Raw genomic sequence first — 55,888 nt, 5'->3', positions numbered from 1 at the left:
ATCTGGTGGGTCGCGTCGCCGCTGACGCCGTTGCCGAAGTTCACCTTCCCGGTGAACTCGTTGACGAAGTAGAAGACGCCCGGGGCGAGGGTGTGCACGTACTCGACCGCGCCGCCGAACTCCTGCTCCATCTGGAAGATGCCTCCCTGCGGGGCGTCCTTGGCCTGCACCTTGAACTTGCCGCCGGCGGTGGCGAACTCGGCGACGAGGACGCCGTCGCGCAGCCGCAGCTCGCTGATCCGGACGCGGCCCAGCTGGGCGGCGGTCAGCTGGGGCACCTTCGAGGCGAACACGACGGTCGGGGTGGTGACCATCCGCTGCGGATCGGCCGCGCCGGTCAGCGTGTAGTCGTAGACGCCCATGGTGGCCGGGTCGATCGTGAAGGTCACGTGCCGCCCGCGGACGGCGATGGGAGCGGTGGGCGTGACGTCGCGGAGGCGGGCCTCCCGGCCGGACGCGGGATCGGTCACGCGGCCGTTGACGGTCACCGCGAAGTCGCCGGCCGAGACCGCGCCCCCGCCGGCGCCACCCCCACCGTCGTCCGAGGCGCCGACGTCGTCGCCGCCCTTGGCGGACGCGATGCCGGGGACGAGCAGGACGGCGAGGGCCAGGAGGAGGGCCAGCAGGAGGCGCAGGCCGCCGGAGCGGTGCGAGGTGGGCGTGGGCACGGGGCTCCTTCACGTAGTGTGCACCGCGTGTGCGGGCGCTCACACAGAGTGCATGAAGGTTCATGGATCTCGGGATAGCGACACGCGCTCGTGGCCGGGTGCGGAATGCGGCGGCGCGCTCCGGTGTCGCGTTGCTACGGTCGGGGAGCCACCCGAGAGACCGGCGGGGATCCCCGCACTCGCCTGTGGCCAGGAAGCGCGAGAGTCCCGTGTCGCCCCGCACCGTCTTCAGCCCGTACGCCCGCCTGTTCACCGTGCCGGGCTCCGTCTCCTTCTCCCTGGCCGGCTGGGTGGGCCGGCTCCCGGCCCCCATGCTCGGCCTCGGCGCCGTGCTGCTCGTGGAGGGGGAGACCGGCAGCTACGGCCTGGCCGGCGCCGTCTCCGGCACCCTCGCGCTGAGCTACGGGGTGGCCGGGCCCCAGTGGGCGCGCGCCATGGACCGGCGCGGCCAGGGCGTGGTGCTGCGCCTCGCCATGGCCGCCTTCGGGCTCGCCGGCGTCGCCTTCGTGGCCTCCGTGGTGGCCGGCGGCCCGCGGTGGAGCTGGTTCCTGCTGGCCGCGGCGGCCGGTGCCACCGGCCCGAACATCGGCTCGCTGGTCCGGGCGCGGTGGTCGGCCGTGCTCGACCCGGCCGGCCGGCAGACGGCCTTCGCCTTCGAGGCGGTGGCCGACGAGGTGGTCTTCGTCCTGGGTCCGCCCCTGGTGACCCTGCTGGCGACGCTGATCGCCCCGCCCGTCGGCTTCCTCGCCGGGGTCGCCTTCGGGGTGGTCGGCGGGTTGTGGCTGGCCGGGCAGCGGGCCACCGAGCCTCCCCCGCACCCGGTGGACCGCCACGCCCGGGTCCGTCGGGCGTCGGTCCTCACGCCCACCCTGCTGGTGGTCCTGGTGACCTACCTGGCGGTGGGCACCGTGTTCGGGGCCATCGACGTCGTCGTGGTCGGCTTCGCCGAGGCCGAGGGTGTGCCGGCGCTGTCCGGGCTCGCGCTGGCGGTCTTCGCCTTTGGCAGCCTCGTCGCCGGGCTGGCCTACGGCCTCGCCCGGCTGCCCGGGAGCCTCGCCAGCCGGTTCGTCGGGACGGCGGTCGCCTTCGGCCTCGCCGCCCAGCTGCTGTGGAGCGTGGGCTCCCTGCCGGTGCTCGTCGTGTGCGGCTTCCTGGCCGGGCTCACCATCGCCCCGGTGCTGGTCTCCGGGACGTCGCTGGTGGAGTCGCGCGTCGGGCCCGGCGTGCTGACCGAGTCGCTGGCCTGGACGATCACGGGCCTCACCCTCGGCGTCACGGCGGGCTCGGCGCTGGCCGGCGCGGCCGTGGACGCCTGGGGGGCCGAGGCGGCGTTCGCCGTCCCGGCCGCGGCGGCGGCGCTGGCCGCGGTGGTCGCGCTCGCCGGGGCGCCGTTGCTGCGCCGTCCGGCGGTGCCACGTCCGCAGGCCGGAACCGATCGGGTTGAGCACCGGACGGCCGGGTAGCCGTCGAGGCGGCAGGCCGTGCGCAACCTGATCGCGCACGGCGCCCATCCGCATCGAGAGGAGCACCCGTGGCATCCGTGCCCACGATCACGCTCAACAACGGCGTCGAGATCCCCCAGCTCGGCTTCGGCGTCTACCAGGTCCCGCCGCAGGACACCGCCGACGCGGTGAGCACCGCGCTCGAGGTCGGCTACCGGCACATCGACACCGCCGAGATGTACGGCAACGAGAAGGGCGTCGGCGAGGCCGTGGCGCGCTCGGGCATCGACCGCTCCGAGGTGTTCGTCACCAGCAAGCTCAACAACGGCTTCCACCGCCGGGACGACGCCCTCCGGGCGTTCGACCAGAGCCTGGCCGACCTCGGCTTCGAGTACCTGGACCTGTTCCTCATCCACTGGCCGCTGCCGGGCATCGACGTGGACTACGTCGAGACCTGGAAGGCGCTGGAGGAGATCTACGCCGGTGGCCGGGTCAAGGCGATCGGGGTCTCCAACTTCCAGGCCCACCACCTGCGCCGGCTGTTCGCCGAGACGGAGGTGCGGCCGGCGGTGAACCAGATCGAGGTGCACCCCTACCTCGCCCAGGACGAGCTCCGGGCCTTCGACGCCGACCACGAGATCGTCACCGAGGCGTGGTCCCCGATCGCGCAGGGGAAGGTCCTCGACGACCCCGCCATCGCCGCGATCGGCGAGCGGCTCGGTCGCACGCCGGCGCAGGTGGTCCTCCGCTGGCACGTCCAGCGTGGCGACGTCGTCTTCCCGAAGTCCTCGTCCCGGGAGCGCATGCAGGAGAACTTCGCCCTGTTCGACTTCGAGCTCGACACCGGCGACATGGCCACGCTGACCGGCCTGGACCGGGCGCAGCGCACCGGCCCCGACCCCGACACGTTCAACTACATCCCCGGCTGACGTACCCGCGGGCGGGGTGCCGGCCAGTCCGCCGGCACCCCCGCCCAGCGGATCGGGCGACGGAGCCTGGCGCAGGTGGACCTGGCCGTCACCGCCGGGGAGCTGGTCGCGGTGATGGGCCCCTCGGGGTCGGGCGAGTCCACGCTGCTGCAGATCGCCGGCGGGCTGGACGCACCGACCACCGGGCAGGTCCTCGTGGAGGGCCGCGACCTGGCCGAGCTGTCGGCCGCGCAGGTGGCGGCGGTCCGGCGGCGCAGCGCTCACCGACGCCCGCCCCGACTTCGCCACGCTCGCCGCGCTCGGTGCGGCACCGCGGACCCGGCGGGTGGTGGCGATGGCGTCGGCCGCGGTCGTCGCCGGCGTCGGGGCCGGTCTGGGCCTGCTCGTCGGTCTCGTGCCGGGCATCGCGGTGGCCCATCCGCTGACCCGGGGCACCGGCGCGCCGGTCGTCGACATCCCGTGGCTGGTGCTGGGCACCGTGGCGGTCGGTGTCCCCCTGCTGGCGGTGGTGCTCACCGGCCTGTTCGTGCGGTCCCGGCTGCCGATGGTCCCCCGCCTGCCGTGACCGGCCTGGCGCCGTCGGCGGGCTCCGGCCGGCGGACGGGCCTGGTCCAGGCCGCGCGGACCAGGGCCAGGACCGTGTCCCCGTCCAGGCCCGCCGCGCGCGCCTGCTCGACGAGGGCCGCCGCGGCCCGCCGGACCCCGTCGTCGGACACCGTGGGCCGCGCCGGGCCGTCGGCCACCACCGTCCCGGTGCGCCGCCGGCTGGTGACCAGACCGGCGGCCTCGAGCTCGGCGTAGGCGCGGCCCACCGTGCCGGTGGCCACGCCCAGGTCGGCGGCGAGGGCTCGCATGGTCGGCAGCCGGTCGCCCGCCCGGAGCGAGCCGTCGGCCACGTAGGCCGCGACCTGGGCCCGGATCTGCTCGTACGGCGGCGTCGGCGCCTTGACGTCGACGGCGATGTCCAGGGGCACGGTGGTCACCCCGCGGGGACGGCCGGCGCGTCGACCGGCACGGCCGGTGCCCGGACGGCGGTGAGCAGCAGCCCGGCCAGGAGCGCCGTCCCGCCGGCGACCGCCGCCACCACGCCGCCGGCCGCGGTGGTCCCGGACCCCGTGGTCGACGCGACGCTCCACGCCGCGTTGCCGCCGACGGCGAGGAGGCCGCCGGCCACGACCAGGGCGGTCGCCGTCGCACCGCGCAGCACGCGGTGCACCGACGCGCGCCGCAGGGCCGACTCGGCCCGCGCGTCCTCGGTGGCCACCGCGGGCCGGTTGGCGACCACCCACAGGGCGGCCACGACGGCCGCCGCGAGCACCAGCAGCCCCAGCACGGCAGGGCGGCCGTAGAGGAGGCCGGGGAAGGGGCTCGCCGTGGCCTCGATCGGCCCGGCGGCCACCGTGTAGCTGCGCCCGTCCGGATCGGCCAGCCCCGCGCCGACGCCCACCGTGAGGACGACGAGGCCGGTCGCCCCGACCGCCAGGCGCAGCAGCCAGCGCGGTGCCGCGTCGAGCAGTCCGCGGCGGACCAGGCGGGCCCGCCGCACCGGCCCCTCCGGCCGCGGCCAGGTCAGCTCCGCTGCGCCCAGGACCAGGGTGTGCACGACCCCGAAGGCGATGGGCACCAGCAGCGCGGTGACACCGAGGCTGCCGGCCGAGGGGTCGCCCAGCCGGGTCGTGCCCACCGCGAGCGCGGCGGCCAGGCCGCAGCCGACGGCGGCGGCCGACCCCAGCCCGGCGTGCCGGCGGGCGGCGGTGACCGTGGCCTCCGGGCTGGGCGGTGGGCGGCGGCCCAGGCCCACGGCGACGGCTGCTGCGGCGAGCAGCACCAGTGCGATCAGGGAGACGAGCAGGCTCATGGCGGCGTCCCGTCGGTGTCCGATTGACTCAAGCGATTGAGACAATGACGCCCGACGCCGGCCGGCGCAAGAGCCGGCGCCGATCAGTCCGTCGTGACGAAGTCGATGAGCTCCTCGACGCGTCCGATCAGCGCCGGTTCCAGGTCGGTCCACGTCCGCACCCGGGCGAGGATCCGCTGGGCCCAGACGTATCCGGAGTCGTCCTCCCAGCCCAGCCGGCGACAGACGCCGGTCTTCCAGTCCTCGCCCTTCGGCACGGTCGGCCAGGCCTGGATGCCGACGACGGAGGGCTTGACCGCCTGCCAGATGTCGATGAACGGGTGCCCGACGACGAGCGCGTGCGCACCGGTCACCCGAGCGGCGATCCGGGTCTCCTTGGAGCCGGTGACCAGGTGGTCGACGAGCACGCCCAGCCGCCGTCCGGACGACGGCCGGAAGTCCCGGACGATCCCGGGCAGGTCGTCGACGCCGTGCAGCGGCTCGACGACGACGCCCTCGATGCGCAGGTCGTGGCCCCAGACCTTCTCGACCAGCTCGGCGTCGTGCTTGCCCTCGACGTAGATGCGGCCCTCGCGGGCCACCCGGGCTCGCGCGCCGACGACGTAGGTCGACCCCGAGGCGCTGCGCTGCGGACCGGACGGCGCGTTCTGCCGGGGCCGCACCAGGCGGACCGGGCGGCCGTCGACCCAGAAGCCGGGGCCGAGCGGATAGGCCCGGACGCGGCCGAAGCGGTCCTCGAGGTGGACGACGTCCTTCTCGCAGCGCACCACGGCGCCGACGAACCCGCTGCTGGGGTCCTCGACGACGACGTCCCTCAGGGCCTCGACCTCCGGGGTCGGCCTCTTCTGGGTGCGTGGGTGGACGAGGTCGTCATAGGGCGAACGCGGAGGCACGTCCTCCAGGATGGGCGGGACGCCCGCCCGTCGGTGCGACGACGCGCCGGTGCCCGGCGCCGGGCGACACGCCCGGACGCAACAGGCTGACGCAGAGTCACCGGCCGCCGAGGCGGCATACGACCAAGGTCGTACGCCCCGGACTCGCCCCTGACCAGCCCCGATGGGTTGCGGAACCGGCGCCGACGGCCGATCCCGCCAGCCGGCGGGCGGTCGTTCGGGCGTGTCGGATCGCGATGATCCGTTTTCACCGTCGGAGAGCGGTCACCCACGGACCTGACCGTTCCACCAGTGCTCAGATGGGAGCGACAACGACGATGATCGGCACCGACACCATCAGCCGTGTGATCGGCAAGGACGTGTACGACCAGAGCGGCGAGAAGATCGGCTCCGCCTCGGAGGTCTACCTGGACGACGAGACCGGCCAGCCGGAGTGGGTGACCGTGCGCACGGGCCTGTTCGGCACCAAGGAGTCCTTCGTCCCGATCCGCGACGCCGACCTCACCGACGACGGCCTGCGCGTACCCGTCAGCAAGGCGGCGGTGAAGGACGCTCCCAAGGTCGACACCGACGGGCACCTGTCGCCGCAGGAGGAGCAGGAGCTCTACCGGTACTACGACATGCAGGTCGGCTCGGGCCAGACCGACACCACGACCGGACGCACCGGCACCGAGTCCACCACCGGGCTGGCGAGCGGCACCGAGTCCACCACCGGGATGGCGACCACCGGCATGACCACCGGGACCGCCGGCCGGCACGACGTCGACGCCCCCGGCACCGTGGGCCGGGACACCTCGGGCCCCACGACGGACAACGCGATGACCCGCTCGGAGGAGCGGCTCACCGTCGGGACCCGCTCCGAGGAGGTCGGCCGCGCGCGGCTGCGCAAGTACGTCGTCACCGAGAACGTGAGCGAGACCGTGCCGGTCTCCCGCGAGGAGGTCCGGGTCGAGCGCGAGCCGATCACCGACGCCAACATCGGCAACGCCCTCGACGGTCCCGCGATCTCCGAGGAGGAGCACGAGGTGACCCTCCACGCCGAGCGCCCGGTCGTGGAGAAGGAAGCCGTCCCGGTCGAGCGCGTCCGCCTGGACACGCAGACCGTGACCGAGCAGCAGACGGTCACCGACGAGGTCCGCAAGGAGCAGATCGAGGTCGACGGCGACCAGGGCACCACCGGCCGGGGCACCGACCGGCGCGTGTGATCCCCCGCCCCGACGGGGCGGGCACAGACGGCGGTGGCCGGCCGAGGAGTTCCTCCCGGCCGGCCATCTGCCGTCCGGGCCTGCTCCGCCCGGCGGGCGCCGGCGCGCTGGTGGGATGCTCGGCGACGTGAGCGAGACGACGGTGCAGGCGGTTGCCACCCCGGACGGCGGGTTCGCCGGCCCCGACGAGCTGGCGGCCGCTCTGCAGGGGACCGGCTACCTCCCGGACGAGGGCCTGGCCACCGCCGCCTACCTCGCCCTGGCGATGCACCGCCCGCTGTTCCTGGAAGGCGAGGCCGGCGTCGGCAAGACCGCGCTCGCGCAGGCGCTGGCCGAGGTCACCGGGCGGCCGTTGTACCGGCTGCAGTGCTACGAGGGCCTGGAGGCCAGCCAGGCGCTCTACGACTGGGACTTCGGCCGTCAGCTGCTGCACCTGCGGGCCGCCGAGGCCGCGCACGCCACCGCCGACACGGAGACCCTCGAGGCCTCCCTCTACGACCGCCGGTTCCTGCTGGCCCGCCCCCTCCTGCAGGCCCTCGAGGACTCCCCGAGCGTGCTGCTGGTCGACGAGGTCGACCGGGCCGACGACGAGTTCGAGGCGTTCCTGCTCGAGGTGCTCAGCGACTTCACCATCTCGATCCCCGAGCTCGGCACCATCCGCGCCGTCACGCCGCCGCTGGTCATCCTCACCTCCAACCGCACCCGCGAGGTGCACGACGCCCTCAAGCGGCGCTGCCTGTACCACTGGCTGGAGCACCCGGACTTCGACCGCGAGGTGGCCATCCTGCGCCGGCGGCTGCCCGAGGTGACCGAGCAGCTGGCGCGCGAGGTGGCCCGGGCGACGGCGAAGCTGCGCACGCTCGACCTGCTCAAGCCCCCCGGAGTGGCCGAGGCGATGGACTGGGCGACCGCCCTGCACACCCTCGGCGCCCGCGACCTCGACCCCGACGTGGCGGCCCGGACGCTCGGGGCGGTCCTCAAGTACCGCGAGGACACCGACCGCGTGCACGCGCTGGCCCGTGGGGCGCTCTTCGGTGGCAACTGACGTCAGCACCGTGCGGCGCGACGTCGTCGACACGGTGCTGGGCTTCGCGCGCACCCTGCGGCACGCCGGGGTGACCGCCTCGCCCGACCGGGTCGAGGCGATGCTGGCCGCCGTCGGGGCGCTCGACGTCCTCGACGCCACCGCCGTCTACTGGGCCGGCCGGCTCACCCTCTGCGCCGGACCGGACGACCTGGAGCGCTACGACGCCGCCTTCGCCGCGTACTTCGGCGGCGAGGCCCCCCGGGCGGCGCGCCCGGCCGCGCAGCCCGACCGGCAGCTGGCCACCTCGGCTGCGCTGGAGGCCGGCGCGGGCACGACCGAGGACGCCGACCAGCCGCCCGACGTCGCCGGGATCGCCAGCGCCGACGAGGTGCTCCGCCACCGCGACGTCGCCGAGATGTCCCTGGCCGAGCGCGACCACCTGCGCCGGCTGTTCGCGCTGCTGGTGCCCACCGCGCCCATGCGCCCGTCCCGGCGCCGGAGGCCCAGTGCGCACGGTGCCGTGCACGCCTCCCGCACCGTGCGCAACGCCCTGCACGACGGCGGGGAGGTCACCCGGCTGCTGCACCGCCGGGCCCGGCCCCGCCCGCGCCGGGTGGTGCTGCTGGTCGACGTCTCGGGCTCGATGAGCCCCTACTCCGACGCGCTGCTGCGCTTCGCGCACGCCGCGGTGCGCGCCCACCCGTACGCCACCGAGGTGTTCACCGTCGGCACGCGGCTGACCCGGGTCACCCGCGAGTTGCGGCTGCGCGACCCGGACAAGGCGCTGGCCGCCAGCGGCGGGGCGATCCCGGATTGGTCGGGCGGCACCCGGCTGGGCGAGGTGCTCAAGGCCTTCCTGGACCGCTGGGGCCAGCGGGGCATGGCGCGCGGTGCGGTGGTCGTGGTCTGCAGCGACGGCTGGGAGCGCGGTGGCACCGAGGTGCTCGCCGAGCAGATGGCCCGCCTGCACCGGCTGGCGCACGCGGTGGTGTGGGTCAACCCGCACAAGGGCCGCGAGGGCTACGAGCCGCTCACCGGCGGCATGCAGGCCGCGCTGCCGTCGGTCGACGCCTTCGTCGCCGGGCACAGCATGGCCGCGTTCGAGGAACTCGCGGGAGTGATCTCCGGTGCGTGAGGTGTTGAGCGGGGTGGATCAGCCGGGAGCACCCGGACGGATCCACTCCGGTGTGGGGAGGAGCGGCGATGCGTGACGTGCTCGAGGACCTGGTCGGCTGGTGGCAGGCGGGCGAGACCGTCGGCGTGGGGACGGTGGTCGCCACCTGGCGCTCGGCGCCGCGCCCGGCCGGCGCGTCCATGCTGGTCGGCCCGGACGGCACCGCGGTCGGCAGCGTCTCCGGCGGATGCGTCGAGGGCGCGGTGTACGAGGAGGCCAAGGACGTCGTCGAGAGCGGCGTCCCGACCCTGGAGCGGTACGGGGTCAGCGACGACGACGCGTTCGCCGTCGGGCTGACCTGCGGCGGCATCCTGGACGTGTTCGTCGAGCGGGTCTCCCGCGAGTCGTTCCCCGAGCTCGGCGAGATCGCCGAGTCGGTCGCGGCGCACGAGCCGGTCGCCGTCGTCACCTGCGTCGCCGGCCCGGACGACCGGGTGGGCCGACGCCTGGTCATCTGGCCCGACCGCAGCTCCGGCACGCTGGGCCTGCAGCGGCTGGACGACGCCGTCGCCGCCGACGCGCGCGGCATGCTGGCGGCCGGCCGCACCGGGATGCTGCACGTCGGGCACGACGGTGAGCGGCGCGGCGACGACCTGTCCCTGTTCGTGAACTCCTTCGCCCCGGCGGCGCGGATGGTCGTCTTCGGCGCCATCGACTTCGCCGCCGCCGTCGCCCGCGTGGGGGCGTTCCTCGGTTACCGGGTCACCGTCTGCGACGCCCGCCCGGTCTTCGCCACCCCGAAACGGTTCCCCGACGCCCACGAGGTCGTCGTCGAGTGGCCGCACCGGTACCTGCAGGCCGAGGTGGACGCGGGCCGGATCGACGAGCGCACCGTGCTGTGCGTCCTCACCCACGACCCCAAGTTCGACGTCCCGCTGCTGGAGGTCGCGCTGCGCATCCCGGTGGCCTACGTCGGAGCGATGGGCTCCCGGCGCACGCACGAGGAGCGGCTGGCCCGGCTGGAGGAGGCGGGCCTGGCCAAGGAGGAGCTGGCCCGGCTGTCCTCACCGATCGGGCTGGACCTCGGCGCCCGCACCCCGGAGGAGACGGCGGTGTCGATCGCCGCGGAGATCATCGCCGGGCGCTGGGGCGGCTCCGGGGAGCGGCTGACCGGCATCGAGGGGCCGATCCACAAGACCGCCGACCGCTGAGAGGACCCCTGCCCCGGCACGGGCGGCGGGCTCGCAGAGGGGCGCTCGGCTCCCCGGTATCGCTGATCTGCGATATCGTTTCCGGTATGCCGCCGTCGCCGCGCCGCAGCCGGTTCCCGGGTCTCGAGGCCCTGGCCGACCAGCGCCGCGGACTGATCGAGGAGCTGGTGCAGGTGCGCCGGCAGAGCGACCTGAGCCAGACGGAGGTCGCCGCGCGGATGGGGACGTCGCAGTCCGCCGTCGCCCGGCTGGAGAGCGGCGACCTCGACGCCCGGCTGTCCACGCTGGAGCGCTACGCGGCCGCCCTGGGCCGCACCGTCGACTGGCAGGTCCGACCGTCCGAGGAGCCGTCATGACCCGAGCCACCTGGCCCCCCACGCCGCCCGTGCCCGATCCGCCGTTCCCCCCGGGGACGCCGGAGTGGCCGCGCACGCCCTGGCAGCCGGGGCCCCGGACCGCCCCTCCCGGCAGCGCGTCGGCGACGGCGTCCTTCGTGGTGGGGGGTGGGGACTGGCTCGCCGAGCGACTGCTCGACCAGCGGGTCGTCACGCTCTCCGGCGACCTGGACGCCGACGCGGTGAACCGGGCCGTGGCCGAGCTGGCGTTGCTGGACGCCACCGGGGACGAACCGGTCCGGCTCCGCCTCTCGGGCGCGGGTGCGGACCTCGACGGCGCCCTGACCCTGGTCGACGCCCTCGACCTGGTCGGCGCACCGGTGCACGCCACGTCGCTGGGCGCGCTCACCGGCCCGGCGATCGCCGTCCTGGCGGTCGCCGACCGGCGGCAGGCAGGGGCGCACGCGACCTTCCGGCTGTGCGAGCCGCGGGCTCCACGGCTCCTGCCCGGCCAGGAGCCCGACGCCCGGGCCGCCGAGCACGCCCGCGGCCTGGCCCGCCTGCAGGAGCGGCTGGCCGAGGCCTGCGGGCGGTCGGCGGACGACGTCGCCGCGGACATGCGGGCCGGGACGCTGCTCGACACGGTGGAGGCCCGGGCCTACGGGCTGCTCGACGACTAGGCGCCCGCCCGCGTCCCACCCCGAGCGTGCGAGGGGTGCGGAGGACGGGGCCCTCCACAGGTACGAGGTCGAGGTGGTCGGGCTGCTCGCCTCCCCTGTGCACCGGTACGACGGCCGCCCCACCGGGCCCGTACCCGCCCAGGACGGCGACCGGCGGGAGTGGATCGAGGTGCGGGCCGGCCACGGTGTGGCCGGCGACCGGTACGCCGGGCGCCCGGCGCACCGCGACGCCCAGCTCACCGTGCTCGCCGCCGAGGCACTCGACGCCCTGGCCGCCGAGCTGGGGACGCCGCCGTTCGACCCGCTCCTGGCCCGGCGCACCGTCGTCCTCCGCGGTGCGGAGGTGGAGGCGCTGCGCGGGCTGGAGTTCTCGCTGGACTGCGGGGCGGGAGTGGTGCGGCTCGGAGGCGGCCGGCCGGCCAACCCCTGTGCGTGGATGGACGTCGCCCTCGCGCCCGGCGCGCACCGCGGGATGCGCGGCCGGGGCGGCGTGCGGTGCGCCGCCCTGTCGGACGGCGTCCTGCGGCTCGGCCCCGCCGTCCTCACCTCACCGGTCCTCCTCGACCCCACCCGCGCCGGTCACGCCGTCAGCCCAGCAGCGCGCGCACGGCCCCCGGGGCCTGCGTCGGCCTGAGCAGCGGCGCCACCCGGCCGTCACCCGCGGCGGCCAGGGCGGCGCAGTTGGCCACCGACTCCGGATCCGCCGACAGCGACAGCACGTGCAGGTGCGCGCCGGCCCGCGCCAGCGCGGCGGCGGCGGGCAGGGGGTCGGGGCTGTCGGTGGGCATGCCGTCCGACAGCAGCAGCACGTCGCGGGCAGCCGCGCGCGAGCGCCCCAGCTGGGTGGCCGCGGTGCGCAGCGCGAGGTCCAGGTCCGTGGTGCCACCGCCCTGCAGGTCGAACAGCCGGTCGATGACGACGTCGGCCCGCGGGTCGGCCGAGAGTGCCCGCAGCACCACCGCCTGCGACCAGAACGCGACGACGGCGAACTCGTCGCCCGGCCGCATCCGCTGGGCCAGCGCCGAGGCGGTCAGGACGGCGACCGCCAGCTCGTCGCCGGCCACCGACCCGGAGGCGTCGACCAGCAGCACGCAGGCCCGCCCGGTCGACCGCCATCCCCGCGTGTGCAGGTGCTCGGCCCGCCAGTGCGGTTCGGCGCCGCGGGCCGCCAGCGTGGCGTCGAGGTCGAGGTCGCTGCCGGTGTCGTCGCGCCGGGTGACCACCCGCCGGGTGCCGGGGCGGTCAGGGACGCCGGCGCGCGGGGTGGCCACCGGCAGCCGGCAGGCCAGGGCCCGGGCGGCGGCGCGCAGCTGCGGATCGAAGGCCCGCCCCAGGGCGGTGAGCAGCCGGGCGGCGGCCTCCGGGTCGCGGGCGGCCAGGTCGGTCATCGCCTCCTCGTCGAGCTGCCCGAGCTGTGGGGAGACCTGCTGGAAGTCCGGGTGCGCCCGGGAGAGCTCGTCCCGGCCGGCCTTGCGGGCGGCGTGCTGCTTGAGCACCTGCTCCACGTCGTCGCCGTCCTCGACCGGCGCCGGCTGCGGCGGCCGGCGGCCGGGCGGGTCCTGCAGGCCCCCGGCACCGGCCGGTGGGGGTGGCGGTGGTGGCGGGGGGGGGGGTGGGGGATCAGCGGGGTCGCCCGGGTCGTCGGGCGTCAGGCTTTTCCCAGCTCCTCACCCGCCCGGCGCCAGATGTCGCCGACGACGTCCTCCACCGGCCGGGCCGCGCCGTCGGCGAGGGTCACCTTGCCGGTCAGCGCGGCCAGGGCGGCGTCCAGGCCGGTGGTGTCCTCGACGGGGTGGGCGGGGGAGATCGCCTGCCCCCGCACGGTGGCCAGCTCCAGCGCGATCAGCACGCTGTCGATGGCACCGCGCACCGAGGAGCCGATCCGCAGCTCGGCGTGGTCGCGGGTGATCCGCACGGCGCGCACCGCCTGCGCCACCAGTCCCTCGGGCCCGCCGGTCGCCGCCGCGACGACGGCCAGCTCCGCCGGCTCGTCCTGGTAGCCCATGGCGACCCGGCAGGAGCGGTCGTAGAGCGCCGGGGTGACCCGGGCGGTCCCGACCGCGTCGAACGGGTTCATGGCCGCCACCAGCCGGAACGTGGGCCGGGCGGTCACCCGGCCGAAGCGGGGGACGTGCATCTCGCGCTCGGACAGGACGCCGAGGAGGACGTTCATCGTCTCCTCCGGCACCCGGTTGAACTCCTCGACGTAGAGGATCGCGCCGTCGGTCATCGCCCGGGTGAGCGGGCCGGGCACGAAGTTCTCCGGGCGGTAGTCCTCGGTGAGCACCCGCGAGGCGTCGTGGTGGCCGACCAGCCGGGTGGGGGTGAGCTCGGCGTTGCCCTCGACGAGGACCAGCGGGACGCCGGCGCCGTCGGCCAGGGAGCGCAGCAGCGTCGTCTTCCCCGTGCCGGGTGGGCCCTCCAGCAGCACGTTGCGGCCGGCGGACAGCGCCGCGGCGACGACCTCCGCCTCTCGGATGCGGGCGACGACCCGCGCGCGGGCCACGTGGACCATGCCGGTCACGTCGAGCCGCTGGGCGGTGGTGGTGCTCACGGGTTGTGCTCCTCGATGTGGTGGGGACGCGCGACCGGGGCGCCCCCCGAAGGGAACGCCCCGGACGCCCGTGGCCGTGGCCCCGTCCAGAGGCTCACCCCGAGCGTGCGAGGGGTGAGGAGGACGGGGTCCTCTATCAGTCGTAGACGATGACGCCGCGGAGGTTCTTGCCGGCGTGCAGGTCCTCGTAGCCCTGGTTGATGTCGTCCAGCTCGTACCGGTTGGTGATCAGCTCGTCGAGCTTGAGCTTCCCCTCCTGGTAGAGCCGCAGCATCTTCAGCATGTCCGAGCTGGGGTTCTGGTCGCCGAACAGGGCGCCGCGGATCTCCTTGGTGAACAGCGCCAGCATGCTGGGGTTGATCGGGATGCCCACGTCGGTGAGGTCGCCGAGCCCCGTGATGACGACCCGGCCGCCCTTGCCGATCGCCTCGAACGCCTGGGCCACGTGCTCGCCCTTCAGCACCCCGACGGTGACCAGCGCCTTGTCCGCGCCCTGGCCGTTGGTGACGCTGCGGCCGAACTCGGCGGCCTCCTCGATGCTGGCGAAGGAGTGCGTGGCGCCGAACTCCTGCGCCTTCTCGCGCTTGAACGCGACCGGGTCGACGGCGATGACGTGGCTGGCGCCCGCGTGCGCGGCGCCCTGGACGGCGTTGATGCCGATGCCGCCGATGCCCATGACGATCACCGTGTCGCCGGCCCGCACCTCACCGGCCTGCACGGCGGTACCCCAGCCGGTCCCGACGCCGCAGCCGACGAGGCAGGCGACCTCGAGCGGGATGTCGTCGGGGATCTTCACCGTCGAGCGGACGTCGACCGTCGTCACCTCGGCGAAGGTGCCCAGGCCGCACATCTGGCCGACCGACGCGCCGTCGGAGGTCTGGATGCGGAAGCTCTCCGCGTCGTCCCAGCGGGAGCCCACGAGCAGGTTGGCGCCCGAGTCGCAGATGTACTGCTGGCCGTTCGCGCAGTAGCGACAGCGGCCGCAGCCGGGCAGGAAGGAGAAGACGACGTGGTCGCCCTCCGAGAAGCCCTTCGTGCCGGGGCCGACCGCGGTCACGACGCCGGCACCCTCGTGGCCCCCGAGGAAGGGGTACTTGCCGACCGGCATGTCACCGGTGGCCACGTGGTCGTCGGAGTGGCACAGCCCGGAGGCCGCCAGCTTGACCTGGAGCTCGCCGGGCTGGGGGTCGTCGGCGACGAGGTCGACGACCTCCCACTTCCCAGGGGCGGAACGCAGAATCGCTCCGCGGGTGTTCACGGGCACGGTGGACCTCCTGCTCGCCCTCGTCGTCGAGGGCTCGTCGGGACATGCACGAGCGCATGGTCGTCCCCGCACGTTATGGCGCCGGTCACAGTCATGGAAGCCGCTTGCAACGTTCGTGCCACGGACCTCCGACCCGCTGGGAGAGTGGTCGGTGTGGCAGCCGGTCCGGTCGTGGTCGTCGGCGCGGGGCCGGTCGGGCTGACCGCGGCGCTGCTGCTGGCCCGGCGCGGGCTCGAGGTGCTGGTCCTGGAGCGGCAACCGGAGCCCTACGCGGGCCCCCGCGCCGTGCACCTGGACGACGAGGTGCTGCGGGTGCTGGCCGATGCCGGGGTCGCCGAGGAGTTCCTCGCGGTGAGCCGGCCGATGCGCGGGCTGCGGCTGCTCGACGGCCGGCTGCGGACCCTCGCCGAGTTCCGCCGCGACCCCGCCGGAGGGACCCACGGCTGGCCGCAGGGGTCGATGTTCCACCAGCCCGACCTCGAGCAGGTGCTGCTCGACGCTGTCGGCCGCCACCCGCTCATCACGCTCCGGACCGGCACCGAGGTCGTCGGGCTCACCCAGGACGACGCCGTCGGGCTCACCGTCGTCGACCGGCCCTCGGGGAAGCGGTCGACGGTGCGCACCCCCGCGGTGCTCGGGTGCGACGGCGCGGGCAGCACCGTCCGGCGGTTGATCGGCGCCCGCATGCGCGACCTGGGCCGCCCCGACCGCTGGCTGGTCGCCGACCTCCGCGCACCCGCGCTGGGCACGTGGCCCGGCGTCTCCCAGGTCTGCGACCCGCGGCGGGCGGCGACGTTCATGCCCGTGGCCGCGGACCGGTACCGGTGGGAGTTCCGGCTCCTGCCCGGGGAGACCGCCGCGACGGCCCCGCTGCCCGCGCTGCTCGCCCCGTACGGTGCGGCCGGTGCCGAGGTGGTGCGGGTGGCGGAGTACGTCTACCGGGCCCAGGTCGCCGACCGCTGGCACGAGGGCCGGGTGCTGCTCGCCGGCGACGCGGCCCACCTGACCCCGCCGTTCATCGGCCAGGGGCTCGGCCTGGGCCTCCGCGACGTCCACCAGCTGGCGTGGAAGCTGACCGCGGTGCTCTCCGGCGCCGCCCACGAGCGGCTGCTGCACACCCACCGCGCGGAACGGGAGCCGCACGCGCGGGCGATGGTGCGGCTGGCGCTGCTGGTCGGGCGGCTGATGACCGGCGGCGGGCGGAGCGCCGCGGTGCTGCGGCGCGGGGTGCTCGCCGCCGTCGGCCGGGTGCCGGCCCTTGCCGCCTTCGCCGTCGACAGCCGGACCCCGCCGTTGCGGCGGGGACCGCTGGTGGTGCGCCGCGGCCGGGCGGGACGGCGACTGGCCGGCACGCTGCTGCCGCGGGTCCCCGTCGTCGTCGAGGGGCGGGCGATGGTGGTGGACGACGTCCTCGGGCCGGGGACGGCGCGGCTGCGGCTGCTCGCCCCCGGGCGGCTGGCGGTGCGGCCGGAGGACGGCGCGGAGATCGAGGTGTGGGACGTGGACGGCGCGCTGACCGGCTGGCTGCGACGGGGCCGGGCGAGCGCGGTCGTCGTCCGCCCGGACCGGATCGTCCGGTCCGCCTCCTGACGCGTCCGGGGGCGGTCGACGGTGCCCTGCAGCGGCGGCGGTCCCTGACGGGTGACCCGGCTGGCCGGGGGCCACCCCCGTCGCCCCGGCACGGCGGGCTGAACGCCGGGTTGCCCCGCTCCCCTGGTGGGTGCTCCCCCCCGGGTACTGGCTGGTCGCCGCGCTCTCCGTGGCCGTGCTGATCGTGCTGCCGGCGCTCCCGCGCCGGCTCGAGCGGGGGGCGCGCCGCTGGCGCCCCCGGGAGGCGGGACCGCTCGCTGACCCGGCATGCTCGGCGTCGATGAGCTACGACGTCGACGCCGTCCGGTCCGCCTTCCCCGCCCTGCGCGCCGGGAGCGCCCACTTCGACGGTCCCGGCGGCTCCCAGGTGCCCGAGCCGGTCGCCGCCGCGGTGGCCGCCGCCATGACCGCGCCCACGGCCAACCGCGGCCACGTGACGCAGGCCGAGCGCAACACCGACGACCTCGTCCTGGGTGCCCGCCGCGCGGTCGCCGACCTGGTGGCCGGTGATCCGGGCGGGGTGGTCTTCGGGCGGAGCATGACCGCGCTGACCTACGACCTGTCCCGCGCGCTCTCGGCCGGCTGGGGACCGGGCGACGAGGTCGTGGTGACGCGGCTGGACCACGACGCGAACGTCCGGCCGTGGGTGCAGGCCGCGCGGGCCCGGGGCGCCACCGTGCGCTGGGCGGCCTTCGACCCCGCCACCGGCGAACTCCCCCCGGAGGCCGTGGCGGAGGTGCTCTCGCCGCGGACCCGGCTGGTCGCGGTCACCGGCGCGTCGAACCTCATCGGCACCCGTCCGGACGTCGCGGCGGTCACCGCGCTGGCCCACGAGGCGGGGGCGCTGACCCACGTCGACGGCGTCCACCTCACCGCGCACGCCGCGGTGGAGGTCGCCGCGCTCGGTGCGGACTTCTTCGCCTGCTCGCCGTACAAGTTCCTCGGCCCGCACTGCGGTTGCCTGATCGCCTCCCCGGACCTGCTGGGGACGCTGCACCCGGACAAGCTGCTGCCCTCCACCGACGCCGTCCCCGAGCGCTTCGAGCTGGGCACCCTGCCCTACGAGCTGCTGGCGGGCACCACCGCGGCCGTCGACTTCCTCGCCGCGCTGGGTGGCCCGGAGGGGGACCGCCGCGCCCGCCTCGTCGCGGGCCTGGCCGCGCTGGAGGCCCACGAGGACCGGCTGCGGGACCGCATCGAGGACGGCGTCCGCGCGCTGCCCGGGGTGACCGTGTGGTCGCGGGCCCGGCGGCGGACGCCGACGCTGCTGATGACGTTCGCCGGCCGGGACGCCGCCGATGCCCACCGCTTCCTCGCCGGCCGCGGGGTCAACGCCCCCGCCGGCTCGTTCTACGCCATCGAGGCGTCCCGGTGGCTCGGACTGGGCGACGCCGGCGGCCTGCGGGTCGGGCTGGCGCCCTACAGCGACGACTCCGACGTCGACCGGCTGCTGGCCGGTCTGGAGGCGTGGCTCGGCGCCTGACCGTGGCCTGTCGGTGGCGGTGGTGCCGGGGTCACCCGCTGCGCAGGGTGGGGAACCCCGCGGCGAGCTGGTCGAACGCCGCGTGCAGGTCGTCGGCCAGGGTGGTGGTGCCGTCGGCCAGCCACACCTCGAAGGCGGTCGTGGCCGCGGCCCGGCTGCTGGTCGCCACCAGCCGGGGCAGCAGCGCGCCGGGGCTCTCGCCGGTCCGCCGCGCCACGTGCTCGGCGACCACCCGGTCCACGTCGGCGTAGCGCACCTGCGAGTGCGCCTGCAGCGCCGGCTCGCCCAGGATGAGCGCCATCCGCTGCCGCAGCATCGGGAGGTCACCGGCGGAGTAGTCGTTGACCTCGACGTAGGCCGCGCAGATCGACGCGAGCACCGGCTGCTCGGCCCGCGCGGCCGACAGCAGCCGGTCCAGCCGCTCGACGTGCAGGCTGAAGTCGCCCCACACCGCGTCGGCCTTGGTGGCGAAGTAGCGGAAGAAGGTCCGCCGGCTGATCCCGGCGGCGTCGGCGATCTCGTCGGTCGTGACCTGCTCGAACCCCTTGCGGGCGAACAGCTCGAGGGCGGCCTGCTCGATCCGCGCGCGGGTGTCGGCCCGCGCGTCGGGCAGCAGTTCGGTCACGGGTACATCTTGCGACACCGGCCCCCCGATCCGGTGGGCCCGCGCGGACGGCCACCCGTCGGAGCGCATCCGACCCCCCGTCTTGCCGGTGGCACTCGGTGTCACTAACCTCCTCCCCACTCCGTAACCCCGATCACAGGGAGGCCCCATGCCCGACACCACAGAGACGCAGGTCGCCGAGGCGCCCGCCGCCGAGGAGACCCTGGTCGAGGAGTCGCTCGTCGAGGAGGTCTCCATCGACGGCATGTGCGGGGTGTACTGATCGACGCCCCCGCCGCGGCGCCGGTGACGCCCATGGGTGACACCGGCGCCGCACCGCCGTCGGGCGCTCCGCCCGCCTTCGACCCGTCGCTGCCCTGGCGCCGGTCACGGTCGGTGGCGCTGCGGCCCGAGCCGTTCGGCGCGCTCGTCTACCACTTCGGGAACCGCAAGCTGTCGTTCCTGAAGTCGAAGACGCTGGTCGCCGTCGTCGAGGCGCTGGCCGAGCACCCCAGTGCCCTGGCCACCCTCACCGCCTGCGGGGTCCCCGAGGCCCAGCGGCCCGCCTACGTCAAGGCGCTGGCCGACCTCGCCCGCTCCGCCATGATCGAAGCAAGGACCTCCCTGCCGCCCACCCCCCGCGAGCCCGCGGAGGGCCCCGGCAGGCAGGCCGACCAGCCGGAGACCCCATGACCGCCGTCCTCCCCTCCCGCAGCCCCGCTCCGGAACGCCCGACCGGCGGCCGGCTCATCGACCAGTTCGAGTACGGCCTCGACGCCCCCATCTGCCTCACGTGGGAACTCACCTACGCCTGCAACCTGGCGTGCGCGCACTGCCTGTCCTCCTCCGGACGGCGTGACCCGCGGGAGCTCTCCACCGCCGAGGCCGAGGCGGTCATCGACGAGCTGCAGCGGATGCAGGTCTTCTACGTCAACGTCGGCGGCGGCGAGCCCACCGTGCGGCCGGACTTCTGGCACCTGCTCGACTACGCCATCGGCCACGACGTCGGCGTCAAGTTCTCCACCAACGGCGTGAAGCTCAACCGCGAGCGGGCCCAGCAGCTGGCCCGCACCGACTACGTCGACGTGCAGATCTCCCTGGACGGCGCGACCGCGGAGGTCAACGACCGGGTCCGCGGCATCGGCTCGTACGCCACCGCGATCACGGCCCTGGAGAACCTGGCCGAGGCCGGGATGAAGGACTTCAAGGTCTCCGTCGTCGTCACCCGGGAGAACGCCGGCCAGCTCGACGAGTTCAAGGCGCTCACCGACTCCTACGGCGCCCAGCTGCGGATCACCCGACTGCGGCCGTCCGGTCGCGGGGCGGACGTCTGGGACCAGCTGCACCCGACCCAGCAGCAGCAGAAGGACCTGTACTCCTGGCTGCTGGCCAACGGCGACAACGTGCTCACCGGTGACTCGTTCTTCCACCTGTCCGCGTTCGGCGAGGCCCTGCCGGGGCTGAACCTGTGCGGCGCCGGTCGGGTGGTCTGCCTGATCGACCCGGTCGGTGACGTCTACGCCTGCCCGTTCGCCATCCACGAGAACTTCCTCGCCGGGAACGTCCGCGACGAGGGTGGCTTCCAGCGGGTGTGGCAGCAGAGCGAGCTGTTCGCCGACCTGCGCAACCCGCAGACCGGCGGTGCGTGCACCAAGTGCGCGCACTTCGACGCCTGCCGGGGCGGTTGCATGGCGGCCAAGTTCTTCACCGGCCTCCCGCTCGACGGTCCCGACCCCGAGTGCGTGCAGGGCTACGGCGAGACGGCGCTGGCCGCCCGCGACCTCGAGCTGATCACGCCGAAGAGCCACATCGACCACTCGCACAAGGGCCCGGTGCGCGGGCAGCCGACGCTGCTCGGGATCCCCACCATCCCCCCGGCCAAGATCTGCGACGAGTCGCCGCTCGCCGGGCTGCAGCTGAGCTGACGGGCCTCCTCGACCCGCTGGTCCTCGCGGGCCGGACGGCGCCCTCCCGGGTGCTGTTCGGCCCGCACGAGACCAACCTCGGCCGGCGCCGGGCCCTGTCCGAGCGGCACGTGGCCTACTACGCCCGCCGGGCCGCCGGGGGGTGCGGGATCGTCGTCACCGAGACGGCGTCGGTGCACCCCTCGGACTGGCCCTACGAGCGGGCGCCGCTGGCCGCCGACTGCGGTCCCGGCTGGGCCGCCGTCGTCGCCGCCTGCCGCCCGCACGGGGCGCTGGTCCTGGCCGGCCTCGGTCACACCGGCGGCCAGGGCAGCTCCGCGTACACGCAGGCCGCGCTGTGGGCGCCCTCCCCGGTGCCGGACGTGGCCACCCGCGAGGTCCCGGCCGAGATGGGGCAGCCGGAGGTCGACGCGCTCGTCGACGGGTTCCGGGCCGCCGCCACGACCGCGGTGACCGCCGGCGTGGACGGCGTGGAGGTCGACGCCGGCGCCCGCTCGCTGCTCCGCCAGTTCGCCTCCGGGCTGACCAACACCCGCACCGACGCGTACGGCACCGACCGGCTGCTCCTGCTCCGCCGGGTGCTGGCCGCCATCCGGGCGGAACTGGGTGCCGGGCGGGTGCTGGCCCTGCGGCTGTCCTGCGACGAGGAGGCGCCCTGGGCGGGGATCACACCGTCCGCCGCGGTGGCGGTCGCCGCGGAGCTGGCGCCCCTGGTCGACCTGCTGGTCGTCGTCCGCGGCAGCGGGCTCGCGACGTCGTCCTACCGGCCCGACGGGCACACCCCGCCGGGCTTCAACACCGGGCTCACCCGGGCGGTGCGCGCGGCGGCCGGCGGGACGCCGGTGGCGCTGCAGGGCTCGGTGGTCGACGTCCCCGACGCGCAGCGGGCGCTCGACGACGGGGTGGCCGACGCCGTCGAGATGACCCGCGCGCAGATCGCCGACGCCGATCTGGTGACGAAGGCCCGGAGCGGCCTCCCGGTGCGCCCGTGCACGCTGTGCAACCAGGCCTGCCAGGTGCGCGACGTGCGCAACCCGCTGGTCAGCTGCGTCGCGGACCCGGGCAGCGGGCACGAGACCGAGGACCCCGACCCCCGGAACGGCCTTCGTGGCCACGGAGGCCACTCCGGGCTCGGGTGGGGGGTCGTCGTCGCCGGGGGCGGGCCGGCCGGGCTGGAGGCCGCCCGCGTGCTGGCCGCGGCGGGGGTCGAGGTCTCGCTGGTGGAGCGCTCCGACCGGCTCGGGGGCGCCCTGCACCTGGTCGCCGCGCTGCCGGGTCGGGCACGGTTCACCGACCTCGCCGCGTGGCTGGCGGGGGAGTGCGCCCGGCTGGGCGTGCGCGTGCGGTTCGGCGCCGACGGCGCGCGCGACGCCGACGTCGTCGCCACCGGCGGGCGCCCGCGACCGCTGGCGGGCGCCTGCGTGGTGTCGGCCGCCGACGTCCTGGCCGGCGCCGAGCTGTCTCCGGGGCCGGTGGTCGTGCACGACCCGGCGGGCGGTCCGGTGGGGGTGGGCGTGGCCGAGCTGCTGGCGGCGTCCGGCCGGCCGGTCACCGTCGTGACGCCCGACGAGGTCGTCGGCGTCCGGCTGGCCGGTGACCTCGCCCCGGCCAACACCCGGCTGCTGCGCGCCGGGGTGCGGCGCGAGCCCGGGCGGGTCCTGCGGTCGGTCGACGGCGGTGGCGCGGTGCTGGCCGATCGCTGGACCGGCGCGGAGGTCCGGGTCCCCTGCGCCGTGCTGGTCGACGCCGGGCCCGGCCTGCCCGGCGACGTCCCGCCCGGCGCGCTGCCGGCCGGCGACGTCGTCGCGCCGCGCACCGTGCTCGAGGCGGTGCTCGAGGGCCGGCGCGCGGCGCATGCCGTGCTGGCCGGCCGGCGCAGGGGCCAGGCCGGGGACGGGCGGGCCTAGAGGTCGACGACCTCGTTCTCGCCGGCGTCGATCCGCTGCCCCGTGGCCTTGGCCTTGACGAAGCTGAACGCCGTCGCCAGCCGGCCGCCGGGGCTGTCCCAGTACTCCGCGGTGTCGCCGTCGACCTCGACCAGGATGACCGACGGGTCCTCCGGACCCTGCGGCAGCCACGCCTCGGCGCCGCTGTTCCACAGCTCCTTCTTCTTCGCGACGTCCTCGACCACCCGCGCCCGACCGGTCAGCGACACCCAGGTGCCGCCCGATCCGATGCCCACGTTGACCTGCGGGGAGACCTGGATGTGGCGCACCCACTCGGCGTCGCGCTCGGCGAAGAACCACAGGTCGCCGTCGAACTCCACCTCCTGCAGCGTCATGGGGCGGCTGGTGAGCGTGCCCAGCGGGGTGGTCGTGGTGAGGAACCCGAAGCGCTCCCCCTTGATCAGCTCGGCGACCTTGCGGCTGTCCTCGGTGCTCATGGCGTCCTCTCGTCTGGTCGTGCGCAACCGGATGTCGTACCGGCGGTGCCCAGTCCTCCGGCCGCCGACACCCGGGGACGGGGATGTCGCCGCGCGCCGGGTCAGGCGGCGTCGAGGTAGTGCCAGGCCCGGCCGACGCGCAGGAACCGGCTGACCTCGTGCTGGTCACCGGGCACCCCGTCGTGGACGTACGAGGCCCGGAACTCCACCGTCCCCTCTCGCTCGAGCAGCCCGCCGCCGGACGTGGCGAGGACGTCCAGCCCGGTCCAGCGGACGGCGGCGTCGAGCTCCAGCGACGGCGGCCGGGTCGAGGGGTGCCAGGTGGCCAGCAGGTACCCGGGGTCACCGACGGCGAAGGCGCTGTACCGCGAGCGCATCAGCTGTTCGGCCGTCGCCGCGGCCGCGCTGCCGTCGTGCAGCCGGCCGCAGCACTGGGCGTAGGGCAGGCCGGTGCCGCACGGGCAGCGTCGAGGAGGCACGGCCTCCAGTGTGCGGGCCGCCTACTGTCCACCGGGCGCGCGGTGCACGGACGACATCGAGGGAGGGCACGGTGGACCGGTACGACCGGCTGTTCGCGCCGCTGCGGCTCGGCCCGGTGCTGCTGCCCAACCGGGTGGTGTTCGCCGCGCACCTCACCAACTACGCCGAGGACGGCCTGCCCACCGCCCGGCACGCCGCCTACTACGCCGCGCGGGCGGCCGGGGGCGCCGGCCTGGTCGTCGTCGAGGAGTCCTCGATCGACCCCGGCGACCGGCCCTACGAGAAGCTGATCCGGGGTTTCGACCCGGCCGTCGTCCCCGGGTACCGGGCGATCACCGACGCCGTGCACGCCGCCGGCGCGGTGGTCCTCGCCCAGGTCAACCACAACGGTGGCCAGTCCGACGGCACGCACACCCGGACCCCGGTCGACGCGCCGTCCCCCGTCCCCGACCCGCTGTTCCGGGAGGTGCCCCGCGAGCTGGACGCCGCCGGCATCGCCCGACTGGTCGCCGGCTACGCCGACGTCGCCGCGCGGTGCGTCGCGGGCGGCTTCGACGGCGTGGAGGTGCAGGGCTCCCAGTCCTCGCTGGTGCGGCAGTTCCTCTCCCGCGCCACCAACCGCCGCACCGACGGCTACGGCGGGCGGCCGGAGCATCGCGCCCGTTTCCTCGTCGAGGTGCTCACCGCCGTCCGGGAGGCGCTGGGACCCGGCCGGGCGCTCGGTGTCCGCCTGGCCGGGGACGAGGGGGTGGACGGCGGGACGACGCTCGACGAGGCGGTGGCGACCGCCCGCCTGCTGGCCAGGGGCGGCCTCGTCGACTACGTGAGCACCACGGTGGGCGTGGCGACGGCGACCCTCGAGCGGGTCATCCCGCCGATGACCACGCCGCCCGGCTACGCCCGGTACGTGTCGGCCGCGATCCGCGCCGCGGTCGACGTCCCGGTGATCGGCGTCGGCCGGTTCCTGTCCCCGGCCCAGGCCGAGCGGTCGCTCGCCGACGGCGACTGCGACCTCGTCGGTGTGGTCCGCGGGCAGATCGCCGATCCCCGGTTCGCGGTCAAGGCGCGCACCGGGCGGGCCGCCGACATCCGCACCTGCCTGGGCTGCAACCAGGAGTGCGTCGGCCGAGTGGGCCTGAACCGGCCGCTGGGCTGCGTGACCAACCCGCGCGCCGGCCGGGAGACCCTGCTGCCCGCACCGTCCCGCCGGCGCCGGGTGCTGGTCGTGGGGGGTGGACCCGCCGGGATGCGGACGGCGGCGACCGCGGCCCAGCGCGGGCACGAGGTCACCCTGCTCGAGGCGTCCGCGCAGACCGGAGGCTCCATCCGGCTCGCCGCGGCCGCCCCCGGCCGGGACGGGTTGCGCCCGCTGGTCGACGACCTCGCGGCCGAGTGCGCCCGGGCCGGCGTCACGGTCCGCACCGGCGTCCACGCCACCGCTGCGACCGTCCGGGCGCACCGGCCGGACGTCGTCGTCCTGGCCACCGGCGCCCGGCCGGTGCGGCCCGCGTGGGCCGGGACGGCGGACCGCGTCGTCGACGTCCGGGACGTGCTCGCCGGTCGTGCCGACCCGCGGGGCGCCGTCCTCGTCGTGGACGACCTCGGCTCGGCGGCGGCGCCGTCGGTCGCCGAGCTGCTCGCCGGCCGCGGCTGCGCGGTGGAGCTCGTCACCGCCGCGATGGTCGTCGGCCAGGACCTCGGCCTCACCCTCGACCGGCCGGCCTGGCGCCGCCGGGCCGCCGCGCTCGGCATCCGGGAGAGCCCGGACCGGCTGGTGCAGGGGATCTCGGGCCGGGTCGTGCGGCTGCTGCACCACCCCACCGGCGCCGAGGAGACGCGGGAGGCCGACTGGGTGGTCGTCGCGCTGCCCGCCGCGCCGGACGACGCCCTGTCCGGCGAGCTGCGGGACGCCGGTCTCGCGGTGCACCGCGTCGGGGACTGCCTCGCCCCCCGCCGGGCGTCGGCGGCGACCCTGGACGGCGACCGGCTCGGCCTGGCCCTCTGACGTCGGGGCCCGCTCCCGTCAGGCCTGCGGCGCGAACCGGGCGCGCAGGCCCTGCACGAGCAGGTCCAGCCCGAACTCGAAGGTCGTCTCGTGCGGCTCCCCGAGCACCTCGGTGATGGCGGCGAGCAGGACCGGCCGGCCGGCCAGCACCTCGGCCCGGCGCTCGTCGGCAGCGACGTCGTCCGCGGCCGGGGCCGGCGTCGAGCGGCTGCGCTCGGCCTCCGCCTGCCACTCGGTGGCGCTGCCGATCACGTAGGCGCCGATGGCGAACAGGGCGTGCTGGGCCTGACCGGGGGACAGGCCCGCGTCGACCAGGACGGCCAGGGACCGGTCGATCCGCGCCAGGCTGTCCCGCCCCGGCCGGTTGCCGGCGAGCACCTGGGGAGCGTCGCGGGTGGCGACCAGGGCGGAGAACATCCGCCGGGCGTCCTCGCGCAGCCACTCCCACCACGGCTCGTCCGGGCCCGGCTCGGTGCGGGGCACGCCGGCCCGCCGGAACAGCTCCTCGGCCATGAGGTCCATGAGCTGGCGCTTGTTGTCGACGTGCCAGTAGAGCGTGGGCCCGGAGACCCCGACCTCCTTGGCGATCCGCCGGAAGGAGACCGCGTCGAGGCCGCCCTCGGCCAGCAGGGCCAGGGCGGCGTCGACGACCGCCTCCTGCGTGACCGGGGCGCGGTTCGCCTCGGGTCCGGCATTCACGCTTGACACTCTAACGGTGTTAGAGAACTCTGCCCGCCGTGTCTGACACTGTGGGGGAGGCGGCGATCGAGGTCGTCGGGCTCACCAAGCGCTACCCGTCCGGTGGCACCCCGGTCGACGCCGTGCGCGGCATCGACCTGCGGGTCGAGGCCGGGCAGACCTACGGCTTCCTGGGTCCCAACGGCGCCGGGAAGTCCACCACCATCGAGATGCTGTGCACGATCCGCAACCCCACCGCCGGCACCGCCCGGGTGGCCGGCTACGACGTCGTCCGCCAGCGGGACCAGGTGCGCCGCCGGATCGGGCTGGTCTTCCAGCAGCAGACGCTGGACCTGCAACTCACCGCCGAACAGAACCTGCGCTTCCACGCCGAGCTCTACGGGCTCTCGCGGGCCGACGCCGACCGGCGCATCGGCGAGGTGCTGGAGATGGTGGCGCTGGCCGACCGGCGGGGCGACCAGGTGCAGCGCTTCTCGGGCGGCATGCGGCGCCGGCTGGAGATCGCCCGCGGCCTGGTGCACGCCCCGCAGGTGCTCTTCCTCGACGAGCCGACCATCGGGCTGGACCCGCAGACCCGGGCGGCGATCTGGGACCACCTGCAGTGGCTGCGCGAGAACACCAGCATCACCGTCTTCGTCACCACGCACTACATGGACGAGGCCGAGCACTGCGACCGGATCGCGATCATGGACCACGGTGAGATCGTCGTCGAGGACACGCCGGAGGCGCTCAAGTCCAGAGTCGGCACCGACCGCATCGCGCTGCGCACCGACGACGACGAGCTGGCCATCACCCGGGTCCGCGAGCGGCTGGGCATCGAGGCCGGCATGCACGAGGGCCAGGTGACCCTCGCCGTGGCCGACGGCGCGCAGGTCGTCCCCCGGCTGTTCACCGAGCTCGGCGTCGGCATCCGGTCGGTGACCGTGACCCGGCCCAGCCTGGACGACGTCTTCCTGACCTACACCGGCCGCACCATCCGCGACTCCGAGGGGCCCCAGGCACCCTCGTCCCCCTTCGCCGGGAGGCGATGACATGGCCGACTCCGTCGACGCGCGCGACGTCACGACCCGCTCCGACGCCGCTCCCGGTGCCGCCTCCGCCGGGCTGGACCCCGAGGTCCGCAGCGACCTCCGCCACGAGCTGCGCGCCACCTGGGTGGTCATGCGCCGCGAACTGCTGCGCTTCCGGCAGGACAAGGCCCGCATGGTGACCATGCTGCTGCAGCCGCTGCTGTTCGTCTTCGTGATGGGCACCGGCCTGGGCAGCATCGTCGACACCGGGGGCGGGACGAGCTTCCAGACCTTCCTGTTCCCCGGTGTCCTGGCCACCTCGGTGCTGTTCACCGCGGCGTTCGCCGGCATCTCCCTGGTCTGGGACCGGGAGTTCGGGTTCCTGCGCGAGATGATGGTGGCGCCCATCTCCCGGGGCTCGATCATCTGGGGCAAGTGCCTGGGCGGTGCCGTCGTCGCCACCGGGCAGAGCCTGGTCCTGCTCGCCCTGGCCGGCACCGTCGGCATCCCCTACTCGCCGCTCCTGCTGCTGGAGCTCATCGGCTGCCTGTTCCTCGGCGCGCTGCTGCTGACCGGCATCGGCGTGCTGCTCTCCACCCGGATCAAGACCATCCAGGCCGCGATGCCGGTGAGCCAGCTGCTGATCATGCCCATGATGTTCCTGTCCGGGGCGCTGTTCCCGCTCTCCGGGCTCCCGGACTGGCTGGCCGTGCTCACCCGGCTGAACCCCCTCACCTACGTGGTGCAGCCGATGCGGTACCTCGTGCTCGAGCACCTCTCGCTGACCGAGGCCGAGGAGGCGCGCCTGGTGCCCGTGCTCACCTGGTTCGGCTGGCACGTGCCGGTCGGCGTCCAGCTGCTCACCGTCGCCGTCATCACCCTCGGCCTGGTCACCCTCGCGGCGCGGGTCTTCCGCACGACCGAGTGACGCCCGCCGGCAGGGTCCCGCCGCGAGCCCGCGGGGGGCGGGTGCCTACGCTCCCGCGGTGACCTCGCTGGGCGGTGCGACCTGGCCCGACCTCCCCGAGCGGCCCCTGCTGCTGGTGCCGCTCGGGGCGGTCGAGCAGCACGGGCACCACCTGCCGCTGACGACGGACACCACCGTCGCGTGCACCGTCGCCGGCGCCGCCGCCGGCGGTCTGGACGGCGCCCTGCTGGCCCCGGCCCTCGCCTACGGCGCCAGCGGTGAGCACGAGGACTTCCCCGGCACGATCTCGATCGGCACCGAGGCGCTGACCGGCCTGCTGGTCGAGTACGGGCGCTCGGCCTGCCGCTGGGCCGGCCGGGTGGTGCTGGTCAACGGGCACGGCGGGAACCTCGACGCCCTGCGCGACGCGGCGCCCCGGCTGCGGGCCGAGGGCCGGGACGTCGCCTGGTTCCCCTGCGCCACCCCCGGCGCCGACGCGCACGCCGGGCGCACCGAGACGTCGTTGATGTTGCACGTGGAACCCGGGTCCGTGCGGAGCGGTCGTGCCGTCGCGGGCGAGACCACGCCGGTGGGGGAGCTGCTGCCCCGGCTGCGCGCCGAGGGGGTGCGCGCGGTCAGCCCGACCGGCGTCCTCGGCGACCCGGCCGGCGCCACCGCCGAGGAGGGGGCCCGGCTGCTGGAGGGCATGGCCGGGCGGCTGGCCGGCGCCGTCCTGCGGTGGGACGTCGACCCGACCGGGCGGCTGAGGGGTTGAGCAGGGCGCGACCTAGGGTCGTGGCCATGGGGTGGCCGGACCAGGTGGTCGTCGACGTCGGCCGGTCGCACCCGGTCCCGCTGGTCCCGCTGGCCGGGGAGCCGGGTGCCGGGGTGCTCGCGGAGGCATGACCCCGTCGATCCCGGCGCCGCCGCCCGACCGGCTGCCCGACGGGTTCTCCGTCCGGCTGGACCACCGCACGCGGCGCCGCGACGGCGGGACGGCGCTGCTCGGCGGCTCACCGCTGCGGCTGGTGCGGCTGCTGCCCCGTGCCCGGGACCTGCTCCAGGGCGACCGGCTGGTCGTCCGGGACGCCGCCTCCGCCGGCCTGGCCGCGCGGCTGCTCGACACGGGCCTGGCCCACCCCGACGTCGTCCCCGGCGGTCGGTCCGCGGCCCCGGTCACGGTCGTCGTCCCGGTCAAGGACCGAGCCGTGGAGCTCGACCGGCTGCTCGCCGCCGTCCGCGCCGACCCCGGCACCGCGACCGCCGCGGTCGTGGTCGTCGACGACGGTTCGGCCGACGCCGGAGCGGTCGCGGCGGCGGCCGCCCGGCACGGCGCGCGGGTGCTGCGGCACGCCGTCCCGCGTGGTCCGGCCGCGGCGCGCAACGCGGGCCTGCGGACGGCGACCACCGACCTGGTCGCCTTCCTCGACTCCGACTGCGTGCCCACCCCGGGCTGGGCCACGGCGCTGGTGCACCACGCGGCCGACCCGCGCCTGGCGCTGGTCGCCCCGCGCATCACCGCCCTCGAGCAGGGGCCTTCGTGGCCACGAAGGCCCCTCCAGGGGTGGCCCACGTGGGCACGGAGGCCGCTCGGTGGGTGGGTGGAGCGGTACGAGGCCGCGGTCAGCGCCCTGGACATGGGGCCCCACCCGGCGCCGGTCCAGGCCGGGACGGCGGTCTCCTACGTGCCCAGCGCCGCCCTCCTCGCCCGGCGGTCGGCCCTGGGCGACGGCTTCGACGAGACCATGCGGGTCGCCGAGGACGTCGACCTGGTCTGGCGGCTGGCCGCGGCGGGCTGGCGGGTGCGCTACGAGCCGGCCGCCACGGTGGGCCACGACCACCCCTCGGACACCGGCGAGTGGCTGCGCCGGCGGGCGTTCTACGGCACCGGCGCCGCCCTGCTGGCAGCCCGGCACGGCGCGGCGGTCGCGCCCGTCGTGCTGTCCCCGTGGTCGGCGGTGGCGTGGGGGCTCGCGCTGACCGGGCGCCGGGCGGGCGGTCTCGTGGCGGCCGGCGTGCTGACGGCCGCCGCCACCAGGCTGGCCCGCCGGCTGGCCCGCCCCGGGGAGCGGCCGCCGGTCGGGCTCGCCGCCGCCCTGGTCCTGCGCGGGAGCGGCGCCGCCGGCCGCACGCTCGCCCGCAGCGCCACGCGGCACCACTGGCCCCTGGCGCTGGCCGCCGCGCTGGCCTCGCGGCGGGCCCGCCGCGTGCTGGCCACGGTGGCCGCCGCCGACGCCGTCCTGGCCTGGTGGCCGCACCGCCGCTCGGTCGGCCTGCCGCGGTTCGCCGCCGCCCGCCGGCTGGAGGACCTCGCCTACGGCGCCGGGCTGTGGTGGGGCGCGCTGCGGGCCCGCGACGCACGCGCGCTGCTGCCCGCGGCCCCGCCACCGATGGGGCCGGCCCGCCGGCGCCCGCCTCCCGGGACCCCCTGACCCGGCCGGGACCGGTGTGGCGCCGATCGGTGGAACGGGCGGGTGCACCTGCTGGAGATCGGCCCGGACGACGAGCGGTTCGCCGCCTGGTGCGAGGTCTGGGCCGCCACGCAGCGCGCGGACCGGCCGGAGGACCCGCCGCGGCCGGCGAGCGACCACCGAGCCCTGGCGCGCCGGCTGCTCGCCCCGGCAGCTCGGTGCGGCCGACGGCCCCGGCCGACCAGCGAGGTGGACGAGCCGGCCGGACGCGGGTTCGCGCTGCGCCACGGCTGGTCCTGCGACCTGGTGGAGAGCCGCCGCGACCTGACGCTGCCGCCCGACGAGGCGCGGCTGTCGGCGCTCGAGGAGCAGGCACGAGCCGCCGGCCAGGGTTAAGAGGCGGTCACCTGGCGCGACTGGACGCCGGACCCGCTGCTCGAGGACCGTGCGCTGCTGGAGCGCCGCATGACCACCGACGCCCCGTACGGGGACCTGCCGGTCGAGGAGGAGCACTGGGACGCCGACCGGATCCGCGAGTACGAGGCCGCCCACGTCGCGCGCGGACGGACGGTGCTCTCCGCCGGGGCCGTCCTCGGCGGCCGGCTCGTCGCGTTCACCGACCTGCAGGTGCCGTTGGAGCAGCCGGAACGGGCGCAGCAGGGCGGGACCCTCGTCCTGCGCGAGCACCGGGGCCACCGTCTCGGCGCACGGGTCGAGGCCGCGGTGCTGCGGGAGGTCGTCGCGAGCCTGCCGGCGGTGCGCCGCGTCAGCACCTACGACTCCGAGTCCGACCGCCCGATGGTGGCGGTGAACGAGGCGCTGGGCTTCCGGCCTGCCGGGCAGCTGTCCACCTGGTCGCGGCGGCTCTGACGCCGGCGGCGCCTGCCTGGTGGAAACGCTCGCGAGCAGCCACGATGGGCGCGAGATGAGCCCGAGCCCGCGGACGACGCCGTGACGACCCGTGCCTGGCTCGCGCTGCCCGACGGCCGGCCCGACCCCGCGCTCACCCGCCGCCTGCGCGCCGCCCACGAGGCCCTGGTCACCCTGGGCGGCCCTCCACCCCGCGACCAGGTGCGGACGGTGGTCTGGGACTCCTGGCGGCGCAGCCTGGGCAGTGGCGTCGACCCCGACGGCGGTGCCCCGCCGGTCGACCTGCTCGACGGCGACCTGCTCACCTACCGCGCGGCCCACCCGCTGTCGCCGGTGCTGCCGGTGATCCGCCGGCTGCTGGTCGAGGACGCCGAGGCCGACCAGATGATCGTGGCGGTCACCGACGCGGCCGGCCGGATGCTGTGGGTGGAGGGCGACCGGCGGCTGCGCAGCCGCGCCGAGGGGGTGAACTTCGTCGAGGGGGCGCGGTGGTCGGAGGAGGTCGCTGGCACCAACGCCCCGGGCACCGCGCTGGCGGTGGACCACGCCGTCCAGATCTACGGGAGCGAGCACTACCGCCGTCCGGTGCAGAACTGGAGCTGCTCGGCCGCGCCGGTCCACCACCCGGTCACCGGCGTGCTGCTGGGTGCCATCGACGTCACCGGCGGCGACCACGTGGCCAGCCCGCAGGTGCTCACCCTCGTGCGCGCGACGGTGGCCGCGGTGGAGTCCGAGCTGCGCTGGCTCCACCGCGAGGAGCTCGCCGGGGGCCGGCCGGTGCCGCCGAACCCCCGTCCGGTGCCGCGGCTGGACGTGCTGGGCCGTGAACGCGCCCGCCTCCGGCTCCCGGCCGGCCCGGTCGAGCTGTCGCTGCGGCACTCCGAGCTGCTGCTCCTGCTGGCCGAGGCGGCCGTCACCGGGCACGGCCGCACCGCCGAGGAGCTCGCCGCCGAGTGCCACGCCGGCGACGCCGCCGCGGTCACCGTGCGCGCGGAGCTCTCCCGCCTGCGCCGGCTGGTCGGTGCGCACCTCGTCGCCTCACGCCCCTACCGGCTGCTCGGCCCGCTGGACACCGACCTGGACCAGGTGCGCCGGCTGCTGGGCCGCGGCGCGGTCGGCCCGGCGCTGGAGCGCTACCCGGGTGCGGTGCTGCCCCGGTCGCTGGCCCCTGGCGTGGTGGTCGCCCGCCAGCGGGTCGCGGCGCTGCTGCGGCAGGCGGTGCTGACCAGCCGCCGTCCGGAGCTGCTGCTGCGCTACGGCACGTTGCCCGAGGCCCAGGACGACGTCGCGGTCTGGCAGACCTGCCTGGAGTGGCTGCCGCCGGGCTCACCCCGCCGGCCGGCCGTCACCGCCCACCTGCACCGCCTGCGCCGGGCACCTCGCGGCCCGTTGCGCGTCCACTGACCCCGCGGGAATGTCACCGGGGCCCACCGGCCTTGCCATCCACACGTGACCGCAGCGACCGACGCCCCTGCCCCGAGCACCCGGCGGGTCGTCGCAGCCGTCGCCGCCCTGGCCCTGGGCGGCTTCGCCCTCGGCACCACCGAGTTCGTCACGATGGGGGTGCTCCCCGACATCGCCGCCGGCGTGGGCGTGGACATCCCGACCGCGGGCCACGTCATCTCCGCCTACGCCCTGGGCGTCGTGGTCGGGGCGCCGGTGCTCGCCGCGCTCGGCGGCCGGCTGCCCCGCCGTGGCCTCCTGATCGGCCTGATGGCCGCCTTCCTGGTGGGCAACGTGGGCAGCGCGCTCGCCCCCGGGCAGTCGACGCTGCTGCTCGCCCGGTTCGTCAGCGGCCTGCCGCACGGCGCGTACTTCGGGGTCGCGTCGCTCGTCGCCGCCTCGCTGGTGGCGCCGCGGTTGCGTGGCCGTGCGGTCAGCTCGGTGATGCTGGGGCTGGCGACGGCCAACGTCGTCGGGGTGCCGGCGGCCACCTGGCTGGGCCAGCAGCTGGGCTGGCGGGCGGCCTACTGGGCGGTGGGTGTGCTCGCGGTGGCCACCGTGCTGGCGGTGCTGGCCCTCGTGCCGTCGTCCCCCGGCCGCGCGGAGGCCTCGGTGGCGACCGAGCTGACCGCGCTGCGCCGTCCCCAGGTGCTGCTCACCCTGCTCGTGGCCACCGTCGGCTTCGGCGGCGTGTTCGCCGTCTACAGCTACGTCGCGCCGATCACCACGGAGGTGACCGGGCTGTCCCGCGGCGCGGTCCCGTGGGTGCTGCTGGCCTACGGCCTCGGCGGGGTCGCCGGGACGGCGCTGGGCGGCCGGCTGGCCGACCTCGCGCTGTTCCGCTCCCTGGTGGGCGCCATGGTGGCGGTGGGCCTGCTGCTGGCCGCGGTGCCGGTGGCCGCCGGCCGGGCGGTCACCCTCCTCGCCGCCATGTTCCTGCTGGCGATGACCGCATCGGTCCTCGTGATCTGCCTGCAGCTGCGGCTGATGGAGGTCGCCGGCGAGGCGCAGATGCTCGGCGCTGCGCTCAACCACTCCGCACTGAACGCCGCCAACGCGCTGGGCGCCTGGCTCGGCGGCGTGGTGATCGCCGCCGGCCTGGGCTACACCGCCCCCGCCGTCGTGGGCGCCGGGCTGGCCGTCGTCGGGCTGCTGGCGCTCACGGCGTCCGGCGTCCTCCGCCGCCGTGAGCGCCGCGCCCGGCTGGTGCCGGCGCCGGTCCGCGCGGGGTGACCGGCTACAGCGCCCCGGCGAACAGCGGGACGGCGTTGTCCAGCGCGTAGCCGATGCCCAGCGTCGAGCCGCTGGAGAAGGCGCTGACCAGCGTCGGGTCGTCGAGGACGACGGCATGGCCCTGCTGGACCGAGGGCAGCGTCTGCCACAGCGGGTTGCCGGTGATCTCGGAGGCCTCGACGAAGATCGGGAAGACGACGGTGAGCGGCGCGTCGAGCAGCCGCAGCTCCTCGTCGGAGACCGGGACGAAGAAGCTCTCCCCGGCCAGCTCCTCGATCGCCGGCTTGTTGGTGAAGCCCAGGGCCTCCATGAGGTCCACGCGGGAGTCCCCGCGCACGTAGGCGCCGAAGCCCTCCGACGTGTAGGCGCCGACGGCGACCTCGGTGCCCTCGAACCGCGGGTTGGCCGCGCGGGCGTCGGCCACCTGCTGCTCGACGTCCGCCCGGAGCTGTGCGGCCTCCTCCTCGCGACCCAGTGCCGTGCCGACCAGCTCCAGCTGCTGCTGCCACGTCGTCTGGTACTGGTCGACGCCCTCGGGCTGCCCGATGGTCGGGGCGATCGCGGCCAGGGCGTCGTAGCGCTCCTGCGTGCCCGACGAGCGGGTGTCGAGGATGAGGTCGGGCTCCAGGGCGGCGATCGCCTCGAAACTGGGTTCGAGGGTGTCGATGATCTCCGGGGCCTCGTCGTAGCGTCCCTCCGCCCAGGGGCCGACGCCCTCGCCGCCGAAGCCCAGCCAGTCGCTGGCGCCCACCGGCTGCACGCCCAGCGCGAGCGCCGTCTCGGCGTCGGACCAGCCGAGGGCCACCACGCGCGTGGGTTCCTCCTCGACGGTGACGTCCCCGAACGCCGTCGGCACGGTCACCGGGAAGGCGCCGGACGAGGCACCGGACGGGGCGTCGGCGGCGTCGTCGCCGGCCGGGGCGGAACTGCACCCGGTGGCGAGGACGGCGGCGGCGAGCAGGGTGGCGCCGCGCAGAGCGGGTCTCATCATGACGCTCCTCGGAGTAGGGAAGGCTCACCTAACTCCGTCGAGGTCACGGGGTGATCACCGGGTCTCCGCGGGTGTGGGCTGCAACGGCCGTGCAACCTCCTCACGGCACGCATCCCCGTCGCCGGCCGGGCGGCCGGACTCCGCGGATGCGGAACGGGGCGCGCCGGGAGGGCGCTGACGCGGGGATCCCGGAGCCCCCTGTGCAGGTAAGCGTGGCCTAAGTCACTCCCCGGTTGCCAGACTCCGATCCGGTGGCGCCCGGCGCCCTCTCTCACGACCCCTGCAGAGGAGCGGAGGACCAGTGACTCAGATCAACGTGCGGGTCGACGGGGTGAGCTACTCCGACGACGTCGAACCCCGGACCCTGCTGGTGCACCACCTGCGAGAGCAGCTGGGGAAGGTGGGCACCGTCGTCGGCTGCGACACCAGCAACTGCGGCGCCTGCACCGTCCACCTGGACGGCGTGGCCGTGAAGTCCTGCACCGTGCTCGCCGTGCAGGCCGACGGCAGCGAGGTCACCACGATCGAGGGCCTCGCGCAGAACGGCACGCTGCACCCGATGCAGAAGGCGTTCCACGACAGCCACGGCCTGCAGTGCGGGTTCTGCACGCCCGGCATGATCATGGCCTCGATCGACCTGCTCACGGAGAACCCCAGCCCCAGCGAGACCGAGATCCGCGAGGGCATCGAGGGCAACCTCTGCCGCTGCACCGGCTACCAGAACATCGTCCGGGCCGTGCAGCAGGCCGCCGCGGAGATGAGCGGGACGCAGGACCGAACCGTGGGCAACGGTCACGTCTCGCTCGCCGTCGTCGACACCGCGGCCGCACCGCACGTGGCAGGAGCGCAGTCATGACCATGGTCGAGGAGCCCGCCACCACCGCGCCGGCGCGCGAGGTCGGGCAGTCGCGCAAGCGCAAGGAGGACGCCCGGCTGATCACCGGGAAGACCACCTGGACCGACAACATGGTCCTGCCGGGCATGCTCCACCTCGCGGTGGTCCGCAGTCCCGTGGCACATGCCAAGATCGCCAACGTCGACGTGAGCGCCGCCCAGCAGGCGCCCGGCGTCATCGCCGTGTTCACCGGCCGCGACTTCGCCGAGGAGCAGGGCTCCATCCCCTGCGCCTGGCCGGTCACGCCGGACATGGTCAACCCGGGACACCCCTCGATCGCCGTCGAGGAGGTCAACCACGTCGGTGAGGCCGTCGCCGTGATCGCCGCCCGCAGCAAGGCCGCCGCGATGGACGCCGTCGAACTGGTCGACGTCGACTACGACCAGCTGCCCGTCGTCCTCGACATGGAGGCCGCGGTCGCCGAGGAGGCCGACCTCTGCCACGACCACGTCGAGTCCAACGAGAGCTTCGCCTTCGTGTTCGACGCAGGCGAGGCCGGCACGGGCGTGGACACCGAGCAGGTCTTCGCCGACGCCGAGGTGGTCGTCAGCCGGCGGTTCGTGCAGCAGCGGCTGATCCCGGCGTTCATGGAGCCGCGCGCCGTCGTCGTCCAGCCCCAGGGCGACAACTACACGATGTGGTCCTCCACCCAGGTGCCGCACATCCTGCGGCTGATGCTGGCGATGGTCACCGGGACGCCCGAGCACAAGCTGCGGGTCATCGCCCCCGACGTCGGTGGCGGGTTCGGCGGGAAGCTCCAGGTCACGCCCGAGGAGGTGATCAGCCTCCTGGTCGCCAAGCGGCTCGGGAAGCCGGTCAAGTGGGCCGAGACCCGCAGCGAGTCGCTGATGAGCGCCCACCACGGCCGCGACCAGATCCAGTACATCGACATCGCCGCCGACCGCGAGGGCAACGTCAAGGGCCTGCGCTGCCGCATCTTGTCCGACATGGGCGCCTACCTGCGTCTGGTGAGCCCGGGCATCCCGATCCTCGGCGCCTTCATGTACGTCGGCATCTACAAGTTCCCGGCCTACCGCTTCGAGTGCCGGGGCGTCTTCACGAACAAGACCCCGACCGACGCCTACCGCGGTGCGGGGCGGCCCGAGGCGACCTTCGCGATTGAGCGGATCATGGACGAGCTGGCCGTCGAGCTGGACATGGACCCGCTCGAGCTGCGCCGCAAGAACTGGATCGGGGCCGAGGAGTTCCCGTTCACCACGGCCGCCGGGCTCGAGTACGACAGCGGTGACTACGAGGGGGCCACCCAGCAGGCGCTGCAGCTGCTCGGCTACGACGAGCTCCGCGAGGAGCAGCGCCGCCGCCGCGAGTCGAACGACCCGGTGCAGCTCGGCATCGGCTTCTCGACCTTCACCGAGATGTGCGGCCTGGCGCCCTCACGGGTGCTCGGCTCGCTCTCCTACGGCGCGGGCGGCTGGGAGCACGCGTCGATCCGGATGCTCCCCACCGGCAAGGTCGAGGTGGTGACCGGCTCGTCCGCGCACGGCCAGGGGCACGAGACGGCGTGGAGCCAGCTGGTCGCCGACGAGCTCGGCGTGCCGTTCGAGGACGTCGAGGTGCTGCACGGCGACACCTCGATCTCCCCGCGGGGCCTGGACACCTACGGCTCCCGCTCGCTGGTCGTCGGCGGGGCCGCCGTGGTGAACGCCGCCGCCAAGGTCGTGGCGAAGGCGAGGAAGGTCGCCGCGCACCTGCTCGAGGCCAGTGAGGACGACCTCGAGTTCGCCAACGGGTCCTTCGCGGTGCGCGGCACGCCGGGTGCCACCAAGTCCATCCAGGAGATCGCGCTGGCCACGTTCGCGGCGCACGACTTCCCCGAGGGGGTGGAGCCCTCGATCGACGCGGACGCCACCTTCGACCCGGTGAACTTCTCCTTCCCGCACGGGACGCACGTCTGCGCCATGGAGGTGGACACCGAGACCGGGAGGGTCGAGATCCGCAAGTACGCCTGCGTCGACGACGTCGGGACGATCGTGAACCCGCTGATCGTCGAGGGGCAGGTGCACGGCGGCCTGGCCCAGGGCATCGCCCAGGCCCTGTACGAGGAGGCCGTGTACGACGCCGACGGCAACCTCACCACCGGCACCTTCGTCGACTACCTGGTCCCCTCGGCGGCCGACCTGCCGCACTTCGAGACCGGCCACACCGTGCACCCGGCGCCGGGCAACCCGATCGGCGCGAAGGGCATCGGCGAGGCCGGCTGCATCGCCTCGACGCCCGCCGTGGTGAACGCCGCGCTGGACGCCGTCCGGCACCTCGGGGTGTCCGACATCCGGATGCCGCTCACGCCCGAGCGGGTCTGGCGCGCCATCCACCAGGGCGGGGACGGCGGGGACCGGGCGACCGCCGGCACGAACGCCTACGGCGGGGCGCAGACCGAGACCACCGCCGGGGTCGCGACCGACGCGTCCGCGCTGGGAGGAGACCGGTGATCCGCCGGATCGACGAAGGAGAGACAGCCATGATCCGCCCGGGCGACGAAGGAGACCGGCCATGATCCCCGCACCGTTCGCCTACGTCCGGCCGACGACGATCGACGAGGCGCTGCAGGCGGTCGCCGACGGCGGCGAGGACGTCAAGATCATGGCCGGCGGTCAGTCCCTGATCCCGGTCATGCGGCTGCGGCTGGCCGCTCCCGAGACCGTGGTCGACCTCGGCCGGGTCACCGAGCTGCGCGGCGTCCGGGACGACGGCGACGCCATCGTCATCGGCGCGATGACCACGCACCACGACGTGCTGGTCGACCCGTTGGTCGCGCAGCACGCCCCGCTCATCGCCGAGGCGACCGAGACGGTGGCCGACCGGCAGGTGCGGGCGCGCGGCACGTTCGGCGGTGCGCTCGCCCACGCCGATCCGGCGGGGGACCTGCCGGCCGTGGCCCTGGCCCTCGACGCGGAGTTCGTCGTCGCCGGCCCCGGCGGTGCACGGCGCACGGTGCCCGCGGCGGACTTCTTCGTCGACTACCTCACCACCGCGCTCGGGGAGGGGGAGCTGCTGGTCGAGGTCCGCATCCCGAAGCTGGCCGGCCAGTGGGGCATGCACTACGAGAAGTTCACCCGCGTGGCGCAGGCGTGGCCGATCGTGGCCGTCGCGGCGGTGGTGCGCCGCGAGAACGGGGCCATCGCCGAGGCGCGGATCGGCCTGACCAACATGGGCCCGACCCCGCTGCGGGCCTCGGCAGCCGAGGCGGCGCTGGCCGGTGCGGCCGCGACCCCGGACGGGATCGCGGCCGCCGCCCGCTCGGCCGCCGAGGGCACCAGCCCGAGCAGCGACCTCAACGCCCAGGCCGACTACCGCCAGCACCTGGCCCAGGTGCTGACTCGTCGGGCGGTGACGGCGGCGGCGGGGCTGTAGCTTGAGGGACCCCGTCCTCCCCACCCCTCGCACGCTCGGGGCGGTGCGCTGGACGGGGCTCCCGCCCCCGGAACCCGCTCGTCCGCATCGGCCGGCCCGCCTCGCCAGGGGCCGGGCCGGCCGAGCCACGTACTCCCAGGAGGTCCACCGTGCAGTTGGAGAACTCGTTCACCGTGCCCGTGCCCATCGACGAGGCGTGGCGGGTGCTCATGGACGTCGAACGGATCGCCCCGTGCATGCCCGGCGCCAGCCTCGACTCGGTCACCGGTGACGACTTCACCGGCAAGGTGAAGGTGAAGCTGGGCCCGATCAACCTCACCTACGCGGGGAAGGCGTCGTTCATCGAGAAGGACGAGGCCGCCCACAAGGCCGTCATCGACGCCCGCGCCAAGGACCAGCGGGGCAACGGCACCGCCGCCGCGGTCGTCACGGCCCAGCTGAAGGAGGAGGGGTCCGTCACGCGCGTCGACGTCCTCACCGACCTCAACATCACCGGCCGGCCCGCCCAGTTCGGCCGCGGCGTGATGACCGACGTCGGCAACAAGCTGCTCGGGCAGTTCGCCGACAAGCTCGCCTCGCAGCTCGGCGCCGGGGACGAGGGCCTCGCGCCGACGACTCCGGAGACCCCCGTGCAGAAGGCGGCGGCCACCGCCGCCGGCGCCGCCGAGGAGGTCGCGGCCTCCGCCGAGCAGCTGCCCGGGGACAACGCCGCGGCCGCGACGGCCCGCAAGACCGCGACGGCGGCCAAGAAGGCAGCCGCGTCCGCCGCGACACCAGCGGCGGCCGGCACCGCCCCCGCCGCCACCGACCTCGCCCCGGTGGCGTCCGAGCCGTCGGCCGCGGCGAGCACCCCGGCGGCGACCCCGGCGGCGGGCACCCCGGCGGCCGGCACCCCGGCGGTGTCCCGGCCGAAGCCGGTCGCGGAGGCGGAGCCGATCGACCTGCTCGAGGTCGCCGGCGGTGCGGCGCTCGCCCGCTACGCCACGCCGGCGGCCGGCGCGGCCGTGGTGCTCGTCGTGATCCTGTTCCTCACCCGGCGTCGGCGCCGCCGCTGACCTGGGCCCCGGTGTCGCCGGGTGACCCGATCGGTCACCCGGCGACACCCACCAGCCAGTCCAGGCTCGCCGCGGCGACGACGTCGACGTCCCGGCCCAGCGCGTGGTCGCCGGGCACCGCGTAGACCGACGCTCCCGGGTGGCCCGACAGTGCCGCCGCGACCTCCTCCGGGCGACCGAACGCGTCCCGCTCGCCCTGCACGACCCCCAGCGCCACGGGCACCGCGGTCAGCTCGACGGCGCGGCTCTTCTCCGGGCGGCCCGGCGGGTACAGCGGGAAGGCCAGGCAGAGCACACCGGCCGCCCCCTGCTCGACCGCCGAGCGGCAGGCCACCCGGGCGCCGGCGCTGCGGCCGCCCAGGACCAGCGGGCCGGCGAGGCAGCCCGCGTCGCGCAGGCCGGTCATGACCGCGCGCCAGCCCTCGTCCAGCCGTGGCGGCGCCGGGGCGATCCGCTGCCCGGCCACCCGCCAGGGCTGCTCGACGCGGAGCACCCGCCAGCCCGCCGCGGCGGCCGACGTGGTGACGCCGACCAGGTCGGCCGAGCCGATCCCGCCGCCCGCGCCGTGCCCGAGCACCAGCGTGCCGCGGACGCCGTCCGCCGGCCCGGTGGCGGTGACCCGCGCCGGGCCGAGCGGGGTGGCCAGGTCGATGACGGTGGCCGGGTCGATCACGAGGGCGGCAGGGCCAGCAGCGCGTCGACCGCGCCGGCGAGGTCGTCGGCGACCAGGGCGGCCGGGTCGTACACCGCCGGGTAACGGCGCTCGCTGCGCGGGAACCAGGCGCCGCCGAGTCCGGCCCGCAGCGCTCCGTGCACGTCCCAGGCGTGGGCCGCGACCAGCGTCATCCGCTCCGGCCGGACGCCGCAGGCACCGGCCGCCCACAGGTACACCTCGCGGGCGGGCTTCCAGGCCCGGATCACCTCACTGGACAGCGACCGCTCGACCAGCGCCTGCACGCCGCCGCGCCGCAGCCCGGCCTCGGCCACGCCCGGGGAGCCGTGGGTCAGCGTCACCACCCGCACGCCGGCCCCGGCGAGGCGGCGCAGTGCCGGATCGACGTCGGGGTGCGGCACCAGTTCCAGGAAGGCGTCGGCCACGCGCGCGCGGTCCGCGGCGGGCAGGTCGGTCAGCTGGGCGAGGGCGGCGTCGAAGGCGTCGCGGAAGCGGCACCAGGTGCCGGCCGTCGCCGTCGCGACGCCGGTGAGCAGGGTGCGGGCGAAGACCGTGGCCAGCAGGTCGGCCGGCCGGCCGAGCTCGACCAGTGCCGCGCGCACCGGGGCGAGGTCGAGCAGGGTCTCGTTGACGTCGAAGGCGACCACGTGGGGCCGCACGGGCGGGCTCGCGGGCGCCGTCACGGGCGTCCGCCGTCCTCGCCGGACCCGAGACCGGTCCCCGGGCCCGCCGCCCGCTGCCGGCGGTGCCGGCGGACGTCCTTGGCCCGCTTCCAGACCAGCCAGCCGATGCCGAGCACGACGGCGGCGACCACCGCGTAGTCGAGGTACTTGAGGTTGTCCCGCACGAAGTCCCCGGCCGCGACCCCGAGGCCGATGAGGAGGCTGTTCCAGATCAGGCTGCCGCCGGTGGTGAACAGGAGGAACTGACCGAACGGCATCCGGACGACGCCGGCCGGCACCGAGATGAAGCTGCGGACGATCGGCACCATGCGGCCGAAGAACACCGCCGAGCGCCCGTGCCGCTCGAACCAGGCGAACGTGCGGTCGACGTCCTCGGTCTCCACCAGGGGCAGCCGGTCGAGGAAGGCGTGCGAGCGTCGCGGGCCCAGCGCCCGGCCGACGTAGTAGAAGAAGACCGCGCCGAGGACCGAGCCCAGGGTCGCGAACAGGACCACCGGGACGACCGACATCCGGCCCTCGTTGATGAGCACCCCGGCCGCGCCGAGCACCGCCTCGCTGGGGATGGGCGGGATCACCGTCTCCAGCAGGATCGACAGGCCCACGCCCACCGGCCCGAGCTTCTCCACCATGTCGAGCAGGAAGCCGGTGATGCCGCCTTCGTCGGACGCCGCGGCGGCGAGGAACCACATGGGCTCCACGGTAACGGCGCGCTCGGAGGGGGACCGGGCAGCGGCGGGGGTAGCTTCGCTGCCCATGCGCCAGCGCTTCACCGCCCGGGCCGTCGTCGTCGGGGACCGGGCCGGCACGGTCCTGCCCGACGCTGTGGTCGACGTCGACGGCGGCGCCATCTCGTGGGTGGGCCCGGCCGCCGACGCCCCGCCGGCCGGGGACGCCGAGCTCGTCGCCGTCCCGGGCGTGCTGGTGCCGGGGATGGTCAACACCCACTCGCACGCGCCGATGGTGCTGTTCCGCGGCCAGGCCGAGGGGTTGCCCCTGGCGGACTGGCTGCGGGAGGTCATCTGGCCGCGGGAGGGGCGGCTGACCGGCGACGACGTCGAGGCGGCGATGACCGCGGCGTCGGCCGAGATGCTCCGCGGCGGCATCACCACCAGCGTCGAGATGTACTTCCACCCGACGCGGATCGCCGCGGCGGTGGGCGCGACCGGCGCGCGGGCGGTCATCCCCAGCCCGCTGCTGCCGCTGCCCGGGCTGCCGCCGCTGGCCGACCAGTTGCGCGACGCGGTCGCCCTCGCCGCCGCGGGCCCCGGCGACGGCACCGTCGAGTACGGCATCGGGCCGCACGCGGCCTACACGATCCCGCTGCCGGTGCTCCGGGACGCCGCCGCGGCCTGCCGGGAGCACGGCCTGCTGCTGCACCTGCACGTCGCCGAGACGGCGACCGAGGGTGCCGGACTGCTGGCCACCCACGGCCTGTCGGTGCCGGCGCTGCTGGCCGCCCACGACGTGCTGGGCGGCCGGGTGCTGGCGGCCCACTGCGTGCACCTGGACGACGGCGACCTCGAGCTGTGGCGTGAGTACGACGTCGCGGTGGCGCACTGCCCGGCGAGCAACGCGAAGCTGGCCAGCGGGATCGCGCGGGTGCCGGCGATGCTCGAGCGCGGCATCCGGGTGGGGCTGGGCACCGACGGGCCGGCGTCCAACGACGGGCTGGACCTGCTCGCCGACGTCCGGCTGGCCGCGCAGCTGGCCCGCCTGTCGACCGGCTCGGCGACCGCGCTGACCGCCGCCGAGGCCTTCTGGCTGGCGACCGGCGCCGCGGCCGACGCGATCGGGCGGCCCGACCTCGGGCAGCTCGCCGCCGGCCGCCGGGCCGACCTGGTGCACGTGCACACCGGCGACCTGCTGTTCGAGCCGGTCCTCGACCCGGCCGACCTGCTGACCCACCTGGTCTGGTCGGGCGCCTCCCGGCTGGTCCGCGACACCTGGGTCGGTGGCCGGCAGGTGGTGCGGGACGGCGTCTGCACCACGGTGGACGCCGACGCGCTGCGGGCCGACGTCGCCGCGCGCGCGGCCCGCCTCGCGCGCGGCTGAACGACGGTCAGTCCAGCACGGCGACGGCCTCCACCTCGACCAGCAGGTCCGGCTCGCCGAGGGCACTGACGCCCAGCAGGGTGGTCGGCCGGACCGGGTCGCCCTGGATCGCCTCCGCGGCCCGCGTCACCCCGGCGCCGAGGTCGGCGAGCTTCTCCGGGGACCAGTCGACGACGTAGACGGTCAGCTTGGCGACGTCGTCGAAGGTGGCACCGACCTCCGCCAGCGCCGCGGCGACGTTCCGGTAGGCCTGCTCCACCTGGGCGGCGAGGTCCCCCGCACCGACGGGCTCGCCGGCCGCGGTCCGCGCCACCTGGCCGGACAGGTACACCGTCCGGCTCCCCGAGGCCACGGCCATCTGGCGGTACATCTGCGGGGCCGGCAGGGCCGCCGGGTCGATCAGCTGGACGCTCATGTCTCCTCCTCCGTTTTGCATGACGGTGTTATGTATAGCCTTGCTATGGCACGATGGTCAAGTGCCCCGGACCGCTTCCCCCGCCGTGCGCGCCGCCCTCGTGGAACGGGCGGCGGAGATGCTCGCCCGTCGCGAGCCGGTGACCCTGCGCGCGCTGGTCGAGGGGGCCGGGGCGTCGACCATGGCCGTCTACACGCACTTCGGCGGGATGCCGGGGCTGTGGAGCGCCGTCCGGCAGGAGGGCTTCACCCGGCTGACCGCCCGGCTGGCGACCGTCCCCGCCACCGACGACCCGGTCCGGGACCTGGCCGCGCTGGGCGCGGCCTACGTGGCCAACGCCCTGGCCGTGCCGGCCCTCTACCGCGCCATGTTCGACACCGCGGCCGACCTGGAGGACCCCGCGGCGGCGGCCGCGCCCTTCGCGGCGCTGGTGGCCTGCGCGGCCCGTGCCCGCGAGGGCGGCCGCTTCGCCGCGGACAGCGACCCCGAGGCCGTCGCGACGCGGCTCTGGGCGGCCGGGCACGGGCTCACGATGCTGGTGCTCACCGGGGTCCTGCCCGCGGAGTCGCTGGAGGGGCACGCCCCCGCCGTCGCCGCCGCGCTGTTCGTCGCGGCCGGGGACGACCCGGAGCGGGCCCACCGCTCGGTGCGCGCCGGCTGGGCGACCGGGACGCCGTCCCGCTGACGGGCTACGGACGCAGCGAGATCGTCTCCCCGCGCGTCACCGCGCGGATCTCCCCGGGCGCCCGCCGCTGTGCCACCTCGCGGACGAAGTCACCGAGCGGGGAGGCGAACCGGTCGTAGTCGTCGTAGTGGACCGGCACCGTGACCGGGGGCTTGAGCAGCTCGACGAGGTCGGCGCCCTGCCGGCCGTCCATCGTCACCGTGATGCCGAGCGCCTTGGTACCGCCCAGGTGCGGGATCAGCACGTCCAGTGGGCCGCAGCGCTCGAGCACCTCGCCGAGGAACGGGCGGTAGAGGGTGTCGCCGCTGATGTAGCCGCGCCAGCTCACCTCGCTGCCGCGCAGCAGCTCCAGCACGCTGCCCATCACCGGCGGCAGCACCCTGGCCAGCGGCCCGGGCCCGTGCACGCCGGGCACCGAGGTGATCCGCAGCGTCTCGCCGTCCCGGGTGAGCTCGTGCCGCTGCCAGGGCCGCAGGTCGAGGGTCTCCCTGCCGCGCCGCGCCAGCCAGCGGGCCGCCTCCTGGGTGGTGATGACGGGCGTGGCCAGGTCGAGGTGCCGGTGCGCGATGTCGTCCCAGTGGTCGCCGTGCAGGTGGGACAGCAGGACGGCGTCCAGCGCCGGCAGCTGCGTGGGCAGCAGCGCCGGGTCGGTGAGCCGCTTGGTCCACAGGCCCTTGCCGAGGTAGGCGCGCTGCCCCCGGCGCAGGAAGCTCGGGTCGGTCAGCAGCGTGAAGCCGCCGATCCGCAGCAACGTCGTGGCGTTGCCCGCCGAAGGTGAGCGTCACGTCGTCGGCGCGGGACGGCGAGGGCGGGGACGGCGGCGGGGGCGGGGCCATGCCCGCGACTACCCCGGACACACCCCTCCGTGCACATCCCCGGATCCGCACGGGGATCCGGGGGGCCGGTCACACCTCCGGATCGGTGCCGATCACCGACCTGAGCACCCGCAGCAGGGACTCCCGCTGGGCGCCGGAGAGGCGCGCCAGGACGCGGCTCTCGACCTCCTCGGCCAGGGCCTCGGTGGACCGGAGCACCCGGCGTCCCTCCGCCGTGATGTGCACGCCGTACGAGCGACGGTCCCGTGGGTTTCGCCGCCGCTCGGCCAGCCCCTGGCGCTCGAACTCGTCAACCAGGCTGACGACGGAGCTCGAGTCCGACCACAAGCCGCTGACCAGGTCTTTCTGCGAGGCGCCGTCCCGGCTCTCGAGGAAGCGGAGCGCGGCCACGTGCCGCGGCCGGAGGCCCAGCGGTTCCAGTGCCTCGCTGTACAGCTTCGTCGCGCGGCTCCCGACCTTGCTCAAGAGGAACAGCGTGCTCCCCGCGGACGCGGCCGACCACGGTGTGGGAGCCGACCCGAAGGCGCTCATCTCGTCTGGGCTGGTCGTGGCGACCGGGCGCCCGTCGGGCTCTGACACGCCAGCAGCGTAGCCGGGCGAAACAGTACGTGGCACGTACTACTTGACTTACCAACAGATCGTGGTGATGCTCCCCACCGTCAAGTCAGCGACGACATGAAGGTGGCCCCATGCGTGGACGAGCCCGGTTCCTGAGCGCGGTCTCGGCGTCGGTCCTGCTCCTGACAGGTTGCGGCGACGACGCGCCGGAGAGCGCGACGAGCGAGCAGGAGGAGCTGACGCCGGTCGCGATCTCGATACTCGGCATCGCCGACACGGTCCCCGTGTACATGGGGGTCGAGCAGGGGTTCTTCGAGGAAGAGGGCATCGACCTCACCGTCGACACAGCCACGTCGGGGGCCTCCATCGTCCCGTTGGTCGTCAACGGCGAGGTCGACCTCGGCTTCGGCAACGCCCTCTCGGTGCTCGTCGCGCGCAGCAAGGGCCTGCCGCTGCAGATCGTCAGCCAGGGCGCCGTGGCGGCGGACGCAGTCGAGGACGGCGGGAACGCCCTCCTGGTCCGCCCGGACGCGGGGATCGAGACGGCCGCCGACCTGCAGGGCACGACCATCGCGGTGACCTCGCTGGGCAATCTGGGGCAGCTCCTCACCGTCGAGTGGATGAAGGCGGAGGGCGCCGACCCGTCTCAGGTGGAGTTCGTCGAGATGAGCTGGCCCGACATGCTCCCCGCCATGGAGGCCGGTCAGATCGACGGCGGCAACATGGTCGAGCCCTTCCAGACGCTGGGAGTGCAGAACGGGATGCAGCTCCTGACCGACCCGGCCGCCGAGGCGCTCCCGGGCGGCACCCTCGCCGTCTACTTCGGCAGCGAGCAGTTCATGACCGAGAACGCCGACGTCGCGGAGCGCTTCGACCGGGCGATGCGCGCCTCGCTGGAGTACGCCCTGGACAACGCCGACGAAGCGCGGGACGCGCTGGCCGAGCACCTCGAGATGGAGCCGGCACTCGCCGCGGAGATCGCCCTCCCCACGTGGGACCCCGACCTCAACGACGACTCCATCCGCCGGCTGGCCGAGATCGCGGAGGAGCAGGGCGTCATCACCGAGTCCATCGACTACGACCTGTTGCTGCCCTGACCGACCGCCCCCGCCGGACGGTCGACGGGGGCACAGCACGTCCAGTGATCACTACCGGAGAGAGCAAGGGGTGGGACTCGTGTCTGTTCAGGATCGCGTCGCCGTGGTCACAGGGGCCGCGCAGGGCATCGGGTTGGGCATCGCCGGCCGCCTTGCCCGGTCGGGCGCCCTCGTCGTCGTCAACGACCTCGACCAGCAGCGCGCCGAGGAGGCCGCAGGCAAGCTGGCGGCCGACACCGGCGCCACCGTGCACGCCGTCGCGGCCGACGTCGGCCTGCGCGAGGGTGCTGCCGACCTCGTGTCGTCGGCACTGGCTCGCTTCGGACGCGTGGACATCCTCGTCAACAACGCGGGGATCGGGCGCGACCGGACGGTCCTCAAGCTGTCCGAGGAGGACTGGGACGAGGTCATCCGGGTCAATCTGAAGGGACCGTTCCTCGCCGCCCAGCAGGTCATGGCGCCGATGCGCGAGCAGAAGCACGGCCGGATCGTCAACATCGGCTCCCGGGCCTGGCTGGGTGGCTTCGGACAGGCCAACTACTCGGCGGCCAAGGGGGGCTTGCTCAGCCTCACGCGGACCCTGGCGCTCGAGGGGGCCCGCCATGGCATCACCGCGAACTGCGTCATGCCCGCGTTGATCGAGACGCCGCTCTTCCAGCAGCTCGACGACGCGGCGAAGGCACGCCTCGCCGGCACCGTGCCCATGGGCCGGGTCGGGCGACCCGAGGACGTCGCCTGGGCCGTGGAGTCCTTCGCCGCCGACGAGGCGTCCTACGTCACCGGGCAGCACGTGTACGTGTGTGGCGGCCGCAGCCTCAGCTCCGCCGAGTGAGCCGGCGGTGACGAACGTGTCGCTGAAGGACCGGGCTGCCGTCGTCGGGGTCGGGGTGACCGAGCAGGGCAGGACGCCGGGAGCGTCGAACCTGACCCTCGCCGTCGACGCCTTCGTGCGAGCCCTGGACGACGCGGGGCTGCACAAGGACCAGATCGACGGGCTGCTCACCGAGCCGGGGACGACGGAGTTCGGCTGGGCCCTGGACTACCTGCGCCTGGGCGAGGCTCTCGGCATCAACCCCTCCTTCACGCACACCGTGATGCAGGGCGGATCGACCGCTGCCTCCCTCGTCCAGACGGCCGCGATGGCGGTCGCCACCGGCCAGGCCACCTACGTCGCCTGCGTCTTCGGGGACACCCCGCGCACCAGCCGTGGCCCGCGCACCACGGATGCCGCACACGGGAACGCGGAGGACTCCTGGGGGGTCTGGGGTGCGCTGGGCGCCATCACGTGGAGTGCGATGAGTGCCAGCCGGCACATGGCGCTCTACGGGACGACGTCCGAGCAGCTCGGTGAGGTGGCCGTCAGCGCGCGCCTGCACGCCTCGCTCAACCCCGAGGCGGTCATGCGTGAGCCGATCACCCTGGACGACCACCGGGAGTCGCGGGCGATCGTCGACCCGCTGCGCCTGCTGGACTGCTGCCTGGTCACCGACGGCGGCGCCTGCGTCATCGTGACCAGCAGTGAACGGGCTCGTGACCTGCGGTCGACGCCGGTCTCGATCGCCGGCATGGGGCAGGCCTACACCACGGAGAAGCTCGGGCACCCCGACTGGTGGTACGGACCGCACCAGCGGACCGCCGTCACGAGGGCGTACGAGATGGCCGGCATCGAGCCGGGCGACGTCCGGGTGGCTCAGCTGTACGACAACTTCACGATCAGCACCATCCTGTGGCTGGAGCACGCCGGCTTCTGCGGCGTCGGCGAGGGTGGTCCCTTCGTCGAGGGCGGCCGTATCCGGCTGGGGGGCCGACTGCCGGTGAACACCCACGGCGGCCACCTCTCGGCCGCTCACCCGGAGGGCTGGCTCACGGTCATCGAAGGGGTGCGCCAGGTGCGGGGCGAGGGCGGCGACCGGCAGGTGGCGGACGCCGACATCTGCCTGGTGACCGGGCGCGGGATGTTGCTCAACTGCGCCAGCGCCCTCGTACTCACGCGCTGACGCCGTATCTGCCGAGAGGAGCACACATGGACGACTACCGGAAGCCGCTCCCCGTGGTCACCGAGCTCAACCGCCCCTTCTGGGACGGTGCCCGCCGGGAGGTGTTGCAGGTCCAGTGCTGCACGGAGTGCGGCCACCTGCGCTACCCGATCGCGGAGGTCTGCCCCCGCTGCCTGTCCGGTGGCGTGGAGTGGGTGCCGCTGTCCGGGGTCGGGGAGGTCTTCGCCTGCGTCACCTACCACCGGGCGTACGCGCCGGAGTTCTCCGATGACGTGCCCTACACGGTGGCGATCGTCCAGCTGGACGAGGGCCCACGGATGCTGAGCAACGTGGTGGGACCCGGCCGCCTCGACGCCCGGGTCGGTGACCGGGTCCGGGTCGTGTTCGACGCCGTGACCGCGCAGACCACCGTCCCCCGGTTCCGGCTGGCGCAGGACTGATCCGTGGGGGCACTGGACGGCATCCGTGTACTGGACGTGTCGCAGGGGGCTGCCGGCCCCACCGCCGCAGCGATCCTGGGTGACCACGGCGCAGACGTGGTCAAGGTCGAGCCGACGACGGGTGAGTGGGGCCGCGGCCTCGGGCCGCCGTTCTGGCACGGCTCCGCGGTCGCCTCCCAGGGCATGAACCGGAACAAGCGCGGGCTGGCGCTCGACCTCAAGGCCCCCGGGGGCGCGGACGTGTTCCGGCGCCTGGCCGGTCGCAGCGACGTCCTGCTCGAGAGCTTCCGCCCCGGGGTGATGGACCGGCTGGGCCTGGGGCCGGCGGCGCTGACCGAGGCCGTACCGCAGCTCGTCTACTGCTCGATCACCGCGTTCGGCAGCTCGGGGCCCCTGCGGGACAAGCCGGGTGTCGACGGCGTCCTGCAGGCCATGAGCGGCTTCATGAGCATCACCGGCATCGAGGGCGCGGAACCGGTCAAGGCCGGCCTGCCGGCCGCCGACATGACCACGGGACTGCAGGCGGCCCAGGGCGTGCTGCTGGCTCTGCTGGCCCGCCAGCGCACAGGCCGGGGCCAGCACGTCTCCGTGTCGCTGCTGGACTCGATGCTGGCGTTCCAGCAGGTGCCACTGACGATGTACCTGGACAGCAGGGAGCTCCCCCGCAAGCCCGGCAGCGGCGCGGCCTACAGCACGCCCAACGAGGCCTACCGGACCCGGGACGGCGCCATCATGATCGCGGCGTACACGCCGGAGCGGTGGCGCACCCTCTGCACGACGCTCGGCCGGCCGGACCTCGTCGACGATCCTCGCTTCATCGACAACGCGGCGCGGATGCGCCACCGTGCGCAGCTGCGCGTCGAGCTGGAGGGGCGTCTGTCGACGCGGGACACCGCCGACTGGCTGCCCCGGCTGGAGGCCGCCGATCTCATGTGCGCGCCCATCCTCGACTACGAGGCCCTGGTCGCCTCGGAGCAGGTTGCCGTCAACGGGATGATCGCCTCCCTCCCGCACCCTCTGGGCGCCATCGAGACGATCGGCGTGCCCATCCGGCTCTCCGCCACGCCCGCCCCACCGCTGGGGTCGGCGCCTCTGGTGGGTGAGCACACCGCGGAGGTCCTCGCCGAGCTCGGCTACTCGGCGCCGGAGATCACCCGGCTGCAGGACGACGGCGTCGTCCTGCAGCGGTCGACCAACGACCAGGCCGCGACGGCCCCACAGTCCGCTGCCCGGCTCCCGGGCGGCGCCATCCGTACGACGAGTTGGAGATCCGCCAGTCATGAGCGACCCCGCTGACACCCCCGGCCTCGGCGTCACCCGCGACGACCACGTCCTGACGCTGACGCTGGACCGTCCGAGCGCAGGCAACTCCCTGGATCCCGCGACCGTCGCCGCCCTGCGCGACGCCTGGGAGCTGGCCGCCACCGACGAGGACGTCTGGGTGGTCGTCCTGACCGGGGCGGGGGAGCGCTTCTTCTGCACCGGCTCCGACCTGAAGAAGACCCCTCCGCCGCAGCGGTCGTTCATCGCGGACGTGCTGAACGGGACGCAGGTGCAGATCACCCCGCCCGAGGGGTTCCTCAAGCCGACCATCGCGGCGGTGAACGGGATGGCAGTGGGCGGCGGCCTGGAACTGGCGCTGGCCTGCGACCTGCGGATCGCCTCGACGACGGCACAGTTCGGGTTGAGCGAGGTGAAGGTGGGCAGCCTCGCCGGGCAAGGGGGCACGCAGCGGCTCATGCGGGCCATACCCCAGGCGGTGGCGATGAAGATGCTGCTGACCGGGCAGCGGATCGACGCCGCGGACGCCCACCGACTCGGGCTGGTGAGCGACCTGTACGAGCCGGCGCAGCTGGCTTCGGCGGCGGCAGAGCTGGCCCGCACCATCTGCGCCGCGGCGCCGCTGTCGGTCCGCGCCGCCAAGATGGCCGCCACGGCCGGGGCCAGCCTGCCGCTCCGCGACGGCCTGGCCCTGGAGAACCAGCTGTGGGGCGCCCTGCGCGACACCGAGGACCGGCTCGAGGGGCGGCAGGCGTTCGCCGAGAAGCGGCCGCCCCGGTGGCGCGCCCGCTGAGCCCCAGCGGTCCGGCGGCGTCGGGGGCGGCTGGTAGACAGGGGCCGTGGCCGGTTCCCGAGACGTGGACGCGTCCTTCCTCGCCCTGCCCCTCTCCGCGCTGACCGACGCGGCGCTCACCCGCGCTCGCGACCTGGGCTGTGAGCACGCCGACCTGCGGGTGGAGCGGATCCGCACCCAGACGATCAGCCTGCGCGACGCCCGGCTGGAGTCCCTGGCCGACGGCGAGGACCTCGGCCTGTCGGTCCGCGTGGTCCACGAGGGCACGTGGGGTTTCGCGGCAGGCGTCGTCCTCACCGCCGCGGAGGCCGTCCGGCTGGCCGAGGAGGCCGTCGCGGTCGCCCGGGTGTCGGCCGCGGTCAACAGCGACCGCGTGGAGCTCGCCCCCGAGCCGGTGTACCCCGACGCCGTGTGGGTCTCCGACTACGACGTCGACCCCTTCGCCGTCCCCGACGTGGAGAAGACCGGCCTGCTCACCGAGCTGTCGGAGCAGCTGCTGGCAGCCGACGGGGTCGAGCACGTGCAGACCAGTGCGATGGCGGTCAAGGAGCAGAAGTACTACGCCGACACCGCCGGCACCCGCACCCGGCAGCAGCGCGTGCGGGTGCACCCGGCCTTCACCGCGCTCACCGTCGACCGGGCCACCGGCGCCTTCGAGAGCATGCGCACGCTCGGCCCGCCGGCCGGGCGCGGCTGGGAGTACGTCACCGGCACCGGCTGGGACTGGCGGGCCGAGCTGGCCGAGATCCCGGAGCTGCTGCGGGAGAAGACCAAGGCGCCGTCGGTGGAGGCCGGCCGGTACGACCTCGTCGTCGACCCGTCCAACCTCTGGTTGACCATCCACGAGTCGGTCGGGCACGCCACCGAGCTCGACCGCGCGCTGGGGTACGAGGCGGCCTACGCCGGCACCTCGTTCGCCACGCCCGACAAGCTGGGCACGCTGCAGTACGGCTCCGAGCTGATGCACGTGACCGGCGACCGCACCGCCCCCCACGGGCTGTCCACCGTCGGGTGGGACGACGAGGGCGTCGCCGGCCAGACGTGGGACGTCGTGCGCGACGGCGTCCTGGTCGGCTACCAGGTGGACCGCAACATGGCGCGGCTGCGGGGGATGCCCCGGTCCAACGGCTGCGCCTTCGCCGACTCGCCGGGCCACGTGCCGGTGCAGCGGATGGCGAACGTCTCGCTCCAGCCGGCCTCCGGCGGGCCGTCGACGGAAGAGGTCATCGCCGGCGTCGAGCGCGGCATCTACGTCGTCGGTGACAAGAGCTGGTCGATCGACATGCAGCGCTACAACTTCCAGTTCACCGGCCAGCGGTTCTACCGGATCGAGGGCGGCCGGCTGGCGGGGCAACTGCGCGACGTGGCCTACCAGGCGACGACGACGGACTTCTGGGGCGCGATGCGTGTCGTCGGCGGCCCGCAGACGTACGTGCTCGGGGGCGCCTTCAACTGCGGCAAGGCCCAGCCCGGGCAGGTCGCCCCGGTCAGCCACGGCTGCCCGACGGCGCTGTTCGAGAACGTCAACATCCTCAACACGGTGCAGGAGGCGGGGCGATGAGCGGTGCGAGCGTCGAGCGGGTCGTGAGCATCGCAGCGAGCGCCGGCGAGCGAGGAGCGGAGCGATGAGCTGGCTGCGTCCCCAGGACGTCGTCGAGAAGGCGCTGGCCGCGTCGACCGCGGATGCGCAGGTGACCTACGTCGTCGAGAGCTCCGAGGCCAACCTGCGCTGGGCCGGCAACAGCCTGACCACGAACGGCTCCATGCGCTCGCGACAGGTCGTCGTCATCTCCTTCGTCGACGGCGGCGCGGGCATGGCCACCGGCACGGTGGCGCGCACCGGCAGTCCGGACGTCGCGGAGCTGGTGGCCGCCAGCGAGCAGGCTGCTCGTGACGCGGGACCGGCCGAGGACGCCGTCCCCCTGGTCGCGGAGCCGCCGCCGGGCGCGGGGGAGTGGGACGCCGATGCGGCGGAGACCTCGATCGGCGTCTTCACCGACGTCGCCCCGGCTCTGGCGGAGGCCTTCGGCGAGGCCCGCGGGCGGGAGGAGTTGCTGTTCGGCTACGCGGAGCACGCCATGGCCACCACCTACCTGGGCACCTCGACCGGTCTGCGGCTGCGGCACGACCAGCCCGCCGGTCGGGTCGAGCTCAACGGCAAGAGCGCCGACATGAGCCGCTCGGTGTGGGCCGGCGTGGGCACCCGTGACTTCGCCGACGTCTCGGTGGCCGACCTCGCCGGCGAGGTGGCGCGCAAGCTGGCCTGGTCGCGCCGGCGGGTGGAGCTGCCCGCCGCCCGCTACGAGACGCTGCTGCCGCCCTCGGCGATCAGCGACCTGATGATCTACGCCTACTGGACGATGGAGGCGCGTGACGCCGACGAGGGGCGCAACGTCTACGCCAAGGCAGGTGGCGGCAACCGCGTCGGCGAGCGGCTGGCCGCCCTCCCGCTGACCCTCCGCAGCGACCCGTTCGCGCCGGGCCTGGAGGCGTGCCCGTTCCAGGTCGTGGGCGGGTCGTCGGGATCGGCGTCGGTGTTCGACAACGGCATGGCGACGCCGGCGGTCGACTGGATCTCGGGCGGCGTGCTCACCAACCTCATCCGGCCGCGGGCGTGGGCGCTCAACACGACGGCGCCGGCGACCGCCGCGGTCGACAACCTGCTCCTCGAGTCCCCGGGTGCCACGGCGACGCAGGACGAGATGGTGGCGGCCACCGAGCGCGGCCTGCTCCTCACCACCCTCTGGTACATCCGCGAGGTCGATCCCCAGACCCTGCTGCTGACCGGGCTCACCCGCGACGGCGTCTTCCTCGTCGAGGGCGGTGAGGTGACCGGTGCGGTGAACAACTTCCGGTTCAACGAGTCGCCGGTCGACCTGCTCGGCCGCATCACCGAGGCCGGCCGCACCGAGCGGACCCTGCCGCGGGAGTGGAGCGACTGGTTCACCCGGGCCGCCATGCCGACCGTGCGGGTACCGGACTTCAACATGAGCTCGGTGTCCCCCGCGAGCTGACCCGCCCTCGCCCCCCGAGGCCACATCCGGCCCCCGACGGACTTTCGGCGCCACAAGTCCCCCAGCAGACGTGCGGCGCCGGGAGTCCGACCCAGGGACGTGCGGCGTCGGGAGGTCGGGGGAGGGTCTGCCGGCGTCGCCGAGCGGACGACGCGCCGAGAGGGCACGACGGTGGGTAGGCGAGTGCCAACCGTTCCGTCACAGTGTTGGCGGATCGTGACCGTGACGTTGTGCGAACGGCCGAATACCGTCTGTTCCAGCGGGGGTTGGCCGAGCGAGTGGAACTTCCACCTGTACCGCCCTCCACATCGACCGAAACGTGGTCGAGGCATCTTCTCGCCTCGACCGCAGACCGAGCTCCGGATCTCTCCGGTGCTGGTGAGGGGAGGGGCTCCGGTGCTCAGGACTCAGAAGCCGTCCGTGTTCCAGGTGGGTCAGATCTGGGACGACGGGGACATCGTCATCGTCTCCGGCTGGGGTCTCGGCCTGTGCGTCGCCGCGTGCGCCTGCCACCGCCACCCCTCCACCGGGAGCCTGGCCATCGCCGAGGACCAGGCGCAGGGCCTGCTCGGCCTGGTGAGCCACCGTGACGGCGGGTGTGACTGCTGCGAGCCGTGGACCGCCGACGAGCTGAGCGCCGTCGTGCGTGACCTCGAGATGGTCACCCACCTCGAGGCGCAGGAGCCGCTCGCCGGCTGAGCGAGGGCCCCGGGACGGGGCCGCCGACGGGACGTGGCCGCCGACGGGTGGCGGCCGCCGAGCCCCTCCGCGGTTCGCACGAGGACCGGCCCGGGTAGGGGCTGCCCATGTTGGGACGCGCTGCCCTCC

Annotated in this window: 58 protein-coding genes and 2 pseudogenes (2 of these 60 cut by a window edge); 42 read left to right on the top strand and 18 right to left on the bottom strand. The window is 75.2% G+C overall.

The window, feature by feature from the left end; genetic code table 11:
* Positions 1-668, bottom strand: the 5' portion of a protein-coding gene (locus GCU56_RS17410; RefSeq protein ID WP_163482995.1) for a hypothetical protein. The gene continues 229 nt to the left of window position 1, outside the view; only the first 668 of its 897 coding nucleotides appear in the window; its start codon is at positions 666-668; its stop codon lies off the left edge, out of view.
* Between the two features lie 209 nt (positions 669-877).
* Here GCU56_RS17410 and GCU56_RS17405 point away from each other — a divergent pair, with 209 nt between their 5' ends.
* The 4 genes and pseudogenes from GCU56_RS17405 to GCU56_RS17390 form a co-directional block, all read left to right on the top strand.
* Positions 878-2,131: an MFS transporter gene (locus GCU56_RS17405; RefSeq protein ID WP_163482994.1), complete on the top strand. Its 1,254-nt coding sequence runs from the start codon at positions 878-880 to the stop codon at positions 2,129-2,131.
* Between the two features lie 68 nt (positions 2,132-2,199).
* The gene (locus tag GCU56_RS17400; protein ID WP_163482993.1) at positions 2,200-3,039 is read left to right on the top strand and encodes an aldo/keto reductase; all 840 of its coding nucleotides are present in this window, start codon (positions 2,200-2,202) and stop codon (positions 3,037-3,039) included.
* A gap of 75 nt (positions 3,040-3,114) precedes the next feature.
* Positions 3,115-3,264 (top strand): annotated as a pseudogene (locus GCU56_RS25515) (ATP-binding cassette domain-containing protein); the annotation flags it as partial.
* 94 nt (positions 3,265-3,358) lie between these two features.
* A pseudogene (locus tag GCU56_RS17390) lies at positions 3,359-3,604 on the top strand (hypothetical protein); the annotation flags it as partial.
* On the opposite strand, the gene GCU56_RS17385 reads toward GCU56_RS17390, so the two are convergent.
* The 3 genes from GCU56_RS17385 to GCU56_RS17375 all read right to left on the bottom strand — a co-directional run bounded on the left by GCU56_RS17385 (position 3,552) and on the right by GCU56_RS17375 (position 5,790).
* On the bottom strand, positions 3,552-4,013 hold the full coding sequence (locus GCU56_RS17385; RefSeq protein WP_163482991.1) for a GntR family transcriptional regulator: 462 nt from the start codon (positions 4,011-4,013) through the stop codon (positions 3,552-3,554). The pseudogene GCU56_RS17390 and the gene GCU56_RS17385 overlap by 53 nt on opposite strands.
* Positions 4,014-4,018: 5 nt before the next feature.
* A complete protein-coding gene (locus GCU56_RS17380; protein WP_163482990.1) occupies positions 4,019-4,897 on the bottom strand; it encodes a hypothetical protein in 879 nt (292 codons plus the stop codon).
* An 83-nt stretch (positions 4,898-4,980) separates the two neighbouring features.
* The gene (locus GCU56_RS17375) at positions 4,981-5,790 is read right to left on the bottom strand and encodes a DUF3097 family protein (RefSeq protein ID WP_163482989.1); all 810 of its coding nucleotides are present in this window, start codon (positions 5,788-5,790) and stop codon (positions 4,981-4,983) included.
* A gap of 317 nt (positions 5,791-6,107) precedes the next feature.
* On the opposite strand from GCU56_RS17375, the gene GCU56_RS17370 reads away from it, so the two are divergent.
* The 7 genes from GCU56_RS17370 to GCU56_RS17340 all read left to right on the top strand — a co-directional run bounded on the left by GCU56_RS17370 (position 6,108) and on the right by GCU56_RS17340 (position 11,996).
* A complete protein-coding gene (locus tag GCU56_RS17370) occupies positions 6,108-6,995 on the top strand; it encodes a DUF2382 domain-containing protein (RefSeq protein WP_163483065.1) in 888 nt (295 codons plus the stop codon).
* 127 nt (positions 6,996-7,122) lie between these two features.
* Positions 7,123-8,040: an AAA family ATPase gene (locus GCU56_RS17365; protein ID WP_163482988.1), complete on the top strand. Its 918-nt coding sequence runs from the start codon at positions 7,123-7,125 to the stop codon at positions 8,038-8,040.
* Positions 8,030-9,157, top strand: a complete 1,128-nt coding sequence (locus tag GCU56_RS17360) for a vWA domain-containing protein (RefSeq protein WP_345771905.1) — start codon at positions 8,030-8,032, stop codon at positions 9,155-9,157. The genes GCU56_RS17365 and GCU56_RS17360 overlap by 11 nt, the downstream gene beginning before the upstream one ends.
* Positions 9,158-9,225: 68 nt before the next feature.
* The gene (locus GCU56_RS17355; RefSeq protein ID WP_163482987.1) at positions 9,226-10,347 is read left to right on the top strand and encodes an XdhC family protein; all 1,122 of its coding nucleotides are present in this window, start codon (positions 9,226-9,228) and stop codon (positions 10,345-10,347) included.
* Between the two features lie 86 nt (positions 10,348-10,433).
* Entirely contained in the window at positions 10,434-10,703 is a 270-nt protein-coding gene (locus GCU56_RS17350; protein ID WP_163482986.1) for a helix-turn-helix domain-containing protein, read from the top strand.
* Complete coding sequence (locus GCU56_RS17345; RefSeq protein WP_163482985.1) at positions 10,700-11,362, top strand: ClpP family protease; 663 nt, start codon at positions 10,700-10,702, stop codon at positions 11,360-11,362. The genes GCU56_RS17350 and GCU56_RS17345 overlap by 4 nt, the downstream gene beginning before the upstream one ends.
* A 73-nt stretch (positions 11,363-11,435) precedes the next feature.
* Positions 11,436-11,996, top strand: a complete 561-nt coding sequence (locus GCU56_RS17340; RefSeq protein ID WP_345771904.1) for a molybdenum cofactor biosysynthesis protein — start codon at positions 11,436-11,438, stop codon at positions 11,994-11,996.
* On the opposite strand, the gene GCU56_RS17335 is transcribed toward GCU56_RS17340, so the two are convergent.
* From GCU56_RS17335 to GCU56_RS17325, 3 genes are all read right to left on the bottom strand, one after another.
* Positions 11,950-12,867: a vWA domain-containing protein gene (locus GCU56_RS17335; protein ID WP_345771903.1), complete on the bottom strand. Its 918-nt coding sequence runs from the start codon at positions 12,865-12,867 to the stop codon at positions 11,950-11,952. The genes GCU56_RS17340 and GCU56_RS17335 overlap by 47 nt on opposite strands.
* A 143-nt stretch (positions 12,868-13,010) precedes the next feature.
* The gene (locus GCU56_RS17330) at positions 13,011-13,916 is read right to left on the bottom strand and encodes an AAA family ATPase (protein WP_345771902.1); all 906 of its coding nucleotides are present in this window, start codon (positions 13,914-13,916) and stop codon (positions 13,011-13,013) included.
* Between the two features lie 136 nt (positions 13,917-14,052).
* Positions 14,053-15,180, bottom strand: coding sequence for an NDMA-dependent alcohol dehydrogenase (locus tag GCU56_RS17325; protein WP_163482984.1), 1,128 nt, complete (start codon positions 15,178-15,180; stop codon positions 14,053-14,055).
* Positions 15,181-15,333: 153 nt separating this feature from the next.
* Between GCU56_RS17325 and GCU56_RS17320 the strand changes: the two genes are divergently transcribed.
* Positions 15,334-16,770: a bifunctional 3-(3-hydroxy-phenyl)propionate/3-hydroxycinnamic acid hydroxylase gene (locus GCU56_RS17320; protein WP_163482983.1), complete on the top strand. Its 1,437-nt coding sequence runs from the start codon at positions 15,334-15,336 to the stop codon at positions 16,768-16,770.
* Between the two features lie 130 nt (positions 16,771-16,900).
* The gene (locus GCU56_RS17315) at positions 16,901-18,253 is read left to right on the top strand and encodes a cysteine desulfurase-like protein (RefSeq protein WP_345771901.1); all 1,353 of its coding nucleotides are present in this window, start codon (positions 16,901-16,903) and stop codon (positions 18,251-18,253) included.
* Between the two features lie 31 nt (positions 18,254-18,284).
* Here GCU56_RS17315 and mftR read toward each other — a convergent pair whose 3' ends face one another.
* Entirely contained in the window at positions 18,285-18,878 is a 594-nt protein-coding gene (mftR, locus tag GCU56_RS17310) for a mycofactocin system transcriptional regulator (RefSeq protein WP_345771900.1), read from the bottom strand.
* Between the two features lie 148 nt (positions 18,879-19,026).
* Between mftR and mftA the strand changes: the two genes are divergently transcribed.
* The 4 genes from mftA to GCU56_RS17290 are packed head-to-tail and all read left to right on the top strand — an operon-like array spanning position 19,027 to position 22,689.
* Positions 19,027-19,140, top strand: coding sequence for a mycofactocin precursor MftA (mftA, locus tag GCU56_RS17305; protein WP_163482981.1), 114 nt, complete (start codon positions 19,027-19,029; stop codon positions 19,138-19,140).
* Between the two features lie 32 nt (positions 19,141-19,172).
* Positions 19,173-19,550, top strand: a complete 378-nt coding sequence (mftB, locus tag GCU56_RS17300) for a mycofactocin biosynthesis chaperone MftB (RefSeq protein ID WP_204332291.1) — start codon at positions 19,173-19,175, stop codon at positions 19,548-19,550.
* Complete coding sequence (gene mftC / locus GCU56_RS17295; RefSeq protein ID WP_163482979.1) at positions 19,547-20,782, top strand: mycofactocin radical SAM maturase; 1,236 nt, start codon at positions 19,547-19,549, stop codon at positions 20,780-20,782. Before mftB ends, mftC begins: the two co-directional genes overlap by 4 nt.
* Positions 20,743-22,689 carry a mycofactocin system FadH/OYE family oxidoreductase 1 gene (locus tag GCU56_RS17290; RefSeq protein ID WP_345771911.1) on the top strand — a complete coding sequence of 649 codons (1,947 nt, stop codon included), beginning with the start codon at positions 20,743-20,745 and terminating at the stop codon, positions 22,687-22,689. The genes mftC and GCU56_RS17290 overlap by 40 nt, the downstream gene beginning before the upstream one ends.
* On the opposite strand, the gene GCU56_RS17285 is transcribed toward GCU56_RS17290, so the two are convergent.
* Both GCU56_RS17285 and GCU56_RS17280 read right to left on the bottom strand, forming a co-directional pair.
* On the bottom strand, positions 22,686-23,165 hold the full coding sequence (locus GCU56_RS17285; protein ID WP_163482978.1) for a pyridoxamine 5'-phosphate oxidase family protein: 480 nt from the start codon (positions 23,163-23,165) through the stop codon (positions 22,686-22,688). The two genes, GCU56_RS17290 and GCU56_RS17285, sit on opposite strands and share 4 nt — an antisense overlap.
* Before the next feature lie 101 nt (positions 23,166-23,266).
* On the bottom strand, positions 23,267-23,644 hold the full coding sequence (locus GCU56_RS17280) for a YchJ family metal-binding protein (RefSeq protein ID WP_163482977.1): 378 nt from the start codon (positions 23,642-23,644) through the stop codon (positions 23,267-23,269).
* A 71-nt stretch (positions 23,645-23,715) separates the two neighbouring features.
* Here GCU56_RS17280 and GCU56_RS17275 point away from each other — a divergent pair, with 71 nt between their 5' ends.
* Positions 23,716-25,650 carry a mycofactocin system FadH/OYE family oxidoreductase 2 gene (locus GCU56_RS17275; protein ID WP_163482976.1) on the top strand — a complete coding sequence of 645 codons (1,935 nt, stop codon included), beginning with the start codon at positions 23,716-23,718 and terminating at the stop codon, positions 25,648-25,650.
* Between the two features lie 18 nt (positions 25,651-25,668).
* On the opposite strand, the gene GCU56_RS17270 is transcribed toward GCU56_RS17275, so the two are convergent.
* Complete coding sequence (locus GCU56_RS17270) at positions 25,669-26,349, bottom strand: TetR/AcrR family transcriptional regulator C-terminal domain-containing protein (protein ID WP_204332290.1); 681 nt, start codon at positions 26,347-26,349, stop codon at positions 25,669-25,671.
* A gap of 38 nt (positions 26,350-26,387) precedes the next feature.
* Between GCU56_RS17270 and GCU56_RS17265 the strand changes: the two genes are divergently transcribed.
* The 8 genes from GCU56_RS17265 to GCU56_RS17230 all read left to right on the top strand — a co-directional run bounded on the left by GCU56_RS17265 (position 26,388) and on the right by GCU56_RS17230 (position 34,223).
* Positions 26,388-27,380, top strand: coding sequence for an ATP-binding cassette domain-containing protein (locus GCU56_RS17265; protein WP_204332289.1), 993 nt, complete (start codon positions 26,388-26,390; stop codon positions 27,378-27,380).
* A gap of 1 nt (position 27,381) precedes the next feature.
* Positions 27,382-28,287, top strand: a complete 906-nt coding sequence (locus GCU56_RS17260) for an ABC transporter permease (RefSeq protein WP_163482974.1) — start codon at positions 27,382-27,384, stop codon at positions 28,285-28,287.
* Between the two features lie 58 nt (positions 28,288-28,345).
* Complete coding sequence (mftE, locus tag GCU56_RS17255) at positions 28,346-29,041, top strand: mycofactocin biosynthesis peptidyl-dipeptidase MftE (protein ID WP_163482973.1); 696 nt, start codon at positions 28,346-28,348, stop codon at positions 29,039-29,041.
* 127 nt (positions 29,042-29,168) lie between these two features.
* Complete coding sequence (locus GCU56_RS17250) at positions 29,169-30,698, top strand: glycosyltransferase (RefSeq protein ID WP_163482972.1); 1,530 nt, start codon at positions 29,169-29,171, stop codon at positions 30,696-30,698.
* A 42-nt stretch (positions 30,699-30,740) separates the two neighbouring features.
* Entirely contained in the window at positions 30,741-31,073 is a 333-nt protein-coding gene (locus GCU56_RS17245) for a hypothetical protein (RefSeq protein ID WP_163482971.1), read from the top strand.
* A gap of 69 nt (positions 31,074-31,142) precedes the next feature.
* A complete protein-coding gene (locus GCU56_RS17240; protein ID WP_163482970.1) occupies positions 31,143-31,547 on the top strand; it encodes a hypothetical protein in 405 nt (134 codons plus the stop codon).
* Between the two features lie 81 nt (positions 31,548-31,628).
* Positions 31,629-32,951: a phytochrome sensor protein gene (locus tag GCU56_RS17235; RefSeq protein ID WP_163482969.1), complete on the top strand. Its 1,323-nt coding sequence runs from the start codon at positions 31,629-31,631 to the stop codon at positions 32,949-32,951.
* Between the two features lie 45 nt (positions 32,952-32,996).
* Positions 32,997-34,223: an MFS transporter gene (locus tag GCU56_RS17230; RefSeq protein WP_163482968.1), complete on the top strand. Its 1,227-nt coding sequence runs from the start codon at positions 32,997-32,999 to the stop codon at positions 34,221-34,223.
* Positions 34,224-34,227: 4 nt separating this feature from the next.
* Here GCU56_RS17230 and GCU56_RS17225 read toward each other — a convergent pair whose 3' ends face one another.
* Positions 34,228-35,214: an iron-siderophore ABC transporter substrate-binding protein gene (locus tag GCU56_RS17225; protein WP_163482967.1), complete on the bottom strand. Its 987-nt coding sequence runs from the start codon at positions 35,212-35,214 to the stop codon at positions 34,228-34,230.
* Positions 35,215-35,515: 301 nt separating this feature from the next.
* Between GCU56_RS17225 and GCU56_RS17220 the strand changes: the two genes are divergently transcribed.
* The 4 genes from GCU56_RS17220 (at position 35,516) to GCU56_RS17205 (ending at position 40,536) form a co-directional block, all read left to right on the top strand.
* Positions 35,516-36,070: a 2Fe-2S iron-sulfur cluster-binding protein gene (locus GCU56_RS17220; RefSeq protein ID WP_163482966.1), complete on the top strand. Its 555-nt coding sequence runs from the start codon at positions 35,516-35,518 to the stop codon at positions 36,068-36,070.
* Complete coding sequence (locus GCU56_RS17215) at positions 36,067-38,559, top strand: xanthine dehydrogenase family protein molybdopterin-binding subunit (RefSeq protein WP_163482965.1); 2,493 nt, start codon at positions 36,067-36,069, stop codon at positions 38,557-38,559. The genes GCU56_RS17220 and GCU56_RS17215 overlap by 4 nt, the downstream gene beginning before the upstream one ends.
* A gap of 61 nt (positions 38,560-38,620) precedes the next feature.
* Positions 38,621-39,481 (top strand): FAD binding domain-containing protein, encoded by an 861-nt coding sequence (locus tag GCU56_RS17210; RefSeq protein WP_163482964.1) that lies wholly within the window; start codon positions 38,621-38,623, stop codon positions 39,479-39,481.
* Positions 39,482-39,630: 149 nt separating this feature from the next.
* On the top strand, positions 39,631-40,536 hold the full coding sequence (locus GCU56_RS17205; RefSeq protein WP_163482963.1) for an SRPBCC domain-containing protein: 906 nt from the start codon (positions 39,631-39,633) through the stop codon (positions 40,534-40,536).
* Between the two features lie 34 nt (positions 40,537-40,570).
* Here GCU56_RS17205 and GCU56_RS17200 read toward each other — a convergent pair whose 3' ends face one another.
* Genes GCU56_RS17200 through GCU56_RS17190 form a run of 3 tightly spaced genes read right to left on the bottom strand, consistent with a single transcriptional unit; the run spans position 40,571 to position 42,581 of the window.
* Positions 40,571-41,209, bottom strand: a complete 639-nt coding sequence (locus GCU56_RS17200) for an alpha/beta hydrolase family protein (RefSeq protein ID WP_345771899.1) — start codon at positions 41,207-41,209, stop codon at positions 40,571-40,573.
* Positions 41,206-41,892 (bottom strand): HAD-IA family hydrolase, encoded by a 687-nt coding sequence (locus GCU56_RS17195; protein WP_345771898.1) that lies wholly within the window; start codon positions 41,890-41,892, stop codon positions 41,206-41,208. The genes GCU56_RS17200 and GCU56_RS17195 overlap by 4 nt, the downstream gene beginning before the upstream one ends.
* Positions 41,889-42,581 (bottom strand): DedA family protein, encoded by a 693-nt coding sequence (locus GCU56_RS17190; protein WP_163482962.1) that lies wholly within the window; start codon positions 42,579-42,581, stop codon positions 41,889-41,891. Before GCU56_RS17190 ends, GCU56_RS17195 begins: the two co-directional genes overlap by 4 nt.
* 64 nt (positions 42,582-42,645) lie before the next feature.
* Here GCU56_RS17190 and GCU56_RS17185 point away from each other — a divergent pair, with 64 nt between their 5' ends.
* Positions 42,646-43,944 carry an amidohydrolase family protein gene (locus GCU56_RS17185; RefSeq protein WP_163482961.1) on the top strand — a complete coding sequence of 433 codons (1,299 nt, stop codon included), beginning with the start codon at positions 42,646-42,648 and terminating at the stop codon, positions 43,942-43,944.
* A 7-nt stretch (positions 43,945-43,951) separates the two neighbouring features.
* On the opposite strand, the gene GCU56_RS17180 is transcribed toward GCU56_RS17185, so the two are convergent.
* A complete protein-coding gene (locus GCU56_RS17180; RefSeq protein WP_163482960.1) occupies positions 43,952-44,359 on the bottom strand; it encodes a RidA family protein in 408 nt (135 codons plus the stop codon).
* Between the two features lie 61 nt (positions 44,360-44,420).
* Between GCU56_RS17180 and GCU56_RS17175 the strand changes: the two genes are divergently transcribed.
* Positions 44,421-45,044, top strand: a complete 624-nt coding sequence (locus GCU56_RS17175) for a TetR/AcrR family transcriptional regulator (protein ID WP_345771897.1) — start codon at positions 44,421-44,423, stop codon at positions 45,042-45,044.
* Between the two features lie 4 nt (positions 45,045-45,048).
* Here GCU56_RS17175 and GCU56_RS17170 read toward each other — a convergent pair whose 3' ends face one another.
* Complete coding sequence (locus tag GCU56_RS17170; RefSeq protein WP_239522442.1) at positions 45,049-45,795, bottom strand: MBL fold metallo-hydrolase; 747 nt, start codon at positions 45,793-45,795, stop codon at positions 45,049-45,051.
* Positions 45,796-45,949: 154 nt separating this feature from the next.
* A complete protein-coding gene (locus GCU56_RS17165) occupies positions 45,950-46,459 on the bottom strand; it encodes a MarR family transcriptional regulator (RefSeq protein ID WP_163482959.1) in 510 nt (169 codons plus the stop codon).
* Between the two features lie 110 nt (positions 46,460-46,569).
* Between GCU56_RS17165 and GCU56_RS17160 the strand changes: the two genes are divergently transcribed.
* The 10 genes from GCU56_RS17160 to GCU56_RS17115 all read left to right on the top strand — a co-directional run.
* Positions 46,570-47,535 (top strand): ABC transporter substrate-binding protein, encoded by a 966-nt coding sequence (locus GCU56_RS17160; RefSeq protein ID WP_163482958.1) that lies wholly within the window; start codon positions 46,570-46,572, stop codon positions 47,533-47,535.
* Between the two features lie 70 nt (positions 47,536-47,605).
* Positions 47,606-48,367 carry a glucose 1-dehydrogenase gene (locus GCU56_RS17155; protein WP_163482957.1) on the top strand — a complete coding sequence of 254 codons (762 nt, stop codon included), beginning with the start codon at positions 47,606-47,608 and terminating at the stop codon, positions 48,365-48,367.
* 16 nt (positions 48,368-48,383) lie between these two features.
* Entirely contained in the window at positions 48,384-49,532 is a 1,149-nt protein-coding gene (locus tag GCU56_RS17150) for a thiolase family protein (RefSeq protein ID WP_163482956.1), read from the top strand.
* A gap of 26 nt (positions 49,533-49,558) precedes the next feature.
* Positions 49,559-49,972, top strand: a complete 414-nt coding sequence (locus tag GCU56_RS17145) for a Zn-ribbon domain-containing OB-fold protein (RefSeq protein WP_163482955.1) — start codon at positions 49,559-49,561, stop codon at positions 49,970-49,972.
* Positions 49,973-49,975: 3 nt separating this feature from the next.
* Complete coding sequence (locus GCU56_RS17140) at positions 49,976-51,268, top strand: CoA transferase (RefSeq protein ID WP_204332287.1); 1,293 nt, start codon at positions 49,976-49,978, stop codon at positions 51,266-51,268.
* Complete coding sequence (locus GCU56_RS17135; protein WP_163482954.1) at positions 51,252-52,046, top strand: enoyl-CoA hydratase/isomerase family protein; 795 nt, start codon at positions 51,252-51,254, stop codon at positions 52,044-52,046. The genes GCU56_RS17140 and GCU56_RS17135 overlap by 17 nt, the downstream gene beginning before the upstream one ends.
* A gap of 46 nt (positions 52,047-52,092) precedes the next feature.
* Positions 52,093-53,607, top strand: a complete 1,515-nt coding sequence (locus tag GCU56_RS17130; RefSeq protein WP_163482953.1) for a metallopeptidase TldD-related protein — start codon at positions 52,093-52,095, stop codon at positions 53,605-53,607.
* 64 nt (positions 53,608-53,671) lie between these two features.
* Positions 53,672-55,060, top strand: a complete 1,389-nt coding sequence (locus GCU56_RS17125) for a metallopeptidase TldD-related protein (protein ID WP_163482952.1) — start codon at positions 53,672-53,674, stop codon at positions 55,058-55,060.
* Between the two features lie 396 nt (positions 55,061-55,456).
* Entirely contained in the window at positions 55,457-55,759 is a 303-nt protein-coding gene (locus tag GCU56_RS17120; protein WP_163482951.1) for a hypothetical protein, read from the top strand.
* Between the two features lie 107 nt (positions 55,760-55,866).
* On the top strand, positions 55,867-55,888 hold the start of the coding sequence (locus GCU56_RS17115; RefSeq protein ID WP_163482950.1) for a hypothetical protein. The gene runs 467 nt beyond the window's last position; only the first 22 of its 489 coding nucleotides appear in the window; the start codon lies at positions 55,867-55,869; the stop codon falls past the right edge of the window.

This window comes from Geodermatophilus sabuli, from assembly GCF_010686765.1.
GTDB lineage: Bacteria > Actinomycetota > Actinomycetes > Mycobacteriales > Geodermatophilaceae > Geodermatophilus > Geodermatophilus sabuli_A.
The sequence above is the reverse complement of the archived record's forward strand: the minus strand, read 5'-3'. Positions and strand labels throughout refer to the sequence as shown.

What these genes read in the sequence shown, in the direction of transcription:
- mftA (WP_163482981.1), top strand. Translation starts at nt 19,027, where the DNA reads ATGCCCGACACCACAGAGACGCAGGTCGCCGAGGCGCCCGCCGCCGAG.
- GCU56_RS17370 (WP_163483065.1), top strand. Translation starts at nt 6,108, where the DNA reads ATGATCGGCACCGACACCATCAGCCGTGTGATCGGCAAGGACGTGTAC.
- GCU56_RS17225 (WP_163482967.1), bottom strand. Translation starts at nt 35,214, where the DNA reads ATGATGAGACCCGCTCTGCGCGGCGCCACCCTGCTCGCCGCCGCCGTC.
- GCU56_RS17160 (WP_163482958.1), top strand. Translation starts at nt 46,570, where the DNA reads ATGCGTGGACGAGCCCGGTTCCTGAGCGCGGTCTCGGCGTCGGTCCTG.
- GCU56_RS17285 (WP_163482978.1), bottom strand. Translation starts at nt 23,165, where the DNA reads ATGAGCACCGAGGACAGCCGCAAGGTCGCCGAGCTGATCAAGGGGGAG.
- GCU56_RS17210 (WP_163482964.1), top strand. Translation starts at nt 38,621, where the DNA reads ATGATCCCCGCACCGTTCGCCTACGTCCGGCCGACGACGATCGACGAG.
- GCU56_RS17260 (WP_163482974.1), top strand. Translation starts at nt 27,382, where the DNA reads ATGGCCGACTCCGTCGACGCGCGCGACGTCACGACCCGCTCCGACGCC.
- GCU56_RS17125 (WP_163482952.1), top strand. Translation starts at nt 53,672, where the DNA reads ATGAGCTGGCTGCGTCCCCAGGACGTCGTCGAGAAGGCGCTGGCCGCG.
- GCU56_RS17380 (WP_163482990.1), bottom strand. Translation starts at nt 4,897, where the DNA reads ATGAGCCTGCTCGTCTCCCTGATCGCACTGGTGCTGCTCGCCGCAGCA.
- GCU56_RS17250 (WP_163482972.1), top strand. Translation starts at nt 29,169, where the DNA reads ATGACCCCGTCGATCCCGGCGCCGCCGCCCGACCGGCTGCCCGACGGG.
- GCU56_RS17345 (WP_163482985.1), top strand. Translation starts at nt 10,700, where the DNA reads ATGACCCGAGCCACCTGGCCCCCCACGCCGCCCGTGCCCGATCCGCCG.
- GCU56_RS17240 (WP_163482970.1), top strand. Translation starts at nt 31,143, where the DNA reads ATGACCACCGACGCCCCGTACGGGGACCTGCCGGTCGAGGAGGAGCAC.
- mftC (WP_163482979.1), top strand. Translation starts at nt 19,547, where the DNA reads ATGACCGCCGTCCTCCCCTCCCGCAGCCCCGCTCCGGAACGCCCGACC.
- GCU56_RS17185 (WP_163482961.1), top strand. Translation starts at nt 42,646, where the DNA reads ATGCGCCAGCGCTTCACCGCCCGGGCCGTCGTCGTCGGGGACCGGGCC.
- GCU56_RS17190 (WP_163482962.1), bottom strand. Translation starts at nt 42,581, where the DNA reads ATGTGGTTCCTCGCCGCCGCGGCGTCCGACGAAGGCGGCATCACCGGC.
- GCU56_RS17215 (WP_163482965.1), top strand. Translation starts at nt 36,067, where the DNA reads ATGACCATGGTCGAGGAGCCCGCCACCACCGCGCCGGCGCGCGAGGTC.
- GCU56_RS17180 (WP_163482960.1), bottom strand. Translation starts at nt 44,359, where the DNA reads ATGAGCGTCCAGCTGATCGACCCGGCGGCCCTGCCGGCCCCGCAGATG.
- GCU56_RS17350 (WP_163482986.1), top strand. Translation starts at nt 10,434, where the DNA reads ATGCCGCCGTCGCCGCGCCGCAGCCGGTTCCCGGGTCTCGAGGCCCTG.
- mftB (WP_204332291.1), top strand. Translation starts at nt 19,173, where the DNA reads ATGGGTGACACCGGCGCCGCACCGCCGTCGGGCGCTCCGCCCGCCTTC.
- GCU56_RS17135 (WP_163482954.1), top strand. Translation starts at nt 51,252, where the DNA reads ATGAGCGACCCCGCTGACACCCCCGGCCTCGGCGTCACCCGCGACGAC.
- GCU56_RS17355 (WP_163482987.1), top strand. Translation starts at nt 9,226, where the DNA reads ATGCGTGACGTGCTCGAGGACCTGGTCGGCTGGTGGCAGGCGGGCGAG.
- GCU56_RS17145 (WP_163482955.1), top strand. Translation starts at nt 49,559, where the DNA reads ATGGACGACTACCGGAAGCCGCTCCCCGTGGTCACCGAGCTCAACCGC.